45 protein-coding genes are annotated in these 44,563 nt (G+C 50.6%); 23 read left to right on the top strand and 22 right to left on the bottom strand.

Annotated features, from left to right (window positions below):
• Window positions 1-99: 99 nt before the first annotated feature.
• From traN to FYJ73_RS11545, 16 genes are all read right to left on the bottom strand, one after another.
• Window positions 100-1,053 (bottom strand): conjugative transposon protein TraN, encoded by a 954-nt coding sequence (gene traN, locus FYJ73_RS11620; protein WP_154534887.1) that lies wholly within the window; start codon window positions 1,051-1,053, stop codon window positions 100-102.
• Window positions 1,050-2,285, bottom strand: coding sequence for a conjugative transposon protein TraM (traM, locus tag FYJ73_RS11615; protein ID WP_154534886.1), 1,236 nt, complete (start codon window positions 2,283-2,285; stop codon window positions 1,050-1,052). Before traM ends, traN begins: the two co-directional genes overlap by 4 nt.
• A gap of 27 nt (window positions 2,286-2,312) precedes the next feature.
• Entirely contained in the window at window positions 2,313-2,771 is a 459-nt protein-coding gene (locus tag FYJ73_RS11610) for a hypothetical protein (protein ID WP_154534885.1), read from the bottom strand.
• Window positions 2,772-2,783: 12 nt separating this feature from the next.
• Window positions 2,784-3,380, bottom strand: coding sequence for a conjugative transposon protein TraK (gene traK, locus FYJ73_RS11605; RefSeq protein ID WP_154534884.1), 597 nt, complete (start codon window positions 3,378-3,380; stop codon window positions 2,784-2,786).
• A gap of 120 nt (window positions 3,381-3,500) precedes the next feature.
• A complete protein-coding gene (locus tag FYJ73_RS11600) occupies window positions 3,501-4,832 on the bottom strand; it encodes a TraJ family protein (protein WP_154534883.1) in 1,332 nt (443 codons plus the stop codon).
• 114 nt (window positions 4,833-4,946) lie between these two features.
• Complete coding sequence (locus tag FYJ73_RS11595) at window positions 4,947-5,639, bottom strand: DUF5045 domain-containing protein (RefSeq protein WP_154534882.1); 693 nt, start codon at window positions 5,637-5,639, stop codon at window positions 4,947-4,949.
• A 74-nt stretch (window positions 5,640-5,713) separates the two neighbouring features.
• Window positions 5,714-6,397: a hypothetical protein gene (locus FYJ73_RS11590; protein ID WP_154534892.1), complete on the bottom strand. Its 684-nt coding sequence runs from the start codon at window positions 6,395-6,397 to the stop codon at window positions 5,714-5,716.
• Window positions 6,398-6,402: 5 nt separating this feature from the next.
• Window positions 6,403-7,203: a hypothetical protein gene (locus FYJ73_RS11585; RefSeq protein ID WP_235899341.1), complete on the bottom strand. Its 801-nt coding sequence runs from the start codon at window positions 7,201-7,203 to the stop codon at window positions 6,403-6,405.
• The gene (locus tag FYJ73_RS11580) at window positions 7,185-10,139 is read right to left on the bottom strand and encodes a TraG family conjugative transposon ATPase (protein WP_154534881.1); all 2,955 of its coding nucleotides are present in this window, start codon (window positions 10,137-10,139) and stop codon (window positions 7,185-7,187) included. The genes FYJ73_RS11585 and FYJ73_RS11580 overlap by 19 nt, the downstream gene beginning before the upstream one ends.
• Window positions 10,140-10,210: 71 nt before the next feature.
• Window positions 10,211-10,498, bottom strand: a complete 288-nt coding sequence (locus tag FYJ73_RS11575) for a DUF4133 domain-containing protein (protein ID WP_154534880.1) — start codon at window positions 10,496-10,498, stop codon at window positions 10,211-10,213.
• A gap of 127 nt (window positions 10,499-10,625) precedes the next feature.
• Window positions 10,626-10,988 (bottom strand): DUF4134 domain-containing protein, encoded by a 363-nt coding sequence (locus FYJ73_RS11570; RefSeq protein WP_154533216.1) that lies wholly within the window; start codon window positions 10,986-10,988, stop codon window positions 10,626-10,628.
• Between the two features lie 208 nt (window positions 10,989-11,196).
• Window positions 11,197-12,249 (bottom strand): hypothetical protein, encoded by a 1,053-nt coding sequence (locus tag FYJ73_RS11565; RefSeq protein ID WP_154534879.1) that lies wholly within the window; start codon window positions 12,247-12,249, stop codon window positions 11,197-11,199.
• 63 nt (window positions 12,250-12,312) lie between these two features.
• The gene (locus FYJ73_RS11560) at window positions 12,313-12,591 is read right to left on the bottom strand and encodes a DUF3127 domain-containing protein (RefSeq protein ID WP_154534878.1); all 279 of its coding nucleotides are present in this window, start codon (window positions 12,589-12,591) and stop codon (window positions 12,313-12,315) included.
• Between the two features lie 34 nt (window positions 12,592-12,625).
• Window positions 12,626-13,282, bottom strand: a complete 657-nt coding sequence (locus tag FYJ73_RS11555) for a hypothetical protein (protein ID WP_154534877.1) — start codon at window positions 13,280-13,282, stop codon at window positions 12,626-12,628.
• Between the two features lie 40 nt (window positions 13,283-13,322).
• The gene (locus FYJ73_RS11550) at window positions 13,323-13,910 is read right to left on the bottom strand and encodes a hypothetical protein (protein ID WP_154534876.1); all 588 of its coding nucleotides are present in this window, start codon (window positions 13,908-13,910) and stop codon (window positions 13,323-13,325) included.
• A complete protein-coding gene (locus FYJ73_RS11545; RefSeq protein WP_154534875.1) occupies window positions 13,907-14,641 on the bottom strand; it encodes a ParA family protein in 735 nt (244 codons plus the stop codon). Before FYJ73_RS11545 ends, FYJ73_RS11550 begins: the two co-directional genes overlap by 4 nt.
• Before the next feature lie 472 nt (window positions 14,642-15,113).
• Here FYJ73_RS11545 and FYJ73_RS11540 point away from each other — a divergent pair, with 472 nt between their 5' ends.
• Window positions 15,114-15,860, top strand: coding sequence for an SIR2 family NAD-dependent protein deacylase (locus FYJ73_RS11540; RefSeq protein WP_235899340.1), 747 nt, complete (start codon window positions 15,114-15,116; stop codon window positions 15,858-15,860).
• A 73-nt stretch (window positions 15,861-15,933) separates the two neighbouring features.
• Window positions 15,934-16,281 carry an MmcQ/YjbR family DNA-binding protein gene (locus FYJ73_RS11535; RefSeq protein WP_154534874.1) on the top strand — a complete coding sequence of 116 codons (348 nt, stop codon included), beginning with the start codon at window positions 15,934-15,936 and terminating at the stop codon, window positions 16,279-16,281.
• A gap of 38 nt (window positions 16,282-16,319) precedes the next feature.
• On the opposite strand, the gene FYJ73_RS11530 is transcribed toward FYJ73_RS11535, so the two are convergent.
• A complete protein-coding gene (locus tag FYJ73_RS11530) occupies window positions 16,320-17,540 on the bottom strand; it encodes a peptidoglycan DD-metalloendopeptidase family protein (protein WP_154534873.1) in 1,221 nt (406 codons plus the stop codon).
• A gap of 78 nt (window positions 17,541-17,618) precedes the next feature.
• Between FYJ73_RS11530 and FYJ73_RS11525 the strand changes: the two genes are divergently transcribed.
• From FYJ73_RS11525 to FYJ73_RS11465, 13 genes are all read left to right on the top strand, one after another.
• The gene (locus FYJ73_RS11525) at window positions 17,619-18,386 is read left to right on the top strand and encodes a DUF4099 domain-containing protein (protein ID WP_154534872.1); all 768 of its coding nucleotides are present in this window, start codon (window positions 17,619-17,621) and stop codon (window positions 18,384-18,386) included.
• Window positions 18,387-18,454: 68 nt separating this feature from the next.
• Window positions 18,455-20,290, top strand: a complete 1,836-nt coding sequence (locus FYJ73_RS11520) for a MutS N-terminal domain-containing protein (protein ID WP_154534871.1) — start codon at window positions 18,455-18,457, stop codon at window positions 20,288-20,290.
• A gap of 99 nt (window positions 20,291-20,389) precedes the next feature.
• A complete protein-coding gene (locus FYJ73_RS11515; RefSeq protein ID WP_154534870.1) occupies window positions 20,390-20,620 on the top strand; it encodes a hypothetical protein in 231 nt (76 codons plus the stop codon).
• Between the two features lie 120 nt (window positions 20,621-20,740).
• Window positions 20,741-22,132 carry an ArdC family protein gene (locus FYJ73_RS11510; RefSeq protein WP_154534869.1) on the top strand — a complete coding sequence of 464 codons (1,392 nt, stop codon included), beginning with the start codon at window positions 20,741-20,743 and terminating at the stop codon, window positions 22,130-22,132.
• 91 nt (window positions 22,133-22,223) lie between these two features.
• Window positions 22,224-23,450, top strand: a complete 1,227-nt coding sequence (locus tag FYJ73_RS11505) for a toprim domain-containing protein (protein ID WP_154534868.1) — start codon at window positions 22,224-22,226, stop codon at window positions 23,448-23,450.
• 108 nt (window positions 23,451-23,558) lie between these two features.
• Entirely contained in the window at window positions 23,559-24,269 is a 711-nt protein-coding gene (locus tag FYJ73_RS11500; RefSeq protein WP_154534867.1) for a hypothetical protein, read from the top strand.
• A 169-nt stretch (window positions 24,270-24,438) separates the two neighbouring features.
• Window positions 24,439-25,155 (top strand): hypothetical protein, encoded by a 717-nt coding sequence (locus tag FYJ73_RS11495; RefSeq protein WP_154534866.1) that lies wholly within the window; start codon window positions 24,439-24,441, stop codon window positions 25,153-25,155.
• A gap of 49 nt (window positions 25,156-25,204) precedes the next feature.
• Window positions 25,205-25,489 (top strand): HU family DNA-binding protein, encoded by a 285-nt coding sequence (locus FYJ73_RS11490; protein WP_235899339.1) that lies wholly within the window; start codon window positions 25,205-25,207, stop codon window positions 25,487-25,489.
• Window positions 25,490-25,501: 12 nt separating this feature from the next.
• The gene (locus FYJ73_RS11485; protein WP_154534864.1) at window positions 25,502-25,999 is read left to right on the top strand and encodes a hypothetical protein; all 498 of its coding nucleotides are present in this window, start codon (window positions 25,502-25,504) and stop codon (window positions 25,997-25,999) included.
• A 48-nt stretch (window positions 26,000-26,047) separates the two neighbouring features.
• Complete coding sequence (locus tag FYJ73_RS11480; protein ID WP_154534863.1) at window positions 26,048-26,968, top strand: hypothetical protein; 921 nt, start codon at window positions 26,048-26,050, stop codon at window positions 26,966-26,968.
• Between the two features lie 191 nt (window positions 26,969-27,159).
• Window positions 27,160-27,480, top strand: a complete 321-nt coding sequence (locus FYJ73_RS11475; protein WP_235899338.1) for a GNAT family N-acetyltransferase — start codon at window positions 27,160-27,162, stop codon at window positions 27,478-27,480.
• Window positions 27,481-27,873: 393 nt separating this feature from the next.
• Window positions 27,874-28,491, top strand: a complete 618-nt coding sequence (locus FYJ73_RS11470) for a DUF6088 family protein (RefSeq protein WP_154534862.1) — start codon at window positions 27,874-27,876, stop codon at window positions 28,489-28,491.
• Complete coding sequence (locus FYJ73_RS11465; RefSeq protein WP_154534861.1) at window positions 28,469-29,509, top strand: nucleotidyl transferase AbiEii/AbiGii toxin family protein; 1,041 nt, start codon at window positions 28,469-28,471, stop codon at window positions 29,507-29,509. Before FYJ73_RS11470 ends, FYJ73_RS11465 begins: the two co-directional genes overlap by 23 nt.
• A 59-nt stretch (window positions 29,510-29,568) precedes the next feature.
• Here the strand turns inward: FYJ73_RS11465 and FYJ73_RS11460 are convergent, their stop codons facing one another.
• The 5 genes from FYJ73_RS11460 to FYJ73_RS11440 all read right to left on the bottom strand — a co-directional run bounded on the left by FYJ73_RS11460 (window position 29,569) and on the right by FYJ73_RS11440 (window position 34,480).
• Complete coding sequence (locus FYJ73_RS11460) at window positions 29,569-30,861, bottom strand: AAA family ATPase (protein ID WP_154534860.1); 1,293 nt, start codon at window positions 30,859-30,861, stop codon at window positions 29,569-29,571.
• Between the two features lie 663 nt (window positions 30,862-31,524).
• Window positions 31,525-32,325, bottom strand: a complete 801-nt coding sequence (locus tag FYJ73_RS11455) for an aldo/keto reductase (protein WP_154534859.1) — start codon at window positions 32,323-32,325, stop codon at window positions 31,525-31,527.
• 3 nt (window positions 32,326-32,328) lie between these two features.
• Window positions 32,329-32,778: a flavodoxin family protein gene (locus FYJ73_RS11450; protein ID WP_154534858.1), complete on the bottom strand. Its 450-nt coding sequence runs from the start codon at window positions 32,776-32,778 to the stop codon at window positions 32,329-32,331.
• A 12-nt stretch (window positions 32,779-32,790) separates the two neighbouring features.
• Entirely contained in the window at window positions 32,791-33,438 is a 648-nt protein-coding gene (locus FYJ73_RS11445) for an SDR family NAD(P)-dependent oxidoreductase (protein ID WP_154534857.1), read from the bottom strand.
• Window positions 33,439-33,463: 25 nt separating this feature from the next.
• The gene (locus FYJ73_RS11440) at window positions 33,464-34,480 is read right to left on the bottom strand and encodes an aldo/keto reductase (RefSeq protein WP_154534856.1); all 1,017 of its coding nucleotides are present in this window, start codon (window positions 34,478-34,480) and stop codon (window positions 33,464-33,466) included.
• Window positions 34,481-34,626: 146 nt separating this feature from the next.
• Between FYJ73_RS11440 and FYJ73_RS11435 the strand changes: the two genes are divergently transcribed.
• The 8 genes from FYJ73_RS11435 (at window position 34,627) to FYJ73_RS11400 (ending at window position 44,372) form a co-directional block, all read left to right on the top strand.
• Entirely contained in the window at window positions 34,627-35,457 is an 831-nt protein-coding gene (locus FYJ73_RS11435) for a helix-turn-helix domain-containing protein (protein ID WP_154534855.1), read from the top strand.
• Window positions 35,458-35,475: 18 nt separating this feature from the next.
• A complete protein-coding gene (locus FYJ73_RS11430) occupies window positions 35,476-36,045 on the top strand; it encodes a DapH/DapD/GlmU-related protein (RefSeq protein ID WP_154534854.1) in 570 nt (189 codons plus the stop codon).
• Window positions 36,046-36,231: 186 nt separating this feature from the next.
• Window positions 36,232-36,861, top strand: a complete 630-nt coding sequence (locus FYJ73_RS11425; RefSeq protein WP_154534853.1) for an aldo/keto reductase — start codon at window positions 36,232-36,234, stop codon at window positions 36,859-36,861.
• A gap of 248 nt (window positions 36,862-37,109) precedes the next feature.
• Window positions 37,110-37,490 carry a GNAT family N-acetyltransferase gene (locus FYJ73_RS11420; protein WP_235899337.1) on the top strand — a complete coding sequence of 127 codons (381 nt, stop codon included), beginning with the start codon at window positions 37,110-37,112 and terminating at the stop codon, window positions 37,488-37,490.
• A gap of 11 nt (window positions 37,491-37,501) precedes the next feature.
• The gene (locus tag FYJ73_RS11415; protein WP_154534851.1) at window positions 37,502-38,020 is read left to right on the top strand and encodes a DUF6155 family protein; all 519 of its coding nucleotides are present in this window, start codon (window positions 37,502-37,504) and stop codon (window positions 38,018-38,020) included.
• 343 nt (window positions 38,021-38,363) lie between these two features.
• Window positions 38,364-41,120 (top strand): SusC/RagA family TonB-linked outer membrane protein, encoded by a 2,757-nt coding sequence (locus tag FYJ73_RS11410; RefSeq protein ID WP_154534850.1) that lies wholly within the window; start codon window positions 38,364-38,366, stop codon window positions 41,118-41,120.
• A gap of 42 nt (window positions 41,121-41,162) precedes the next feature.
• Window positions 41,163-42,797 (top strand): RagB/SusD family nutrient uptake outer membrane protein, encoded by a 1,635-nt coding sequence (locus tag FYJ73_RS11405; protein ID WP_154534888.1) that lies wholly within the window; start codon window positions 41,163-41,165, stop codon window positions 42,795-42,797.
• Window positions 42,798-43,001: 204 nt separating this feature from the next.
• A complete protein-coding gene (locus FYJ73_RS11400) occupies window positions 43,002-44,372 on the top strand; it encodes a TrpB-like pyridoxal phosphate-dependent enzyme (protein WP_154534849.1) in 1,371 nt (456 codons plus the stop codon).
• Window positions 44,373-44,563: the final 191 nt, after the last annotated feature.

The raw sequence follows: 44,563 nt of genomic DNA, 5'->3' as shown, positions 1-44,563 counted from the left end.
GCAACAAAGCTAATCACTTTTTAGTGAAAATCGTAATGTTTGAGCGCTTTTTCAAATGCGTTCGAAGAACGCATCCCCCAGTTATATCGTGCCTTTGTTTTAAAGACCTCTAAAAGTTTGCTGCAAATTAATCAGCAATTCCGGCGCAAAGCTGTCGGCATTGAGAATGTCACGGTAGTTGATGTCGAGGTAGCTGACGCGGCCGCTTATCTGGTCCTCAGTGATTTCAAGGCGCAGCTTCTTCTCTTCGGGGAAGGTGAGCTTCTTGAGGACAATGACATTGCGGTAGGACTTCATGAAGTGGTCAGCATGGTTGACCATGTACACCGGGGTGAGCTCGATGGTCTGCGAGTTAGTGGCCTTCAGCTCCTTTTTGTCCATCAGTTTCAGTCGGATCTCGGCGATATCGTACTTGATGTTGCTCTTGTTCTGCAACGAGAAGTCGATGAAGAAGTAGTCGCCGACGGTGTAGATATTGTTCACCTGCGCACGGATGCCATACTGCTTGCCGTGCACGCGGAAACACTTGCGGCGGCTCGTGAAGATGGACCAGCAGAGACGGGACATGTCGCCCTGCGTCATGCTCACCTCCGGGTTGGTGTAGTCGCGGATGTCCTTCTGGCCGACGGTATAGACGGAGTGGGCACGCTTCGGGGCTTGGGTGTGATAGACGGTGAACTGCGCGATGTGTCGTTCGCCGATGACCGTTACAGTTCCTGCCAGTTCGTTGTCCATCAGCGTGGACTTGGGCTTCAGTCGGACGATGTTGTCGGCGCACTGGTTGCCGACGAGCTTGTCGGTGGAGATGTCCACGAGCTTGATGTTCTCCGGCATGATGAGATGGGTAGTCACCTGGTCGTTGACGTAGATGACGGTCTTCTGCAGGTTGCTCTCGAAGATACGGGCATCGTCCTCAGTGAGGCGGTGTATGTAGCGGATGCGGACGGTATCGTTCTTCTCACTTTTGGTGATGTTGTCACTGTTAACTGCGTTCTCTGCATGGGTTGGCAGGATGGCGACGGCCATCATTGCCATGATGATAATCTTTTTCATTCGTTCTGTGTGTTTATAAGATAGACAATGGTGTTGTACTTGATTTTGGCTTTGTTCTTGCGGATGTTCTTCGACACGGCGGAGCTGGCAGACTGGTACATGTTCTGCAGGGCTTGCAGGGCGATAATCTCCGGGGACACGCCGCCGGTGCCGTTCACGTCGAACTGGATATTCTGAGCGGCGACATTGGAGCCTGCGTCCTTCATCATTTCTCGAAACGTGGACTCGGGGACATAGAAGCCCTCCATGCCGTCGTTGTCAAAGACGCTGAGGTTAACCTTGATGAACTTGTTGCCGACGAGGATGCTGGTGATGTTGGCCATGACACGCTGCTGTCCGAAGCCCGTGACGATGCCGTAGAGGTAAGAGCCTTTCCTGAGGCGGATGCCTTTCACCGTTACGTCGTCAAGGAGCTTGAAGCGAAGTCTTGTGCCCTCACGTGCCTTGGTGGTCTTGTCAATCATCGCCTTGATAAGCGGCTCATCGACATTCTCGGTGCTTGCCACGGTGTTGAACTTCTCGCTGTTGTCTTCCTTGACTTTCTCGACGACCTCGGTCTTCTCTTCCTTCTTGCCTTTCTTCTTCGTGTTGCCAGTGAGTGCGTCGATTATCTCCTGTTGTTGTCTCCTCTCTTCGGCTTCTTCCTCCCTGTCACGCCGGTCCTGCTCAGCCTGGTACTGGCGCTGGCGGTCCATGCTGCGGTTCTGGATGCGCTCCAGCTCACGGGCATAGTTGTTGAGGTCGTCCTGCTGGGTGCGTCCGCCACCATAGCTACGGTTGCCATAGGCATTGCCACCATAGCCGCCGCTGCCATAGCCGTTGATACGGTTCATGTTGGCTTTCTGACGCTCACGGAGGTCCTGCTCGGCTTTCATCTGACGGAGACGCTCAGCATTGACCGCATCAATGTCCTGCCGCTCCTTGTCATTGTAGCCGCTGCCGGTGGTGTCCTTCTGCTCGTACTCGTCGCCAATGCCGTCGACGGCGGTAAAGGCTCCACCCTCTGCAAAGCGTTTGTTCATCGCCGTCATCTTGTCGTCCACGCCCTCACTGCGTGCTTCGGGAAGGCTCATGTTGATGGAGTCGGTGACTGCGTTCTTGGCTGTCTTGCCATTACCCTTGAAGGTCTGCATGCCGAAGTAGATAAGCCCCAACAGAGGCAGGAAGATGACCAAGGGGAAAATGTACTTGGGTTGTCTGAGGTTCAGACGCTTGAGTTTCTGTAAGTCCATATCATATATTTTTTTATTGTTTTGCGTTTATTGTTTGTTGTCGAGATACTTGACTACAAGCTCCAACTGGCGATACTTGACCACGATGTCCACGGAGTCCTGGTGACTTTTTATGGGCAGACGGACGAGGGAGTCGAGGTCGTGCTTGAGCTGCTGGCCCTTGTTTGTAAGCTCCACGGTCTGGTCCACCTGCATGGACTTCAGACGCTGGATGCGGCGGATGCCGTCGAAGGCGGGCTTTACCTCTGTGAAGTCGGATAGCATGTCGGCCTCGTTGTAGGTGCTGGTCAGCGTGAGCCAGCTGCCGATGATGAGTGAGAGCATGAGCATGCTGATGGTGATAACGGACACTCTTTTATTGTGTTTGTCTGCCCATTGGTTGGCTTTTTCTATCTTCTCGCGGAGCTTGAACTTGTCTGTCAGCGACTTGATGCCTTCTGCTATCTTGGCATCTTTTTTTGCCTTGGTGCGTTTAAATATCTTCATGGTTTCAATTTATTAGTAGTCCAAATCTTTGTTTTCGAGGGTTCTCCAGTTGGTGATGAGCAGTCCGTGGGGATTGTTCTGCGTTCTCGGCACGTTCTCTATCTCGCCAACTGTAATGATGGAGCGTTTGAGGTCACGGCTTCGACGCTTGATAAGCTGCGTGCCGAAGTACTTGAATTTCTTCTCATGCTCATTGAACTGGATGGAGTCGCACTTGATGGTGCAGACGGCAGAGGAAGAAATAATGTCGGAGTAGAAGCCGTTCTCTTCCATGGCCTGTTTCTGCTTCATGGCCGTGCCGTCAGCCATATACAGGGCCTTGCCAAGCGTCCACTTGATGTAGTCATTGTCTGGAGGCAGGTTGAAGAAGTACTGGTGGAAGAGCTGGATATGAGCCTTGGCTTCCATCACGAAGTTGGCTTCCTGCAGGCTGCGCTCGGCGAGGAAGGGGATGTCACCATCGAGGATGTATATCTGGCTGCGCTCCTCACTGACAAGCTTTGAGCTCTGATAGACAGTGAAGATGCAGATGGCAGTGCAAGCCGTCAGCGTGAGGATGACGGTTGTAAGTGCCAGCTTGGTTTTCTGTTCTAAGGATTGTATCAACATAACATTATATGAGTTAGGAATTAGAAGTTAGGAGTTTGCCAATTAAGGAATTAGGAAGTTGGAGTTAGTAGAGTTGGGGAGCTGCCTCACTTTGGCTTGGCAACTCCCAACTTCTCACTCCTAACTCCCTTCCGCTCCTCCGGGCTTGTAGTTGGAGTCGGACTTGCCCACATTATTTATACTGCGTGCTGAGTCCGCGCCACGGCTGTAGGAGGCTCCAAGTCCGGTCTGTGCCATGATGGTACGGGCAGTCTGGTTGAAGCCGCTGCCACCATCGCTGTGCGACTGCTGTGCCGCGCCGATAATGGAGGCTGTGCCGGTGGCTACTGCCGCTCCTGCCGCTGCCGTCGTGGTCGCCGCACCCATCGCATAGCTTGCACCGCCGAAGACGAGGGTCTGTGCCATGCTGCCGGAAGCCGTTCCTGCGCTGGAACTGATACCGCCGGGGATGAGCCATGAGGCTACTTCGGGCACGAAGCGGAGAACATAAGCACCCACGAGCATGCCCATGGCATACATACAGTTGGAGCCGATGCCCTGCAAGCCCAATGCGCCTATCTGCTGCCATGAGTTGACTGTTCCTCGCAGGAGGGTGTCGTAGGCCTTGATGTCCTCCATGAGGTTGTACATCAGGATGAAGTCGATGTAGTATAGGCAAAAGTACACGACAAATCCCCATAGGGAAAGCGACAGGTACTTGCCCATCCACTGGGCCCAGGCGTTGCTCCAGGGCGGTACGATGCTGAGGGCGAACATGATGGGCGCAAAGGTGGCGAGGATGGTCATGAAGATGCGCTGGGCGACGAGCATGCCGTAGTAGGACATCTGGAAGATGAGCTCGCCAACGAACCGTATCACGTCATTGATCCACTCGCTGACCTTGGTCTCGGCGGCCACGGCGGCACGCTGGGCGTAGTTGTTGATAGTGGAGCCGAGGTTCTCCATGTTGTAGATTAATTTGTCCCACCAGTGTGCGTCCTCGCCGATGGCCTGCACCTGCTTGGCGGTCTCGATGCTGTCCTGCACCTGCCGGAGGCGTTTGAGGTAGTCGTCCTGCTTTTGGGCGACCTTGAGCTCCAGTGCAGCCACTTCCTTGTTCTTGCTCTGTGCCATCTGTCGGGTCACATCCTCCAGTCCCTTGCCGGGCATCTTGAGCGACTCGCAGATATAGCTGCTGTAGGTGATACATAGGGAGAGGCCGATGATACGGGCGAGCTTCATCACGTCCATGCCGCGACGGCCGAGCATCATCATCCAGCACTCGTAGGAGCCCATACAAAGGGCAAGCAACAAGCCGAGCATCTTGGCAAAGCTGACGGCATTGCCGAGAATGGCGGACTTGGGGAAAGTCTCCATGGCCGTCAGCAGTCGCATCAGACTGTCGTCGATGGCAGGGAGGCCCATCGTCAGCAGCTGGTTGATGAACATTGAGGATAATTGTAGGTCTATCATGATGTTGTGGTATTCAAGAATTTGAGAATTATAGAATTTTTCTTAATCACAATCTAAACGTTTCTTGCAGGTAATTACTCCCCTCTCTATGGGAGAGGGGTCGGGGGTGAGGCTTCAGTAGTATTGCTGTGCCATTCCGACGAGGTGTGCCACACGGGAGACAATCTGTTCCATCTGCTTCTTGTACTCTATGTAGGCTTCCTGCCGTTTGGAGTTTTCAAGCTCATTGCCAATGCCCTGCTTGTGGGTGTAGGCGATGGACTGGCAGATCATGTCGTTCTGACGCTGGAGCTCGCTGACCTGTGGGGCCATCTTGCCCTTGCTCTTCGTCAGGCAGTAAGTGAGCCCCTCGGTGATGGACTTCTGCATTCGGGTAAAGTCGTCCTTGAAGGAGTGATAGACAAGGTCGACGTTGCGGTCGGCGGCACGGATCACTTCCTCGTCGTGCATCTCCTTGACTTTTTCACGTTCTTCCTCGACTTTCTTGATTTTCTCCTTCTGCGTCTCCTCCTGCGCCACACGGCGGGGCATGACGGTCTTGACGTTAGACTTGTGCTCCTTGAAGCGGACACGGTAGCCGGACTTGAAGCCCGACCACTTCCAGTAGGTCTCGGCACCGGAGTATTTCTTGTGGAGGAAGTAGTAGTACCAGTCGGGGGCGAAGTCCCAGGGACCGGTCTCCATGCTCCGCCACTGCTTTTCCTTCTGCTTGTCGTGGACGATCTTCTGGGCATAAGCGCTCACGCCTTCCCCGACGGGGAAAGCGAGAGCTAAACAAACAATTAGGGAAGAAAGTATGTGTCTCATGATATTGTCGTTTTGATTATTTACTCGTTTTACATTGATATTGAATTGGTTGTTGGTTTGTTGTTTCGAAGCGATTATGCTCCGTACCACTTGTCAATGACCTTTGTGGCTATCTCATCTTTCACATCGCTGTTGAGGATATCCCAGATGTAGTCGTAGTGGAAGCCGCCCATGACAACGATGCTGCACCAGAGATTGGCGGAGTCGATGATGCCGAGCATATTGGAGATGTAGCTGTGGAGGGTATTGACGAGCTCAAGTTTCTCGTCCATACTGGCACGCATCACGTTAAGGCCGCTGGCGGTGAGGGTCGCGTACATCTGCTTGATGTTCTTGATTTCTCTTGCACAGGCGAAGTTGGCCTCGGTATAGTACCATGCCACGGCTGGCTTCTTGAAGGCGTACTTGGCCGTGTTCTTCGTGAACTTGGCATAGGTGTCGATAAGCCTGTAGAGGTCGGTGCCCGTCGATGCCAGCGCCGTACCGAGGATGACGTAGCTGTAGGCGTTGTTGAGCTTGGAGTTCAAGGTCATTCGCACGTCGTTGAACTTCGTCGCACCCTTGGTCACAAGGCTCTGCTCGCCATAGCTTGCCGTCACCTTCTCCAGTGCCTTTTCCTCTTCTTTTTTGATGAGCTTGTGCAGCGAGATGAGTGCCTCGATGGTCGGCTGGTCGTTGGGGTAGTCGAAGGCATGGGCTTTCGAGGGGTAGAGGTAGGCAACGGCCAGCATGCAGATTATGGTGGTATGGTACTTCATTGCTTTCATGTTCCAAGGTTATTCCAGTCGTTGATAATGCCGTCCACCATGTTGCTTGCCTGATAGACGGAAGCCCAGCTCTCAGGGTCGATGGCAAAGAACACCTCGCCCCAGGTGCCGAACTGGCACATCATCACCATCACGTCCATCTTGTACTTCATCTCCAACAGACGGGAGTAGATCTTGTTGGCCAGCGTCAGACGGGTGTAGCGGTCCATGAAGTTATAGCCGTCGCCCTGGCCCATGTTGTAGCGGCCGCCGCCGTTGGGTATCTTCTGGCGGATGATGGGATTGTCGGGCAATTTTATCTTGCCGTTGTTCACCACGTCGATGAAGTCATGGATAAGTCCTTCGGTCTCAATGACAATGTCGGCGAGCTCGTTCAGGCAAAGGACGTAGTTCTTCACAGGGTTCGAGGCGATGTACTTCGTTACCGTAGGAATGCCGGAGAGGATGTCGGCACTTAGGAGAAAAATTTCCTTGTAGTAGGCAGACTCCTCTCCGAAGCCGCGGACATTGGTCATCGTCAGATGGTAGAGTTCCTTGATACCCTCCATCGTGGCGGTGTACTGCAAAATTTTCTTTTGCTTTTCAGAGATGGTGTCAAGACGCTCGTTGTGCTTGTTCTCGATGAGCTTCTGGGCGGTGGTGTTGGCACTGACCTGTCCGGTCGTCCAAGGGTCATAGACCACACGCCATCCGGCAAAGGCCTGTGAGGTGGCAAGAAGGAGCATGGCAGCCGTCAAGGTACAGCATTTCTTCTTTCTGTTGTCCGTCCTATTGGTATTTAGTCTGATTTGTCCCATAGTGGCATGATTTTCTGTTGTTTGTTCACTTTGACCGCGAAGTCAAGATACTTCTTTATACCCAACTTCTTGCGGTCTTCCTCAATTTTCGTGATGGCGGTCTGGATGTCTCCGTAGTGCCGCTCATAGACTTTCAGAGCTTCCTTCTCGGCGCGTTCCGTGGTGTAGGCCCAGTAGCATTCGGGCGGTTCCTCAACGCCATAGACATCGGAGTACTGGCCGCGGCATATCCACACCTCCTTGAAGTAGTTCCGGCCCTCGTGGTTGTTGAGGGCATTGACGGTGAAAATCTGCTGCTTCTGCACCTGTGTCAGTCCGAGGATGGCACTAATGGCATCATACCTGTCCTTGAACTTAGACTGGTCGAGGAGGATTTTCACGTCGGAGTTGTTGATGATGGCTTCCTTGACAATAGGTGAGTCTATCACGTCATTCAACTCTTGGGTTACTACTCCTGCTATGCCGTGGAACTTTCTCACTGTTTTATAGAGGTACTTGATGTACTCGGCCATGGTCGGTGACGAGATGGCCTTCCACGCCTCCTCGATGATGAGTGCCTTGCGGCCTTTCTTGATGCGCATCTTCTGCAGGAACACGTCCATGATGATGAGCACGACGATGGGGAACAGCACGGGGTCGTCCTTGATTTTGTCAATCTCGAAGACAATGAACTTCTCGTCAAAGAGACTGGCATCCACGTCGTTGTTCAGCGTGTGCTCCAGCTCTCCGCCCTTATAGAACTGCTCCAATATGGCGGCGAAGTTGTCGATGTCGAAGGTGATGCTCTTTTCTCTCATAATCTGCGGGATGCGCTCGATGGCAAACTCGTAGTAGCTGTTGAAGCTGAGGTTGTCAACGTGCATCTTCCGGCGTTGCTTCTCCATACGGTCAATGCGCTGCTCGATGGTGACGAGATAGTTGCCCTCGATGAGTCGGGGCATCAGGCGCATGAGCTGGCGGTTGGCGGCAACCTTCTCGCCATCGGTGGCGGCCTTGTCGTTGATGAGGTCGTGGAGTTTGTTCACCTTCCGCTGGATTCGTGCGTAGGCTTCCTTCTCCTCAGCAGTATGTAAAGGACCATCACCGGCCACACGACTGCCATCAGCAGTATGGAGAGTATCGTGTTCAGTATCCTGTCCGCCAAAGGCAGATGGATCTTCGGATGTTTCGGAAGTGGGGATGTCTGTTTCATAGTCATACTCTGTATGTTTGTATTTTTCTTCGAGTTCTTTGCTGTGCTTTTCGTAGGTGCCGTTCTTCTTGTCCTCAAGGAGCAGACGCTTGCGGAGTTGGTCGCGCTCCGCGTCGGTGAACTCCTTGAACGGGGTGAAGTACGACTCGTAGTACTCGACAATGGTCTGGTTGATGATTTTGTCCTCTATCTTCGTGGGAGCCTCGCTGCCCTTGAAGATGAGGAAAATGAGCGACTTAAGGAAGTTCTTTTTCTCGCCGAAGTTCTGCGCATACTCGGTGTCCGTGATCTTGAACGGGTTCATCGAGATGGGCTTTTCCTTCGAGTAGGTGATGTAAGTGCCTTTGAAATAGCGGCATATACCCTCATAGCTGTCACCCGTATCAACCATGACTACGTCGGTATTCTGCTCCAAGAGCTGGCGCACGACGCTGTTCATGTGGAAGGACTTACCGCTTCCGCTTGGGCCGATGCAAAAGAAATTGGCGTTGTCGGTCATCTTCAACCTGCCTTCCTTGCCGGTGATGTCGATGCAGACGGGCAGACCCTGGCGGTCGGTGTAGTAGGTCTTCAGCGGCGTGTCCTCGCTGTGTTTCAGATGTTCCTTGAAGAAGAGGCAGAGGGCTGCGTCGTTGAGCGTCAGGAAGAGGTCGTAATCGGGGTTGAACGAATAAGCGTTGCCGGGGAAGGAGTCCATGAAGAGCTCCAACTGGTTATAAGCCGACTTTGACGCAAAGATGCCGCACTCGTAGAGTTTGGTCTCGATGAAGCTGGTCACGGGTGTCAGTTTATCGGCCTTGCAACTCACCAAAAGGTTGAAGTTGGTGTAGACGAGCAGTTTGCTGTCCTGGGCGAGCACGTCGAGAACGGTCTCGATGTCGGCCTTGGCAATTTTGTTGCTGGGGTCGGGCATGGAGCCGTGGCGCTTGGCCTTGGACTGGAGCTTTCTCAACAGTTTCCTTTGCTGGGGGATTTGGATGACCTGGTTGTAGATGACGCAGTCGGTGTCAGGTATCTCGCTGAGGAAGGCCAGCAGGTCGGTGGCGATGACGTAGCCGTTGACGGCCACGGGCTGGTAGGGTTTTATCAGCGATGGCAGGTCGATTTCGTCCACATCGACGATGTCGAAGGATTTTACGACCTTGTCGCCCATCTTCAAGCAGTCATCACCGGCCTTGAAGCTCTGCATCGAAAAAGGACCATCCTTGAAGTGGAAGGCCATGAAGCGGTGGAGGTACTCGTTGACCTCGTCCTTGGTGAGCTTGCGGTGCCAGATGCCACGCTCCTTGAGGATGTCCATGACCTTGCTGACCTTGGTATGGAAGTCGAGCCATGTCTTGGGGTCGTATTTGACGAAGGCGGACTTGACGGTCTCCTGCGTGATGACAAGGTAGGTGCGGATCTCGGTATAGGGTCTGCCGTTGAAGTAGCGGAAGTAGCTCCAGGTGAGGAACTCCATATCGTCGGTGATGTCGTGGTGGTAGCTCTGGCGGCACAGCACGTCCTGCTTCTGCAGGGCATAGCCCTCGCCGAGCGTCTGGACGATGTTGTTCAGCACGTCGGTGAAGGCGACGTACTGCACGGCATCCGTGGCATACTGTTGCACGGGGTTCTCTATCTCGATGATGACGGACGGATTGCCATTCTTCGAGAAGAGGACAGTATTCTGCAGTTTGCCGGAGCCATCCTTGATGTCCTGGAGCTGGGCGAAGAGGCCGTCAAGCGGCTTTTTCTTGTTTGCCATGGTAGGTTATGTTTGTAGTAACTGATTTTTGTTTTCGATTTTCTGTATTCTTTTATCTATTTTATTCGCGGCTACCGCTCGTACATTTTGTAAAAGAAGTAGATGCCGCGGTGGCGTTTCTTGCTGTGCAGTCCGCTGCGCTGCTTGACGTAGATGGAGATGATTCCTACTGCGGCGAGGCAGACCATGACGATGAAGCCGACAAGCTTGCCGAAGAGTATGGAGAACAGCAGGAAGCCGAGGAAGCTCAGGCCGATAGCTCCGGCGGCATAGGTCAGGAACCTGCCGCGGATGCCCATGAACTCCAGTGGCTTCTGGAGTCCCTTGAAGACAGGGATGCCGTTGAAATTGATGTCCATTATCTTATAGTTTTATTGCGATATTATTTTATATTATATATTGTATTTGATAGAGATTTCAGAGTTAAAAGGTGTCCGACTCCGAAGATTCGGAAAGTCGGACTCCTTGTTTAACCGTAGCTTGTAACTACTTGAAGAACAAAGGCAAAGCCTCGCTCATTGCAAGAAAAGCTACACAACCGCCAATAGTCAGCATGATAGCCTTTTTCACGTCCTGGTCACCATTCTGCATTTTGAAATAAATACTGAATGCGCCGACGAGTGCGATGACTGCTGCAATGGCCTTCATTAAGTTACTGACGGGGGTCTGGTAGCTCGACACCTCGGTGATGGCTTTCTGGAATCCGCCGGCGCCCTTGCTCTGGGCGAAGGTCATGACGGCACAGAAAAGGAACATTCCGAGGAAGGCGGCTACACGCTTCACGGGGATTCTCTTACATGCGCTCATGCAGGAGTTCATGATGGTTTTGGTTGAAATGGTTTGTAACATAAGTTTGTTAAGATATTTCATTACGTTACAATTTAAAGACCACATGAAAGGTGGAAGATGGGTGAGTGCCACTCACGTGGCCGTCTGATCCCCTTGCCTCACGGCGCAGCCCTCTTCCGGAAGCTGTCTTATCAATCAATCTTTACTAAATGGAAAGTAACACTCTAAATAACATTCTAAAACGTATTCATCTTTTGAGAAACTAACCCTAAATATTGAATTCTGGCGGAGCCTCACGGTTCGACCGTTCAGATTTTTCTATCGCTTGGAGCTCGTCCTCATCGAGAACGCGCTCTGATTCTTTCTTTTCCCATAAATTGTTGATTTGTCTGAGTGTCATCTGAGCTTCGTCGAGAGAAACTTGCTTAGCCTCCTTGCTGACTTGCTCGGCTGTTTGGGCTCCCTGCAGCTTTGTCTGCTGTTTGGAGTCGTCTATCTGAACCTTTAAGATGTCGAAGTAGGCATCGCTGCGGAACTCAGGCTGCTTGGGTGGCTTGGGAGTTCTTGGCTTCTTTGAAGGTGAAGTCTTTGCAGAAGTCTTCTCTTGGGAATCTGACTTTGAAGGATTTTTTCCTTTGGAAAGCTCTTTGCCTGCGGTATTCGATACTTGTGAAGAATGAGGTTGCTCAGGCTCGACGATGCGGACATTAGGGTCTGATGACTTGGCTTCTGTGGTATCTTTCGGTACCTCGGGCTGTCTGTCTTCCGAATTTTTTCTTCTTTCTTCTTCCGCCGTATCCCCTAGAGTTTCGTACTCTTTACGTTTCTGCTCGTCTTGTGCAGCTGATGCGACGGTCATTTCCTCAGCCAATATCTCCTGCCGCTTGATGCGGACTAGCTCTTGTATGCGCTTTTGGGTCTCGGCATCCGTGGGACGCGGCCCGATGTCATCGGTTGGCTTGCGCTCAGATGGGTTAGCCTTGGCTGCTGCACCAAAATTCGTCTCAGAGGGAATTGTGTTAGAAGACCCAAAGGACACTTCTATATTTTCCCTTATATCACTTCCACCATTAGGAGATTTGCTGGCATTCTCGACGGTCTTCTTTTCCTCTTCTGTGATGGAATGGTTGTCTTCATTTTCATCCGCCTTTCTTGTGGCTTTCAGCATCTCGCTCTTGACAGACTGAGCCTTGGGCTCGTCATTGCCAACGGTGATGGGCTTGAACTGCCCAGCCTCGTCGGAAATGTCAATTTCTACGTCCTTGGGCTTGGGCATGAACTCCACAGGCTCCTTCTTGAGGAAGAGGTCGTAGATAATCATGCCCGCATAGCCAAAGACATAAATCACAACAATAACTATTACTATACTAGTGAAAGCCATAAGCTACTCTGCAAAGGGTTGTGACTCGTCGCGCTCGATGCCGGTGACGCTGTTCTTGCCGAACACCTTGTCTCCTGCCTCGTGGACTTTGGGGACATAGGTCACCGTCAGCTTCTCGCCTTCGGTGATGGCGTACTGGTCGATTTCTTTCTGTCCGAAGACTTCCAAGAGCAGCTCGCCGTCGGTCTTGAGGACAAACTGCTGGGCTGCCCATGTGCTGCCCTTCTTTGACGTGCCTGTCCTTACGGGCAGGACTTTCGTGATCGTTCCTGTTGTTTTCATAGTCGGTAGTCTGATTACTGGTTATCTGATTGGTTTAGTTGAAAGTCTGCTCATTGGCCGACACGGCCGGAGATGCTGAATATTTCTCCGTTTCCTCCGCGCACGTTGTCGGCAATGGCAGGAAAGTGAATCCGAACGCCTTGCCGTGTTCCTCGCGAACGGGGTGACGGCGAAGGGTGGAATCATAGTAGAAGGTGTGGCCGTCGGCTCCTATGATGTAGCCGAGACGCTTGAGGGAGCCGCGAAGGCGGATCTTCCTCAGGTTGCTCACCACCTTTATGTTAGTTTTCTGGTCCAGCCCGAAGATGATGCGGCGGCGCTCCTTTTGCACGAGCTCCTTGCGACGACGGCTTCGGATGGTGCGGTACTGCTCTGGCGTGCGCTCCAGCCCGAGCTCACGGGCGATTATCCTGATAGACTCCTTGTGCATTCCGGTGCGCTCCGCCATCTCCTGATAGCTGAGGTTGCAGTATTCCATCTGTACAAAGGAGCGTGCGTCGCGGTTGCGACCGGAGGGGTCAAGTTTTTTTAGTCCGAGACGGCGGGCATGGCTGCTAACAGTGCTTCGCGTGCAGCCGATATGCGAGGCTATCTCATGAAGATAGTCCGTATGGAAGCGCTCCTTGAGGATGTCGTCGTGCTCTGGTCTCCAAACTGTTCGTTTTGCGGTAGGCTGGAAGGTTGTATTCATTGTGTTTACGTTGTTGGTCTGTGTTGTTGTTTATTCTCTCTTACTGTAAAAGGTTGGTCCGGTGAGTAATGAGCCGGCGCAACTCATCCTTGTTGGCATCGATGAAGGCTTTAGCCAGGGCTGTGAGGATGGCCGAGAGGCGGTTGCGTCCATAGACTATCTCCAGTGTGACAAAGACTTCGTCGGGAAGGAAGACCCAGTGGCGGTGACCTTTTTCCATGGCATAGGAGAAGGATTCTATCTGCGACTGGATGTCTTTCTTTGAGGGCAAAGCGGATATTTTTGCTTTCGGTATCTCTTTGACATTTTCAGCTGCTTTCCTTTCTTCCTCTCTTTCGGTCTTGGCGGGAGGTGGTTTTACCCTGCTCTTTCGGGGCTTCTCCTTCTGACGTGGCTCGGTCTCAATAGACGGTTCCTTGTCAGTCTCCGAATCCTCGGTAGAGGGACACTTTTCCTTGTCATCTTTCTGACTTTGCTTTTCTTCTGCTGGGAATGGTTCCTCCGGCTTCACCTCTTCCTTGGGCTTGTCGCTCTGCCACATGTAGGCTGGCTCGCTCTCACCGTTGACTTTCCGGAGAAGTTCGTGAATATCCCCGAAAACCATTGGTTGAGGTGTGCCGTCAGTCATGCGGATTTGGATTTTTCGTTATAGATGCAGTCATAGAGCGTATCGTAGCACTTGTCAACAATCTCATGTTGCTTATCAGTGAGGTAGAGCGTGCTGTAACGCTGAATCTCGGCACTGTTGGGTATCTTCGGCAGAACGGTGCCCAGCTTGGCGAAGTAGTCAAGGAACTTCTGCTGCTCGGCAAGCTCGTCCTTGCGGCCCCAGTTCTTGTTGAACTGGTTGGGCAGAAAATAGAACGGAGGAAGCTTGTCAAGGCCGTTCTCACGTGCAACCATGGCGACCATATCAACAAAGGAGGTGGTACCGTTGATGCAGGTTTTCTCCAACTGGATGGTAGTGACGATGGCATCGGCCTCGAAGAGAAGGGGAAGATAGCCCTCTTGGGTGAGACTGCCCGGTGTATCGATGAAAAAGTCGAAGTCCTCGTTGCGCATGGCTCTTATAAGGTTGAGTGTTTCTTTCTCGCTGCTGAGCTGGGTACATGGTACGACCTGATACAGAGGCGGGAGCTGTGGCCAGCGTTCTCTGTCCTGCTCGTGTTTTTTGACAATGCTGCGCTGAGGGTCGCCGTCAAGTACGACGAGACGGCAATGGTGTTTGAGTACAAACTGACCAGCGCTGAGCACACAGTTGGTGGTTTTGCCGCAGCCGCCTTTCTGGTTAGCAAACACAATAATCTTATTGCGTCTCTTCTCGGGGGTCTTCCCGATGTTAAAGAATGGTATGTTCATAAGGTTGGTTGTTGGTAACTCGTGTCATGGAGTTTTTGTCACCTCTGTTATGCCCGCCTCGTGGCGGCATAAGATAGTTCCGTGTGACGGTAAAAGACGCGCTCCTTTTTGGTAGGCCTGTATTCCAAGGGAGCTTGGCCCTGCAAGCGGTTAGGTGCCTGCATTGTGGTTTTCTGCTGCAAAGATAGGGACAATTCCGCATAACAGCAACAGTAGCTATATGTAAAGTGCTGATTTATCGCTGAATTTGATGAAAAAAGTCGATTTTTCTCAAAATATGGCCGACTTATGGAAACGGTTTGGGCTATAGCAATGTCTCAAAGGCATTAAAGCCACGGAAACGGCACATGCACATTCGAAATCAATGCTGGTTATCTACCTTAACTTAAGGCAAAAGAGAAATTTTCTCACGTCTGATGATGTCGTTATCAGAAAGACTTCGTATATTTGCATTTGCTAATTGACTCAAATCTTGAGTTTATGTAAGCAAGTCAGCAAGGATATTATTCAAAAAAAAGCAGATATGATAAGGCAGCACATTGTGTTTTTGACAGGAGCAGGTATCAGTGTTGAAAGCGGATTGAGCACTTTCCGTGGTAAGGACGGTTTGTGGACTAATGATGAATGGGCATATCTGGCCAGTACAGAAGCGCTCTACACAGATACGCAGAGGTGTCTTGACTTCTATAATTTTAGGCGTAAGCAGTTGGCGGAGGTAGAGCCAAACGATGCTCACAGAATGATTGCCGAACTTGAAAAAGAACATGATGTAACGGTAATCACCCAAAACGTCGATAACCTACATGAGCGAGCTGGCTCCACTCACGTTATCCACCTTCATGGCGAACTTAGCAAAGTGTGTTCGACGGATAACCGTAGGACATGTGTGAAGGAATATCCTTTGACAACTCCTATTATGGTCGGCGACAAAGCTGATGACGGTTCACAATTGCGTCCGTACGTGGTAATGTTCGGTGAATACATTGATAATATGAATGCCACAGACATTGTAAGTATGGCTGATATTTTTGTTGTCATAGGTACATCGCTACAGGTATATCCGGCAGCAGACCTTATCCGCTATGCGCATCATGAGGTTCCAAAGTTTTTAATCGACCCTGGAGAAATGGATCAATGTACAAAATTAGGTTATACTCACTTTAGGACTACGGCCACAGAGGGAATGAGAATGCTTTTGGAGGCATTCAAAAAGCTTTGACAAAAAAGAGAATTGCAATTGTGTCGATACCAAAATAATATTTCAGAGAGGCTAGACTATATTTCAAATTGGTATGAACATAGAAGAACTCCATGAATACTGTATCTCTTTAGAGGCCGTCGAGGAAAAGTTCCCTTTCGCCAAGATTAAAGGAGGCGAGAGTGTGTTGGTGTTTTATGTCTGCAATCACATGTTTGCCATGGTTGATATTTCCGACGGTAACCTCGTTAATGTCAAGTGTCAGACTGAGCGTCTCGTTGATTTACGTGAGCATTATGATTGGGCGGACAAACCGTCTCATATGAATGACAAGTATTGGCTTGGTTTGCATATCAATACTACGCCGATTGATATGGCTAAGGAACTTATCTCTAATTCTTACTCGATAGTCAAAAAGAAATACACGAAGAAGAAAAGATAAAATCCTTTGCCGGGCTTACATTTTGGTTTCATGTCTTTTTATAACTGGCTGGCAATCTCCCTTACCTTATTTATATAGTCAGGGGCACTGGCATAGCCTATACGTTTTAGGAAAGAGTAGTAGCCTTCTCCGTCACGGTGCTTGTACTGAACTTTGTCCCTGTATGCTATAACGCTTTCTTCCCAATGTTCAAAGCTGTAGTAGCCCTTTGAGTGTCTGAGACCGAAGAGGTTGTTTTGCACATTGCAGACACGGGAGCGGAAGTGTCCTGTCTCAAGGATGGCCTGGGCAAGGACGATCTTAGGATATTTGATACCGTGCTTCTTCAGTGCGGCATAGAGGTTCTCGATGGTTAGCTCCTTTGCGCTCGTCTCTACATTATTATATATAAGAGAGTCCTTGCCAACAATTTCTGTAAGACGCTCGTTGAAGAACTCCACCTGCTGGTTCAGCGCATAGATGAAAGGCAGAGGATCGACACTTGCCCAGTCATTTTCAGCTGTCAGACGCTGGAGGCGAAGATGGACATGAGGACCAGTGGAACGGCCAGACGAATGCCCGGTAGAACTGACGAATCCGACAACCGTACCCGCTTGTACCATCATTCCCTCCTTGGCATGTATCTCACTAAGGTGACCATAGAGGCAGCGGAGGTTGCCGTGGTCGAGGACGACATAGTTGCCGTAGCCGGTGTCGCCGTGTCGGACTAGGGTCACCCTGCCCGGGAGCATACTATAGACCAAACCGTTTCCGCATCTCAAATCTATGCCGTCATGGAACCTGCGGCACTTAGTAAAGGGATCTTGGCGGTATCCATAGGATGATGTAACGGTTAAGTAATCAAGTGGCATACAGATGGTTAGCCTCTTTTCGAGGATAGACAAGAGTAGGCTGTCGGACGTACTGAGGAAGGGCAAAATCGCTTTCTTTGTTGATGATTTGGCGTTTTTCTCAAAACTTTTTTCGCTCGTTTCTTGCGCTTTTCCTTGGGCGTTCTTGGAAGTTGGCGGTTTGTTTCCTAACTTTGCGGTCAGAAACGAAGGCAAAGACAGTCTGAAAACGGACTTTTTCTTGGTCTCAGTCTCAGCCTTGGACTTTGGCTTTGTTTCGTGGAGTACGTCACGGACATAAGGGTCCGTGGAAATGGATAACGTGTCGGCAGCCGGACCGACTTTCTCAGCAGTGTAAAACTGTGCCGGTGATTCCAATACATTCATCGATAGCATCAAGACCACAGCGCACTTCATTGTGTGTTTCATGGTAGTAGTATGTTTAGTTTGACATGGATTTTCACCACAAAGTTAGTATAAACCAGTAGAATAACCAAACCATCAACTATGAAAACAGAACCAGTACCATTCGACAAATTTGCCAAAATCGGCATCTTTCCCAAGGATCTCATGCGCATGCCCAAGGACCTGCGCGACTCTATTCTGAGCGGTGAGCTCTCGCCACTGATGCGTGTCAACGTGCCAGTAGGAGACAACTCGGCGGTGTCCATTCCAATGAAAATCCAGCTCACCCATGACAAGGACGGCCGTCTGCAACTGCTTACGTATCAGATACATCGTGAGCTTGACAACAACTTGAAGCTGAACGACACAGAACTGGAGCGCGTGCGCAAGGGTGATGTCATTCAAAAGGAGTTTCAGGAGGACGGCAAACGTAAGATGCGGTATGTGCAGCTTGATAAGGAGACCAATGCTTTAATGTATCGTGATGTGGCAACTGTTAATTTTGAGGAAAAACTTCAGGAAGTTGACAAAATCAAGGACATCGGACTCGGAATTGGCCAAAAGGAGGCTCTCGTTTCGGGAAAACCGGTTGAACTTGAAGTCGGTGACCAAAAAGTGACCGTAGGTGTTGACCTCCGTGAGCCGGTTGGCTTCAAGGTGATGCAGGGAGATATGGAGGAGTGGAAGCGACAGCAGGCCATCCGATACGACGACGCGCACGAGGGTTACATAGGATACGTGCAGACCGACGAGAACCGGTGGGAGTACAAGCAGGTGGTTGACAGGCTGCGCCACGAGGAGAGCACCCGACTGACAGAGAGGGAAAAGACAGACAAGAAAGAGGACAAAAAGAGAGGTCTTTCACTCTAAGGGTGTCTTCATTATAAGCGTTGTTCCTTTAGTATCTTCAACTACCAACCAATGAGACTTCATCCACTATGTCAAACAAACAAGAATGTACGTTCACCTCCGTAGCCCCATACCCGAAAGTGCGTCAGCTGGCGCACGGGCTCAAGGACGGTGACTATGCGAGTATCTGCAAGGCAGCGGAGATGATGGCGGACGGGATAAGGGAGATGGCGGCAGGACGCAACTGTGTGCTGGTGCCCATACCGAACCATCATGGCAGGGCTGTTTATACAAAGACGCTCGCCAATGAGATTACCAGAAGGACGGGCATCCTGACGTGGGACATCCTTTCCTGTCGTCCGCACATGCCGCTGCACTATGCCAAGAAGAATGACCTCAAGCCGGAGGGCATATACTTGAAACTCAATCTGTACAGACAAGTGCCGGAGCAGTTCACGCCCATCGTCATAGACAACGTGCTGGACACCGGCTATACCGCAGGGGCCGCCATCAAGGCTGTGGGTCATCCGAATACGATGCTCGCTGTCCTCGGACATACCAAGAACCATCTGACGAACAAGAACTACCAGTTTAACCAACTCGCTACTAACATGGAAAAGAAAATGCAAGAGCAGCCTTCTGACAAGAAGCAATCTGCCGACTCCACGAAGAAGCAGGTGAAGAACGAGACGGACACACCATTGGCGGTATATCAGCGGCTCAAAAGCAAGCATCCCGACGCGCTGATCCTTATGCGCAACGGAGACTTTTACCGTTCGCTGAATGAGGATGCACAAAAGGTATCCGACACGCTGCGCATACCGACACAGAAACCGAAGTCCCAAAAGGACGGTGAGCTTATTGCGGAGTTTCCTCATCATGCGCTCGACGTCTACCTGCCAAGGCTTATCAGAGCGGGCAATCGTGTGGCGATTGCTGATATGCTGGAGCTGGGCAAGAAACAAACCACAAAACAAGCCGCACAACAAACAAAGAACCAAACTCAAACAGATACTATGGAAAAGAAAACAGAAAAGAAGAAGACTAAGGCGAAAGAAGTCAAGGTTGACAAGACGGAGACTGCCAAGGTCGACAAGACAGAGGTGAAGGCCGAGAACAAGGCTGATACCAAGAAAGAGGATAAGGCCGTAGACAAAACTGCGGAGCAGTCCGCTGGCCAGAAAGTCCACAAGCCGCGTGAGCCGCAAATGGTGACCGTCAATGGTGAGAAGGTTTCCCACGGACATGCCTTTCAGAGCAATCAGGACCCCAACAAGTGGTATTTTACCGCACGCCTCGACGGACAGCAGCTCCGTCCGCAGCTCATGAAGCCGGAAGATGTCGCTGCCTATCAGAAACGTGAGATAGGTGTAGAGGCTTTGATGCAGACTTATTACCCCACGAAGCTGGCCAAGAAGGTCACGCCGGAGGAGTACAAGGCTGACAACAAGCTCTCTGACGGACGCGTCATCGAGAAGATGGTGGTCTACAAGGAGCATGACGAGCAGCGTCATGACGTGGGCAAGTACAAGCTCTACACGCAGGTGGGCGAGCAGAAGATGTCACGCACGATGTCGAAGGAGGACTTGAATGCTTACTTTGACCGCGTGACAACACCATCCAAACTCGTGGAGAAGAACTTCGGGGAACAGTTGCACCTTGCTTCCTTCTATAATCAGTTCAAGCTGGAGGAAGGTGTCAAGGATGTGCGCATCGCCAAGAACTACGACGGCGACTGGACGGTGTCGGCCAAACTCACTGACGACCGGACGACAAGCAAGGCTGTACTCTCATGGCATGACAAGCAAGCTCTCTTCACGCAAAAGACGGCCACTAAGGAGCAGCTGGCAGCACGCTATCTCAACACTGAAATCAAGGAGATGAAGCAGGAGAAGGTTAGCGCAAAGCAGGCGTTCAGCCGATAACTGACATAACATGCTGTCTTGCAATAACTAACAGCTAAAGTTCAACTCATCACTTCAAGTTCTTAACAATTCAATCATCAACCATTAACACTTACAACTATGCAGAACAATACAATCGAAGAACTCATTCAACTCAAGCAGGAAGGAAAGATAGGATGGTGCGAGCTCGCACTCCGCAGTGAACACGGAAAGGCCTATCTGCAGTGGTGCGACGACCACGGCATCGAGCCCGATGACAACAATGCTGAGCTCTATCTCGAAGAGGCAGAGAGCCATATCTATGACGGAGGCAACGACTTTGCAGAGAAGTTTGCAGAGGCGCTCTTATAATCTATCTCCCGAGATACAGTGATACCGTGAAAGACACATAATATTATCAGCCCTCAGTCCGAAGGCTGTGCCATCGGACTGAGGGACTACTACCCTCATCTAACCAACTAAACTGAAACTATGGAAAACAAGGATTCCAAGTCAAAGAAAGGAACAGACTACAAGAACAGCGGAGATAAGGCGATAGACAAGTTTTGCTCGCTAATGATCGAGCGTATGAAGTCGATGAAGGCTTCCGACTGGCGGCAGGGATGGACGAACGGAAAGGGAACGATGCTTGGTATGCCGCAGAACCTCAGCGGTCGCAACTACTCGGGCACGAACTCTTTCTTCCTGCAGATGGATACGGCGATGAACGCCTACCGCACGCCGGTCTATATGACTTTCATGCAGGCGCAGAAGGAGAACCTCCGTATCAAGAAGGGGGCGCAGTCGATGCCTGTTATCTACTGGGACCTCAATATCAAGGACGAGCGTGGCAAGCGGGTCGCCGAGTCGGACTACAAGCAGATGAGCCGCGGCGAGCAGGCCAAGTGCGAGGTGCGTCCGTTCCTCCGTGCCTTCTCCGTCTTCAACGTTGACCAAACCAATCTGGAAGAGGTGAACAAGGAGAAGTACGATGCTATCGTTGACCGCTTCAAGGGCTCGCAGCTGCGTGACACCCAGGGCATGTACGAAAACCGTGCCCTTGACCGCATGTTCGAGCGGCAGGAGTGGATATGCAGGGTACAGAACGACCGTATCGTAGATGGGGCATACTACTCTCCGGCGCGTGATATGGTCATCATTCCCATGAAAGAGCAATTCAATATTGGCAAGAATGCCGAGGAGATTTTCAAGGATGGTATGGAGTATTACTCTTCCGCCCTCCACGAGATGACGCACTCCACTGGTACTGCCAATCGACTGAACCGTGACAAGGGTGCAAAGTTCGGTGATGCCAAGTATGCAAAGGAGGAGTTGGTTGCGGAGCTAACGGCTGCCATGGTGGGCAACACGCTGGGCTTCGACAAGCGCATCCTCAACAACAATGCCGCCTATATGGACGGTTGGATTAACGCCCTGCGTGAGGAGCCAAAGTTCATCGTCTCGGTCATGGCGGACGTGAACAAGGCCTCGAAGATGATCTTGGAGAAGATTGACGAGCAGAAGATTGCCCTTGGCGAGCGTCCGATACTGTCTGCCAACATGAGCAAGGTGGACCTGCAAGCCAACATTGCCAAGCAGGAGTGGCAGCAGCCGCACGACATCGCACTCTCGGCGAAGTTTGACAGTGCATCCATCTACAAGCGGATGGACGGTGGCTATGCGGTACGGGCTACCTTTGAGGGTCAGGACCTCGGCATGAAGCCCATCAGCAAGATTACGGGTATCAGATATGAGATGATGCCAACGGGTGAGCTGAAAGACCAGATGCTGCATGATACCGTGGCAAGGAAGTTCGCAGGAGAGGTTCGTGAGATACGTGAGCAGAAGCAACAGAACAAGGAGAGTAACGGCTTAAAATTGTGAGCGTTGAAAGTTACATTAAACTGTCTTTGTGGAACAGAATTGTATCTGCAACTACTATTCAATCATTAACAAACCATCAAACTACAAGCCTATGTCTTACGTATCTTTTCAAGAGATGAAGCCGAGAGTGGGCATCGACGATGTTGCCTTCTCGCTTGGCTACAAACTCAACAGACAGGCGGGCGTGGGACGGTACATCGAACTCATTCTGCCCGACGGCAGGGGAGAGAAGCTCGACACCATTGTCATATCACATCCGCAGGAGAAGGAACGGCAGAAGTACTTCCACCGCAATTCGGGAAAGCGCGGTGATGTGGTGGACTTCATCGGTGAGAACCTGGGACGCTTCAACATTTATGGCAGGAACCAGTGGGAGGTCATCGGCAAGGTGATGACAGACTTTGCCAATATGCCACTCATGGACAACCACGACCGTGGATATAGTGGTGGACTCGGCAGTCTAAACACGGTGTTCAATCCGAAACGCTACACTTCCCAACCTCTGTCAAGGAACATGGACTATGCCATGGGAATCTTTGAGGAACGTGGCATCAGCCGTGAGACGGTACAGTTGTTCGAGCGGCACATCGCTATCGTGACCGACCAGAAGAACAAGAACGGGCTTCCGATGATCGGTTTTCCTTACCGTGAACCGGGGTTCAGTTCTGACTTGGCTGGCTATGAGCTGCGGGGCGACCGCGGTTTCAAGGGCAAGGCGGCAGGAACGAACTCGACCACGGCGGTGTGGACGGCAGGCATCCACTCGGCACTGGACAATCCCCAGATGGTGCGGCATGTGTTCTTTGCGGAAAGTGCCTACGACGCTATGGCGTTCTATCAGGCGAACCAGGGAAAGATTGACCTTGCGCACTCGGCATTCGTATCTGTCGGCGGTGCGCTGTCCAACGGACAGGTGTCGGGGCTTATGCGTCACTACAACATGGCAAAGGCCGTGGACTGCTTCGACAACGACCTGCCGGGACGCATATACGGGATGAGGATGGCGGCATTGCTCGACGGCAAGCGGCTCACTGTAACACAGATGGGAGATAATCTCCGACTTGAGATGGACGGAAAAGCCTTTGATATGCCAGTGGGGAAAGCTTCTGTTGAAGAGTTGGGCAAGCATGTAAAGCTGTCCGACCGCATCGATGTGCGCAAACCGGCCGTAAACTACAAGGACTGGAATGACGTTGTGCGTGGCATGCCCTTGGAGGCTCTGCAGCTCAAGACAAAGTTCCAGCGGGACGAGAATCTCGCAAGGATAAGGACGGAGCTGCGCGAGCGAAATGAGTGCAGGAGCAGTTTTAAGATGTGAAATCCAACGACTGGGAATTATTAACAAGGCCACGGTGCGTCACCAACGGCACCAACTTTTCAAGTCCGTACCGTCGGCGACGACCGTGGCCTAAACAAACGAAGAACGATGAAAAGAAAAATTCTTTGCCTGTTGCTTGCCATGTCCGGCTCCGTCTGCGGCTTCGCCCAGCAGACCGACCCGGCCCTGACCGGTGCCGTGGCAGCCCAAACGAAGATACTGAAGGACTTGTTCAAGAAGCGTGAGAAGACGCAGAAGGCAATTATAGCCTCGGAAGCCAGTGTATTTGTGGCTATGGAGCGGATGCACTCCTTGGAGAACAAGATGCTGGGCTACTTGCAGAATGCGCAGGGTGCCATGCAGAACATCTATCAGATCAAGCGTGCCGCAGAACTTGTGGGTGTGAAGATACCGAAGAACATGGCTCTGCTCAGAAAGTCGATACCGGGCAATCTGAAAGGAACTGCCATTGCCGTGCTGGTGTCTGACGAACTAATGGATGCTACCACGCAGATGCTTTCACTCTATCCGTTCATGAAGCAACTGGTCACTTCAGGAAGCTATAACGTTACGAATGCCGACGGCAAGACGGAGAAGCACAAGGTTAATCTGCTCAACTCGGCGGAGCGTTACTATGTGGCCAACGAGATTGTCACAAGACTGGAGAGTATCAATACGGACCTGTGGTTGCTGGCGTGGCAGATAAGGACGTATTCGTGGAACGACCTCTGGTTCGGGCTCGACCCGGACGGGTGGGCGACGGTGATGTCGGGAAAGGCTATCGTGGACGGGTTGATACTCGATTGGAAATATCTGTAGTGGAGAGTCCTCGATGAAGTATCTGTAGCGGAGAGCTTTCTACGAAGTATCTTTAGCCACAAGAACCTTTAACTATTTGCTGTAACGCATTAACTATCAACTACTAATCAGAAACAATTCAATTAGAACTACTAATCATTATAATCATCATTAATCAACTTTTAGAACTATGGAAAACAAGAAATCTATCCGTGGCGTACAAATTACGGACGCAATCAGAAAGGAACTGGAGGACGCTGGCAAAAGCCGTGTCCTGACATTCAAGGACAGAAAGGGAAAACAATACCTCGCTCATATTGAGGTGGGGAGTGACAAGCTCATGGTGGTGCCGGAGGGCAAGTACCTGGAGCACCGTTGTCCGCACTGCGGAGGTCGCATCAAGATTACCTCCAAGGGGTACTTCTGTGAGCATTACTTCGACAAAACTGATGCTTGCAAGTGGCACTGCAACGGTATCCTCAGCCACCGCTTTATCCTGCTTCATGAGATTGAGGCTTATCTTGACGGACATCCGACAGTGCTCGACGGCTGCTTCAACTCGCAGGGGCGTATCTTCTCGGCTGTGCTCGTAGAGAGTGAGGTTTATGGCATGTCGCTGAGCTCCGTGGTGGGCAAGTGCCCTGTGTGCGGCGAGGACGTAATGGTCAGTCCGGTGGCGTTCAACTGCTCCTGCCATGAGAAGCTCGGCGAGCCGTACCACCTTACGCTCTGGCGGCATATCCGTGGGCATGAGGTGACGCTGGATGAGCTGAGGGAACTGCTGACCGATGGCATTACCAAGAAGGAGGTGATGCTCATGGACGACAAGGGCTCGCTGTCGAAGGCTTACCTGCGTCTGTCTGATGACCGCAAGCGGATTGTGGCTGACTACAACATCTACAACTGAGAATTCATTCAACTGATTACAAACCATTCTAACCAATAACATGAGTACTATGAACAAGAAGAAACTGCTGAGAAAGGCGGCCTTTGAGACCGGCCTTTCCATCAAGGAAGTGGAGAAGGCGGTCGATGCCTTCCTCTGTGCCGTGTCAGACATTCTCCGTGAGGACGGGGAGGTCATCATCCCCGATTTCGGGAAGTTCTATGTCAGGGAGCGCGGCGAACGTGTCTGTCGCAATCCGCAGACGGGTGAGGAGTTCGTCGCACCGCCAACAAAGAAGGTGAAGTTCAGGGCCTTCGGCAACGTGACCAACTACAACTTCAAGTATGGACGATAAAGCCTTTCTGACATGAAGAAGTCATTATTACTTTTGATGGGTGCCGCACTGCTGATGTCGTGCGGCAACTCCAGTGAGAAGATGAAGAAACTGGCAAAGGAGAACCTGGAACTCAGCGTGGACGATCCCAAGCAGCTGCGTGTGCTTGCCGTCTCGGAGCCGGACTCGGCATTCGGGGCAGGTTACTTCACCAAGGACGAGGTGAAGGGGATGCTCAGGACGATGCAGGTGGTGACGGACACCATCATGAAACACACTGATAACATGAGCCGTTTCAATCCTGCCGACCACTATGTCATCAGCCTTGCGGAGCGTCAGATGCGAAGCATGGCGGAGATCCGCTCGCTCATCATGAAGGGCGACAAGAAGGGTGAGTTCAGCGGATGGAAGGTGAAGATTGACTATCAGTGTGTTGACGCTGCCGGACTGCCGTACCGCACGGAGCGGTGGTGCTTCATCGACAAGGAGGGCAGGCAGGTGTACAAGTCCTTTGAACTGCCGATACCATGAGACACAGACTAATCAACCATCTGTCAAACCAACTAATCAGACACTACTATGGAAACACTTAACATGACGTGGGTGAACCTGCTCAGAATGCAGTTCATCGAAATTCTGGAATTCTACGACGAGAACCCGGAGCGATTCCAATACAAAGAGCTCAAGAAGGCTTACGATGCCTTGCTGTCGGTCAAAAGCGTGGAGGAGTTCAAGCAGTGGCGAAAGCTGCTGAAGGACTACGGTCTGTCGTTCACTGACATGGACGGCACAGCGCACAAGGACAATCAGCTGGGAATCCTCGACGACTATGCGGAGGGTGCCAACGACAAGATCCTTGATGTCTTCATCAGATGGAAGCTGAGCTTCAATCCTCTGAAGTGGACGGAAATGGAGAACTGGAACCGCGAGCTCGTTGATATCCTGCTCAAGGCGACCAAGCGCGAGGAGGACGTACATATCGTCATCTTCCCTTGCGGCAAGCCGAATGCAAAGCGTTGGGCGGCCGTCGGGCAGGATGCCGACCGGCTCTTCGAGGTCTTCGGATGGCAGACAGGGCATGTGAATGCGACTAACGGACCGGTGAGCTGGATGTTCATCAACGGCTATGGCCTTGATGTACTACGGCAGAGTGGGTACAGTATTCAGATCCGAGACTTCGGGGAGTTCGACATTCTCTCGACGGCCTTCGAGGAGGACAGTGTCGCATCGCTGCAGCAGTTCATCGACTACTTGCGGATGATGGACTCTATCACACAGGAGCAGGTGAACTTTCTGAAGAAGATACGGCCTATTATCTTTCGCAATTCTGGCTATTGGGAACTTACTCATGGGAATATCAGCTACGACGACAACGGAAATGTGTATGTTGAGCAAAAAGGAAAGAAGCCCATCATACTGGCTCAAGGCAAGAATTGGAGGCTGGATAAGCTTACACGGCCTTTAGTCGTACAGATGGGTGAGAAATTGGGCGAGGCGTAGCCCTGTGAGAAGGTAATCAGTGCGCAAGGCAAGTGGCGGAAGAAGCTTCTCGGTTGCACTTCGACACTTCTTCCGCCACACGCCTTGCGAACAAGCCCTTGAATGCTTCACTTCACCCTTACGTCTATGGCTGGTGCGAAGTCAAGCTTTTGTTGCGCTTACGCAATGTTTGAAATATCAACAATACTAAGATGGAAATATTAAGGAAAAGTCGTACCTTTGTGTCCGATATGGAGACAAAGATTGAGACTACGAATACTGGCGGCAAGGTGCTTGTCTTTGATGGTGAGGAAATTGTTGGCCGACTGGAGTTCTCTTTTGACGGAAACGTCATGAGTATTGACCATACCTATGCCTTCAAGAAGGGCATGGGCATTGGCGGTGTGCTTGTCAGTGCCGCCAACGACTATGCTGTCAGCAAGGGGCTGAAGGTAAAGCCTGTCTGCTCATTCGCTACCGCTTGGTATGATCGGCATCCGCAGTTTGGGGATATACTCAATAGTGCAAGTTGACTTTCAAAACGGGAAGTATCTTTCACCTAGACTTTGTATAACGAAAAAAGGGATTGTCGCTTAGGCAATCCCTATCAGTTCCTTTTATAGTGCAGTCTGAAAATCACAATTAACAGGTGCACTGGTTTTATCCTTTTGCAAAGTTAGCGATTTGCTTTTGGACTACCAAATTTGATAAGTTATATTTCGAATTATAGACAGAATAAGTGAAACATATAAGGGATAGGGGAGAAACCTATCGCGGTACGCTGCTGTTCTTTGGTGGGTCATGGCCCCTACTCGATCCTAACTACTCGCTTTAACTTGTAATCAAGAAAAAAGGATAGAATATTTGGAGAATTAAGAAAATATCGGTAATTTTGCAAAAGTTACCGACTTAATTAGTGTTAACAAATGGTTATTGATGATATTAGGAATAACATTGAGGCAGCTCCGTATGGGACGTTGCTCTTCAATAGCAGCTATCCAGAATACGATGAAGAGTATGTTGGGAAAGTGCTCTCTGACTTGGTACGTCAAGGAGTGCTTTGTCGCTTGTCGCGTGGTATATACTTAAAAGCCAAGCATACTAAATTCGGCTTGGTTTATCCCACCACAGAGGAAATAGCTCGGGCAATAGCAGAAAGGGACAATGCGGAAATCTTGCCTACGGGTAGCACTGCGCTCAACATGCTTGGACTGTCAGACCAGGTGACCATGACTCCTGTATTCTTAACAAGTGGGTCTGCAAGAAAAATCAGTTGTGGCAATAAAGTCATTTCTTTTAAGCATGGTGTTCCACGCAACTTTGCGGTTAAAGGCAAGATGACCCGTTTGTTGGTTCAGGCTATGAAGGCTATCGGCGAAAGTGGTTTTAATACGGATTGGCAAAATGCAATTAAGAAAGTTGCATGCCGTTATCCCGAGTTTGACACCATCCAGCAGGATTTAAAGGTAATGCCTGCCTGGATTAGGAGAGAATTAAGTAAAATATTCAAATACGTCCAAAATGAGCAATTGGCAGAAGCATAGTTTAGATGAAATGATGGCCATGGTTCAATCCGTGGCATCACAAAAAAACATAGAGGACAATGCTGTTGAAAAGGACTGGTGGGTTACTGTTGTCCTAAAGGCAATCTTCAATACGACCTGTGGAAAGAGCCTTCTTTTCAAGGGTGGCACGTCATTGAGTAAGGGCTGGCATCTCATCAATCGGTTCAGTGAGGATATTGATCTGGCTATCAATCGTGATTTTTTCGAGACTCAGCTCAACTTGCCTTTTGCAAAGTGCGAGAACAACAATCAAGTGAAAAAGCTACGGAAGGCTTCTCGTGATTTCATTCATGGGACGCTTTCGAAGGAACTTGACATTGAGCTTTCGAAGCTGGGTATAAAGGGCTATTTGGTGGAGAATGTCACAGAAACAGGAAATCCACCTAAACCGGTGGATCATGACAGCGACCCAACGGTAGTATATGTCAACTATGGTAGTATTTTCCCGTCCAGCACAAGACTTATCGATCCAAAAGTCAAGATAGAAATTAGCTGTCTGTCTATGTCCGAGCCTTACGAGGAACGGCAGATACATTCCTTGATAGAAGATGCTTTCCCAGAAGAGGACAGTGAGACAGGAACAACAATAAAGACAGTCACACCATCACGTACCTTTTTGGAGAAGGCGCTTCTGTTGAGTGAGGAGCTTCAAAAAGATGAGCCTAGGACAATGAGGATGAGCCGTCATTTATACGATCTTGATAGACTGATGGATACAGATTATGCAGCACAGGCTCTTCATGACAAGGAACTTTACAAAGCTGTGGTAGAGCACAGGCGACGCTTCTATCATTTGGGCTATGTCAATTATGACAACGACTATCCCGACAAAATAGATTTCATACCCAAAGGCGTAACCTTGGATGACTTTAGGAAGGACTATGAGGTGAACATGATAGATGGTTACATCTATGGTGCCGCCAAGCCATTTCCCCAATTGATGGAACGCATGGAGCAGCTGCTTCAACTTTTCAGAAACGTGAACCTATCACGTTAATCTTGTCATGCAAGAATTTTGCATGACTCAAAGGAGTGGGCGAAGAGAGAAAGAATTCATTAAAGAGCTTGGATGTTTGGGAGCGCACCGAAGCGCCCGTTACGGTAAGACTTTTGGAAGGAATGTATCTTGTTCAAGCCTTTGAAGTCTGAGAGGGAATAGAGTTCCGAACTGCCATCCTCTCCTTTCTCGGTGAACCATATGGAGTCCTTGCAGATGAGGTCATCGATGGTGTTGAGTAAAGGGTCGTAGTGAGTGGTGACAAGCAGCTGGCTGCGGCTTTGCTCCTTCAGAAACTGCTCCAAGATAAACTCGATGAGCTCTGGATGGAGTGATGCCTCAATCTCGTCGATGGCCAGAAATTCGTCATTGGCCAAGGCCTGGTAGATGGCAGCCTCAATGCCGAATGTCCTCCTTGTCCCCTGGCTTTGCATCTCGTTGGAAAGGGTGTACTTTTCCACACCTCTTGCATTTTTTACCGTATGCTCGAAGTTCGTGTCCACCCTGTCATAGACCGGCTTGCCCTGCAACTTCTTCTTGTCCTCTTTCGACAGGTCACCCTCGTTCAAAAGGAAGTCCCTGAAGTCGGTTGGAATAGGCTCAACCTTTTTCTCAACGCTCACATCGGTAATATTGTAGTCAGCACGATGTATGAAGTCAAGGATGTACTTCTTCATTCGGGCATCTTCCATCATCTTGCGACCAGCATAGTTGGACATCAGTGTCCTCGGGTCTATCAAGGGCATCGTGTGGCGGCGCATCCAGTCACGTGCTTCGTCGATTGGTCCCAACGAGCAGTTCACCATGTTTCTGGCTGCGAAAAAAGACATATTCGGCAGACACTTGATCGTGATCTCGTCAATGACAGCGCTGCTCACTTTCAGCACAGCAGGGTTGAACTTGACGACGGACTGGCCGTTCTTGTACACTCGCGTAAACAGCATTGTCGGCTGCACACTCTTGTAATAATACAGTTTCTCCGACACTACATGGTGGGTATCCAAAGAAAGGACATACCAGTAGCGTGTGCTTCCGATGTAGAATTTCAAACTGAATTCTGAAGGCAGGCTAGGGGTCTCGCTGTCTAAAAGGAACGGGACTGTTCCGGTCGGCTCGTCCATGTCGTCATGGCGCATGAACCAGAACCTGCGGAGATAATCGAATGCTTCGAGCAGATTCGACTTTCCACTTGCGTTAGCACCATAGATAAGTGCTAAACGTAACAATCGCACACCATTGGCAACTTCCACCACTTGTGTGTTCTCAAAAGTTGTTTCCTTCGTCGCCTCAAAGCTCAACGTGACCTCATCTCTGAAGGACTTATAGTTCTTTATCTTGAATTCCTGTATCATAATTGGCTCCTCCCTAATTTGTTGCAAAGATAATGATATTGCAGCTATTCTCCAAATAAAATAGCTTGAAACCTATGTTTTATTTTCTCTTTAAGTGCTAAATAGTCTAAAATTATAAATAAAATAGCAGTTTATTGTATTCTTCGGCTGAATTACCATTCTTAATCATGGCGCAGTGGTTTGGTTTATTTCTTAGCAATATATAAGCTAAACCAAATTAAACCTCTGATAACCGTCATTAACATGGTGCGGTTTGTCCTCATGATGTTATTGGCAGGTTTTGTCAAATGCTCAATGTACTTTTGTCCCCCGTTTGTCCCCCGTCGTCGAAAGCCTCTCCTTCTACAGATTTTTGAGGCTATTGAGTGTTAACGACTTGTGAACAAATGCTAATTCACTTTTTAGGACAAAAACATATAGTGCATCGGAAAGTAGATTTTGCGTGGCGATATCATTGATTTCTTCCACCGTGCCAACATCCAGAACATGCAAATGATACAGGGTTTTGTTGACGGCGACGAAGCCGTCATCAAGCAAGTGAATCAACGTGCCTGACAGTCTGCCATCGTCCTCGTCGTCCTTCTATTGCTTATAGCTCTGATGATATGGGCACTCGTCAGCTTTGGTAGCTATCTGTATTCATTGGTAGCATCTGTCTTCTGATTACCACCAGCCAAACTGACTTCGGCCTGTATCGAGGCAGCTGATGGCCTGCATGTCGTCACCGCTCAGTTCGAAGTCGAAGATGTCAATATTCTCCTGCATCCGCTCCTTGTGGGTGGTCTTGGGGATGGCATCGATGTTACATTGGAGCAGCCAACGGAGACCTATTTGTGCAATACTTTTACCATGACTGTCGGCAATCTTTCTCAGCACAGGGTCACAGAAGAAGCCGTTCTGTCCACAGACCAGAGGCGACCATGACTCATGCCATGTGCCGTACTCCTGCAGCAGTTTATGCATCGTCGATTGCTGGCGATAGACATGAGTTTCTATCTGATTGACGGCAGGAATCACCGTGCATTTATTGACCAACCGAAGATAGTTGTCATCCAAGAAGTTTGCTATGCCGATAGAACGTAGCAGTCCCATTTTTTGTGCATCCTCCATCGCCTGATACTGGCTGATAAAGTCGCCTGACGGCTCGTGAATGAGGAAGAGGTCTATATACTCCAGCCCAATCTCTCGCAGGGAGTTTTCTATGGAGCGCATCGTGTCGCCATAGCCGTGTGCGCCCCATAGTTTGGTAGTCACAAAAACGTCCTCTCGCTTTAGTCCCGATGCCTTGACTGCCAAGCCCACTTCGTGCTCGTTGCCGTAGCACTGAGCCGTATCGATATGCCGATAGCCAATCTCCAAGGCCTGCTCCACACAATGCTGTGTGATGCGGCAAGGCATTTGGTAGGTGCCGAAGCCTATCATCGGCATCACGTGTCCGTCGTTCAGTCTAATGTACTTCTCCATAGTTTACAATTTCCTTGCAAGTTCTTTGGCCTGGCATGTTGTGGTTGCCATTCCCATATATTCAAGTCCATACAGATGGGCGAACATGCGGATGGAATATTCACCTGCCTCAATCATCCATTTGTCCGGCGCAGCACCCTGGAAAAGAAAGAACAGCCGTTTGCCTTTCATATCCTGGCGGTGGATGGCACCATAGAGACGATCGAGCAGATTTCGGACGGCACCACTCAGATTGTGCCAATAGACGGGCGAGCCGATCACGATTGTGTCTGCCTGTTTCATGGCTTCAAGCACCTTGTGGAATTCATCGTCATCAAATTTCTGACCGTAGCTGTAGATCTTGTAATCCACCAAGTGGATAGACTCGTACACCCTTCGGTCTAACAGTATCTGTGCCAGATGAACGGTAGCCCCGTTTTTGTGGGGACTACCATTGATGAATAACGTCTTCATATAGTCTTTGCCTTATTCGTAACGTACTTCCCAATCCTTGCGCTCCTGATACATCTGCCAATATTTCTCGGCAATGTTGGCAGGCGCAAAGTGCTCGTTGCCACCGATAACGCCACAAACCATTACCGTACCTACAAATATTCCCTTTGGATCCAACTCATTGTGCATGGCAAGTGTTAGTCCACGAAGTGCAGCCTTGTCGATGGCAAGACAGGTGTAGCCGGGGAAAGGACTGACAGCAGCAACGCCGCCCGTAAGCAGGATGGTACCCTTCTTCTCGGCAAACTCATCTGTAGCGACGGCCTTGATACAAGAGAATGCCCCTAAGACGTCAGCCTTGAAGTGGCGCAGCACCTCACTCTCATCCAAGGGTTGTGCATCGGGTGTGGTGATGCCCACATTATACACCAGCACATCGGGGGTGCCCACCTCTTCATGAATCTTCCCGAATGCATTTTTCACACTCTCAGCATCCGTCACATCACATGCTATAGTACTCGTCTCGTAGCCTTTGGCCTCGAAGTCTTTCTGATACTCAGCCAAAGCCTCACTCCTGCGAGCCACCAGCACCACACGGAAATCCTCCTTTGCAAATCTCTCTGCTACGTGATTGCCCAGTCCCAGACCGGCACCAACCACCACAATCGTCTTTTTACTCATTGTCTTATTCTTTTATTTGAAATGATTATTTCTTATATACTTCTCCCTGATCCTTCGTGCTCTCAGGTACGGATACCAGCTTGTTCAGTCCATTGCGGTCGCCATAAACGGTGAGTTTGTCCAGCTCTGCCGTCAGGGCACGATACTCATTTGTGGTCAGTTCCACATCAGCTGCTCCCAGATTCTCTATGACACGTTCCTCGCGGCGCATACCTGATATGGGAACCAGTTCGTCGTAGGCCATCATATCCCAAGCCAGAGAAATTTGCGCAGGTGTGCAATGCTTCTCATTGGCATAGCGGTTGATAAGGTCAAGCAACGGCTGGTTGCGCTGCATGTTCTCCTTGTCAAAACGGCTGATGACGGTACGCAGGTCATCGCCCTTGAATTCTGTCTGAGCCGTGTATTTCCCACTCAGGAAGCCATTGGCCATCGGTGAGAAAGCCACAAAACCGATACACAGTTCTTCGCAAAGCGGCAGCACGTCCTTCTCCCACTGGCGGGCCATCATCGAGTACTCACTCTGAATGGCTGTGATAGGTGTGACGGCATGTGCCTTGCGGATTTGCTCTACGTTAGGTGACGACTGTCCCCAAGCACGTATTTTCCCCTCTTTGATGAGTTTCCCCATCACGTATGCCACCTCTTCTTCATTTCCCTCTCGCATCTGGTGCTCCGTATAGAGGTCGATATAATCCGTCTGCAATCGGCGCAGCTGTCCTTCCAGCGTCTTACGGATGCCTGTCTCGCTGAGTTTATCCTCTTCAAATGTATGTCCTGATAATTTCTCAGGCCAGAACTTATCCGAAATGATTACCTGCTGGCGAGGCAGTTCCTTCAAGGCCTTTCCTACGAACTCCTCATTCTCAAAATAGCTATACATTTCAGCCGTATCAAAGAAGTTACAGCCCAGTTCAAATGCCTTGTGAACCAGTCTGATGCCCTCCTTCTCGTCTGGGCAGGTGCCGTAGGCATGAGTGAATCCCATGCAGCCCATTCCGATGGCTGACACTTCCAGATTACCTAATCTTCTTATCTTCATTTTACTGATGTTTTGAATTCCGCTGCAAAGGTACGGCGATTTTCTCAACGTAATATTACGAAAAAGTGTAATAAACTTTAGAAAATCGGAATAAAATGATTTGTTTTAGAGAATAATGTGTAATTTTGCATCAAAAACAAGAACCAATGTTCATACCATTCGTGTCCGACGAGCACCCCGTAGCCCTCTATTCAGGCGTTCCTCCACAGTACTCCAGCGAAGGGCTGGCCATCGACTGTGCCTTGGTGCTGCATGTACTGAAGGGCACGGCTCGCCTCCGCTGTAACTTCGAGATGATAGAGGAACAGGCTGACAGCGTGGTGCTGTTCAACCCCGGCGATACTATTAAGGTGGAGCGGCGTTCGCAGGACTTCGAGGTGGAAATTCTGGCCTTCAGCAGCTTTATACAGTTGGCGGCACTTAATCAGCTGGAGAACGTCAGCGTGAATGCCTTGAAAAAGAACATGATTCTTGATACACCTGAGACGGCCTCTGCTGCCACGGGCATGGTACGGGTGCTGAAGCCTGCTATCGATACGTGCAGTGTGCGTGAACTCTGCTTCATCAGCGTCATGCAGCTTCGTGCGTTCTATATGCTCTATCAGGTGATGCTCCGTCGGAATCAGATTGAAGTCGATTCATTTAAAAGCCGTGGCGACGAACTGTTCTTCAGGTTCCGCCAGTTGCTGGCAGAGCATTACCGAGAGTCGCGTAGCGTAGCCTTCTATGCCGACAAACTCTGCATCACTACCCGCTATCTGACTGATATCGTGCAACAGCATTACGGGCGTTCACCAAAGGATGCCATCGACATCTACACCGTGATGCAGATTCGGCTCGACCTGCTACAGTCGGACGTCACCCTGTCGGAACTGGCCAACAAGTACCATTTCTCCAGCCCATCCTTCTTCAGCGACTACTTCCGCCGGAATGCTGGATGCAGCCCACAGGACTATCGGCAAAAGAACAAAGAATAAAACACTATCATAAGGATTATGACTATACAAGAATTTCGTGACTACATGGCATCGGGCAAGCCTGTCATTGGCGGCTCCGATGTTCACATGATGTTTCATCAGTTGTCGCAGGAGGCACTGAAAATCACAGCCGAAATCAACGGCAAGTATCATACACCAGAGCAGTTGCACGATTTGCTGGAGCAACTTTGGGGTATAGAAGTGCCAAAGACGGTTGGGATGTTCCCGCCGTTCCATACCGACTGCGGAAAGAATACCATCGTTGGTGAACGTGTATTCATCAACATGGGTTGTAAGTTCCAAGACCAAGGCGGCATCACCATTGACGAAGGTGCGCTCATAGGGCATAATGTAGTGCTTGCCACCATCAACCACGACCTAAATCCAGCCAACCGCCAAAGTATGAGCTATGCACCTATCCACATTGGTAAAAATGTCTGGATTGGAGCCAATGCCACTGTGCTTGCAGGCGTGACTATTGGCGATGGAGCCGTAGTAGCTGCTGGTGCAGTGGTGACAAAAGACGTGGAACCCAATACCATTGTTGGAGGTGTACCTGCCAAGGTGATAAAAAAGATAGAGGCGTAAACAGATGATGGAATATAAGGTTTTGAATAATGGGCTGAAAATGCCGATGATAGGTCTGGGTGTCTATAATATCTCCTAAAGGGAAACCCAGCGAGTAGTGGAAGATGCCGTGTCGGTAGGCTATAGGAGTATCGACACTGCTGCTATGTACTACAACGAGAAGGGCGTTGGTGATGCAGTTCGGGCATGTGGAGTTCCCGTGAAGAACTGTTCATCACGACCAAGATATGCGATTCCTGCTATACGAGGGAGGAAACACTGCGCACAGCCCGCCATTCCATGAAGCAGTTGGGACTTGACTATGTGGATTTGATGCTGATTCACTGGCCTGTCGGAAACCCGACCGTCATGTGGCATACGCTCGAAGAACTCTATGAGCAAGGTCTGTTCAAGTCCATCGGTGTATCTAACTTCTATCCCAATACGTTCCCCAAGATTGTAAATGATGCAAAGGTGATGCCTGTTGTGAACCAATGCGAGACCCATGTGCTCTATCAGCAAAGGAAAATAGCGTCGGATATGGAAAGTACTTTTGTGCCCAATATGGAGACGAAGATTGAAACTACGAATACTGGCGGCAAAGTGCTTGCCTATGACGGTGACGAACTTGTTGGCCGACTGGATTTCTCCTTCAAGGGAAATGTATTGAGCATTGACCACACGTATGCCTACAAGGAAGGGATGGGTGTGGGGAGTCTGCTTGTCAGTGCTGTCAACGACTATGCTGTCAGTAAAGGGTTAAAAGTCCTGCCCGTCTGCTCATTCGCCGCAGTCTGGTACCAGAGGCATCCGCAATTTCAGGATATTCTCGAATAAGTGATTTGACTTTTCGCATTCAACTCTATTTCCCAAGACTATGGACATCTTCCACCAATCGATTCATTTCCCAATACCAATCTTTGATGACCAATAGTAAAGTTAAATTTCTATTAACTTCTGATAGGTTTGATATTAAAGAGTTAGATGCTGTATAATCGTTAATTAGTTAAAGAATGGAGTATAAATACAAGATAGATGTTGCAAGCATCGAAGATACAGAGACGTTAGTGAGGTTCCAGCTAGCTATGGCAAAGGAGTCAGAAGGAACAGAACTTGACTATGAAATCGTACGCGAGGGAGTTAAGGCGGGCATCGCTGATGACAGCAAGGCTACTTATCTTGTGGCACGGAATGACAATGGTGAGGTCCTTGGCTCATTGATGCTTACAACGGAATGGAGTGATTGGAACAACTGTAACTATTATTGGATACAAAGTGTGTATGTGCGTCCGGAAAACCGTCATCAAGGAGTCTTCAAGGAGCTGTTCGATTTTGCAAAGGCCATAGCACAATCAGAAGGTGCCAGTGCGCTGCGGCTTTATGTTGATTGCAACAACTTTAACGCTCAAAAGGTATATCAGTCACTTGGTATGCATGAAAGCCATTATCTGATGTATGAACTATAATATGTAAGACCATGTCTAAGACAGAAGTTAAGAAGTACATTAAATCTCTTGACCGTCAAGGGCTTGAACAGCTCGTTCTTGACCTTTACACAGCGCGCAAGGAGGCCAAAGAGTTCCTGGACTATGCTGTTCATCCTAACGACAACGCGAAATACGAGCAATACAAAGAGATTATCACAAAGGAGTTCTTTCCAAAGCGTGGAGACGGCAAGATGAGATTCTCTGTCTGTAAGAAAGCTGTTAAGGATTTCAAGTCACTTGATCCCGACCCTGTCTTGCTATGCGACCTTATGCTTTACATCCCTGAATGCGCAAGCAAAGTAGCCAATAGTTGGGGCGACTTGTGGGAATCGTTCTATGATTCAGCATACACGAATTTTGTCAATGCCCTAAAGGAAATCTCAAAACAGGGCCTACAGTCTCATTTCCAAAAGCGCGTTGACAAGATAATCGCTAACTGTCAGTCTTCCGGCTATGGTTTCCCGGACATAATGGAGGACGCTTACGCGGAATACTGGAATGAAGATTAACGGCTCAGTAGTTATCAACGCTTTTAAGGACGGACGCATTTGTTGATTATGTAAAGCTATGTTCTCGTGGGGTCAAAGCAATGTTCTAACGGGGTCGAAGCTATGTTCTCGTGGGCTCGAAGCTATGTTTTCAATGTTGTAACGCTATAGAAAAAGATCGTTCGCAAGGTAGAGGATGATTAAAATCTACGGAGCGAAAGATCTTTTGTTAGAAAGAAAATCCAAACGAGATTTTTGTAAGCCAGTGGACGCGCATACTGTATTTTTTTGTCTCCACACTTGTTTCTGTCTAATATTTCACTTATCTTTGCAATTACAAAATCATATTAAAGAACTGCCCGCCATGCGCACTCCTGTTTTTCTGACCCTGCTGTTTCTCTGTCTCCCCGCCAGCACGTTGGTGGCGCAGACCCGCCATCATGGCAAGCGACCGGTTAAACTGCAAATACCCATAGACAGCCTCACCGTCAACGGCACCTCGCTGGGATCTGTCGATGTGGTGACCGAAAACCACATGAACAAAGGTTTGGTCACCAATCCACTCAATGCACTCACGGGTCAGGCAGCCGGTGTGAACATCACATCGGGCGAGAACCGTATGGCACAGCTCAGCTCGGTGCGTGTGCGAGGCACCACGTCCATCACCGGCGGCAACGACCCGCTCGTGATCATCGACGGTGTATATTCCGACCTTAGTGCCCTTTCTTCGGTATATCCCTCCGACATCGAGAGTTTCACCATCCTCAAAAACGCTGCCGAGACCGCACAATACGGTTCCCGTGGAGCCTCCGGTGTCATCGAGGTAAAGACCAAGCGAGGCAGCGGAACACAGTTTCATATCTCCTACGACGGAAACATCGGCTTCGAGTCGAAATACAAAACGCTCGACATGCTCGACGCTCCGGGATACATCGCCACGGCACAGGCGCTCGGCCTCTATTATAAGGACGAGGGCAGCAACACCAACTTCCAAGACATCATCACACGCACCGGATACATCGCCAACCACCATGTGGCCTTCAGCGGTGGCTCCAAAGAGTCGAGCTACCGTGCCTCACTGAGTGCCATGGACCACAACACGATCATCCGCACCAACTCCTATCGCAACTACGCCGCCAAGGCCGATCTCACACAGTGGGCCTTCGACGACCTGCTGAAAATCGACTTCGGTGTCTTTGGCTCGTCACAGAAAAGCCACGACCTCTTCAATCCCTGGGAGGTCTTCTACAGTGCCGCTGCACAGAACCCTACCATACCGGCCACTACAAATGCCGACGGTTCCGGCGACAAAAACAACACCGCCGAGCAGATCAACCACCCTATGGTGCTGCTGAAAAAGAAAAACGACACCAAGAACCTCAACTTCGATGCCCATATCGACATGGACTTCAACCTTTTAGGACTGCTCAGCGACAAAAGCAACGACGAGCCCTCGATCCACCTGCTTCTGCTCGGTGCCTACAGCTATAACTCTTTGGAAAACGCTACCTTCTGCCCTACCTGGATCTGGGCTCAGGGACAGGCTACCCGCGGCGAGCGCAAGACCGAGTCATGGCTGGGCAACGCACAACTGAAATTTGATGACACGTGGGGCGCACATCATCTCTCTGCCACCCTGCTGACCGAATATCAAAAGAGCAACGCCAGTGGATTTTGGACACTCGTCAAAGGCTTCACCACCAATGAGCTTGGCTACGACAACCTCGGTGCTGCCTCTACGATTCCCTACGGCGGCACAGGATCCGATGCCGACAGCCCCTCGTTGCTCTCGTTCATGGGTAGTCTGAGCTATACCCTTCTCGACCGCTACACGCTCGGTGCAAGTCTGCGTGCTGACGGCAGCTCTATGTTTGCCAGCGGGCACAAATGGGGTGCTTTCCCCTCTGTGTCTCTTTCTTGGGATCTCACCAAAGAGCCCTTCTTCCATGCCCTTAGCCATCTCTTCGACATCATGCGGCTGCGCACCGGCTACGGACAGTCAGGAAACCTCGGCGGCATCTCGTCGTACTACTCACAAAACCTCGTCAAACCCATCGGCACCGTGTCGGTCGACAACACACCCACCACGACCATGGGACTCTTCCGCAACAGCAATCCCAACCTGAAATGGGAGACTCGCTCGACATTCAATGTCGGCACCGACATCAGCCTGTGGCACAACCGACTCGTGCTCACCGCCGAATACTACTATTCACGCACCACCGACATGCTCTATCAGTACGATGTACCCGTACCGCCCTTCACCTTTGACAAGCTGCTCGCCAACCTCGGCAAGATGAGCAACCAAGGTGTGGAGATCGGACTCGGCGTCACCGCCATCAGCCGTAAGGACATGGAGCTAAATGTCAACCTCAACCTCTCGTTCCAAAAGAACAAACTCATCTCGCTCTCGGGCGAATACAACGGCTATCAACTGACGGCACCAGACATCACGTCCATCGGCTCGCTCAGCGGCGCAGGTTTCCATGGCGGCGAAAACAACATCGTCTATCAGATAGTAGGCCAACCCATCGGCGTGTTCTACCTGCCTCACTGCAAAGGACTGGTAAAGAACGAAAACGGTTCCTATATGTACGACATCGAAGACCTCGACCACAACGGGCGCGTCAACATCGAGGACGGCGGTGACCGATACATCGCCGGACAGGCCACACCAAAATGGACACTCGGCTCAAACATCAGTTTCCGATACAAGGACTTCGACATCTCACTGCAAATGAACGGTGCCTTCGGACACAAGATCTACAACGGCACGGCACTGACCTATATGAACATGTCGAGCTTTCCCGACTACAACGTCATGAGCAAGGCTCCCGAGATGAACATCAAAGACCAGCGTGCCACCGACTACTGGCTTGAGCGGGGAGACTATCTCAACTTCGACTACCTCACCATCGGCTGGAACGTGCCTCTGCACTCACGCTATATCAGCCGCCTGCGCCTGTCTGCCTCTGTCAACAACTTGGCCACCATCACTGCCTACAGCGGACTGACTCCCATGATCAACAGCTATGTCGTCGACTCCACACTGGGCATCGACGACAAGCGGTCCTACCCCGTCTACCGAACCTTCAGCATCGGGGTGAGCATTCAATTCTAAGTTTCTGCGTTTCTGCCAATATGTAAATCGCCATTCACCATGATGATCACCAAACGTCTTCTGCTGCTCTTCGCTACAGCCCTTGTTCTCTCTACTTTCTCGTCCTGTCTGGATGAGAACACCAAGGGACTGCTTCCCGAAGAAAAAGCCTACAACAGTGCCACAAACCTATATATCAACACCGTTGCCACCTTATATAATTATATAGGCGGCAACAGCGACTCACAAGGACTTGAAGGCACTGTGCGTGGACTCTACGACTACAACACCTTCTCTACCGACGAGGCCATCATTCCCATCCGCGGCGGTGACTGGTACGACGGCGGATTCTGGCAGAATCTCTACGAGCACCGCTGGACCGCCTCCGACGAGGCTCTCTACAATACATGGCTCTACCTCTACAAGGTGGCTATGCTCTGCAACCACAGCCTCGCCGTCATCGACGCCAACCGCAGCCTGCTCACCGACAAAGACTATCTGGCCTATACCTCTGAGGTGAAAGCCGTCCGCTGCCTGTTCTACTACGAACTCATGGATATGTTCGGTCGCATCCCTTACGTCACGAAAGATCAGGAGTCGTATGCCGATGTCAAGCAGCAGGAGCGCAGCACCGTGTTTCACAACATCATCGACGAGCTGCAGGCGTGTCTGCCATACCTCGCCAATGAGCACAGCAACCTTGAGGGCAACTACTACGGACGCATGACGCGCCCCGTAGCGCAGTTTCTGCTGGCCCGACTCTTCCTCAATGCCGAAGTCTACGCCGACGATGACTGGACCGACAAGCAGCACCCCGACGGCAAGACGATGACCTTCACCGTCGACGGACTGACGATGAATGCCTGGCAAGCCTGTGTCCACTATTGTGACGAAATCGAGAAAGAAGGCTATCAGCTACAGCCCGACTACGCCTTCAACTTCAGCGTTCACAACGAGACTTCCGTGGAAAACATCTTCACCATACCCATGGACAAGATCAAATACCAAAACCAATTCTGGTATCTCTACCGCTCGCGACACTATGCCCACGGCGGTGCCATCGGCATGGATGCCGAAAACGGCACCTCGGCAACGCTCGCCACCGTACATGCCTACGGCTACGGCACCGACAGCCTCGACACGCGCTTTGCCATCAACTTCTATGCCGACACAGTAAAAGTCGACGGGAAGGTGGTGACACAGGAAAGTGGGGAACCCCTCGTCTACCAGCCCTTGGTGATGGCAGAGAACCTCACCTACTCGCCCTACGAGAAGACAGCCGGTGCACGAATGGCCAAATATGAGATAGACCGCAAGGCCTATGCCGACGGTAAACTGCAGGACAACGACATCGTGCTCTTCCGTTTCGCCGACGTGCTACTCATGCGCGCCGAGGCAAAAGTGCGTAACGGTGAAAACGGACAGAGTGATTTGGATGCTGTACGCCGTCGCGTGGGAATGCCATGCCGCCCCGCAACACTCGACAACATCCTGCGTGAGCGGCTGCTCGAACTGATGTGGGAAGGCAGCCGACGGAGAGACCTCATCCGATATGGGCTATTCCACAAGGCCTACGACCTCAGACAACCCATTGAGAGTGAGAGCGACGCCCACACCATTGTGTTCCCTATCCCCACAAAAGCCATTGACCTCAACAACAAGTTGACTCAGAACAAGGGCTATAAGACAGAAAAATAGAATCAAACAACGGCTTATTCGTATCGCTGCAGCACCTGCGTCATGCAGCGCACGGCAGCATAGCCATATAGGACTCATACCTTATTATTTATAGCTCCAGAGAAATTTATTCTCCACAAATGGCAAAAAATTGAAGAAAATTGTGTAAGTTTGCAATTGGAATACAATCACCAACTGCAAATTGTCAAACAGAAAACAATCATTATGAAGAGAAAGAAATTCCTTTTGGACGAAAACGATGTTCCCCGTCAGTGGTACAATATCCAAGCCGAGATGCCCAACAAGCCCATGCCGCCGTTGAATCCTGCTACCCACAAGCCGCTGCATGCCGACGACCTGGCACATATCTTCAACCAGGAGTGCTCACGGCAGGAACTCGACCAGGAACACGCATGGATCGACATCCCCGACGAGGTGCGTGACAAATACTGCTACTATCGTGCCACGCCGCTAGTGCGTGCCTACGCACTGGAGAAAGCACTCGACACAAAAGCTCATATCTATTTCAAGAATGAATCGACCAACCCCTTAGGTTCCCATAAGATCAACTCCGCCCTGCCCCAGTGCTACTACTGCAAACAGGAGGGCGACACCAACGTGACTACCGAGACCGGTGCCGGACAGTGGGGCGCTGCACTCAGCTATGCCGCCAAACTCTACGGACTGGAGGCCGCCGTGTATCAGGTGAAGATCACGATGCAGCAGAAACCCTACCGATCGATGATCATGCGCACCTTCGGCGCTACCGTGGAGGGATCGCCCTCTATGTCGACTCGCGCCGGAAAGAATATCATCACGGCTGACCCCAACCATCCCGGCTCCTTGGGTACCGCTATCTCTGAAGCCATCGAATTGGCCACCACCACACCCGGATGTAAATACACGCTGGGCTCGGTGCTGAACCATGTCGCCCTCCATCAGACTGTCATCGGACTGGAAGCTGAGAAGCAGATGGAGATGGCTGGGGAGTATCCCGACGAGGTCATCGCATGCTTCGGCGGCGGCTCCAACTTCGGCGGCATTGCCTTCCCTTTCATGCGCCACGTCTTCGACGGCACACACAAAGACACAAAGTTCATCGCCGCTGAGCCGAACAGCTGTCCGAAACTCACTCGCGGCAAGTTTGAATACGACTTTGGTGACGAGGCCGGCTACACGCCCCTACTGCCGATGTTCACCCTGGGCCATGACTTCAAGCCCGCCAACATCCATGCCGGTGGCCTGCGCTATCATGGTGCCGGTGTCATCATCTCGCAACTGCTCAAGGACGGCTATCTCGCCGGCATGGACATCCCTCAGCTGGAGAGCTTTGCCGCTGGTGTGCTCTTCGCCCAGACCGAGGGCATCATCCCGGCTCCAGAAAGTTGCCACGCCATTGCAGCCACCATCCGCGAAGCCAAGCGCGCCAATGTGGAGGGCAAGGCTCCTGTCATCCTCTTCAACCTCTCGGGCCACGGCCTCATCGACATGCCGTCGTACATGAGCTATATCAACGGCGACCTGGCAAACTATACGGTCACCGACGACGAGATCGAGAAGAACCTCGAAAAGGTGCCGTTGACTATCGACAAGTAAATACCCTTGTTTTCGTCATTGGGGCATCCAAATTCCAAGACTGGTGACGATACGACCCAATTATATAAAGAAACCTCCATTTGAGACACTATACAATTTGGCCCTTGCTTTGCCGTTTCTGGCTTAACAATGGCTTTCTTTCGTAGAAAGCCCGTTTAAGTTTCCCCTTGTTTTAGTCTCTGTATAATTAT

This window comes from Hallella mizrahii (assembly GCF_009695775.1).
Lineage (GTDB): Bacteria > Bacteroidota > Bacteroidia > Bacteroidales > Bacteroidaceae > Prevotella > Prevotella mizrahii.
Note: the sequence above shows the minus strand (reverse complement) of the source record. Positions and strands in the feature narration are given on the sequence as shown.

Excerpts from the sequence above, each read along its gene's own strand:
- traN (WP_154534887.1), bottom strand. The coding sequence starts at position 1,053 with ATGAAAAAGATTATCATCATGGCAATGATGGCCGTCGCCATCCTGCCA.
- traM (WP_154534886.1), bottom strand. The coding sequence starts at position 2,285 with ATGGACTTACAGAAACTCAAGCGTCTGAACCTCAGACAACCCAAGTAC.
- FYJ73_RS11610 (WP_154534885.1), bottom strand. The coding sequence starts at position 2,771 with ATGAAGATATTTAAACGCACCAAGGCAAAAAAAGATGCCAAGATAGCA.
- traK (WP_154534884.1), bottom strand. The coding sequence starts at position 3,380 with ATGTTGATACAATCCTTAGAACAGAAAACCAAGCTGGCACTTACAACC.
- FYJ73_RS11600 (WP_154534883.1), bottom strand. The coding sequence starts at position 4,832 with ATGATAGACCTACAATTATCCTCAATGTTCATCAACCAGCTGCTGACG.
- FYJ73_RS11595 (WP_154534882.1), bottom strand. The coding sequence starts at position 5,639 with ATGAGACACATACTTTCTTCCCTAATTGTTTGTTTAGCTCTCGCTTTC.
- FYJ73_RS11590 (WP_154534892.1), bottom strand. The coding sequence starts at position 6,397 with ATGAAGTACCATACCACCATAATCTGCATGCTGGCCGTTGCCTACCTC.
- FYJ73_RS11585 (WP_235899341.1), bottom strand. The coding sequence starts at position 7,203 with ATGGGACAAATCAGACTAAATACCAATAGGACGGACAACAGAAAGAAG.
- FYJ73_RS11580 (WP_154534881.1), bottom strand. The coding sequence starts at position 10,139 with ATGGCAAACAAGAAAAAGCCGCTTGACGGCCTCTTCGCCCAGCTCCAG.
- FYJ73_RS11575 (WP_154534880.1), bottom strand. The coding sequence starts at position 10,498 with ATGGACATCAATTTCAACGGCATCCCTGTCTTCAAGGGACTCCAGAAG.
- FYJ73_RS11570 (WP_154533216.1), bottom strand. The coding sequence starts at position 10,988 with ATGTTACAAACCATTTCAACCAAAACCATCATGAACTCCTGCATGAGC.
- FYJ73_RS11565 (WP_154534879.1), bottom strand. The coding sequence starts at position 12,249 with ATGATTATCTACGACCTCTTCCTCAAGAAGGAGCCTGTGGAGTTCATG.
- FYJ73_RS11560 (WP_154534878.1), bottom strand. The coding sequence starts at position 12,591 with ATGAAAACAACAGGAACGATCACGAAAGTCCTGCCCGTAAGGACAGGC.
- FYJ73_RS11555 (WP_154534877.1), bottom strand. The coding sequence starts at position 13,282 with ATGAATACAACCTTCCAGCCTACCGCAAAACGAACAGTTTGGAGACCA.
- FYJ73_RS11550 (WP_154534876.1), bottom strand. The coding sequence starts at position 13,910 with ATGACTGACGGCACACCTCAACCAATGGTTTTCGGGGATATTCACGAA.
- FYJ73_RS11545 (WP_154534875.1), bottom strand. The coding sequence starts at position 14,641 with ATGAACATACCATTCTTTAACATCGGGAAGACCCCCGAGAAGAGACGC.
- FYJ73_RS11535 (WP_154534874.1), top strand. The coding sequence starts at position 15,934 with ATGAACATAGAAGAACTCCATGAATACTGTATCTCTTTAGAGGCCGTC.
- FYJ73_RS11530 (WP_154534873.1), bottom strand. The coding sequence starts at position 17,540 with ATGAAACACACAATGAAGTGCGCTGTGGTCTTGATGCTATCGATGAAT.
- FYJ73_RS11525 (WP_154534872.1), top strand. The coding sequence starts at position 17,619 with ATGAAAACAGAACCAGTACCATTCGACAAATTTGCCAAAATCGGCATC.
- FYJ73_RS11520 (WP_154534871.1), top strand. The coding sequence starts at position 18,455 with ATGTCAAACAAACAAGAATGTACGTTCACCTCCGTAGCCCCATACCCG.
- FYJ73_RS11515 (WP_154534870.1), top strand. The coding sequence starts at position 20,390 with ATGCAGAACAATACAATCGAAGAACTCATTCAACTCAAGCAGGAAGGA.
- FYJ73_RS11510 (WP_154534869.1), top strand. The coding sequence starts at position 20,741 with ATGGAAAACAAGGATTCCAAGTCAAAGAAAGGAACAGACTACAAGAAC.
- FYJ73_RS11505 (WP_154534868.1), top strand. The coding sequence starts at position 22,224 with ATGTCTTACGTATCTTTTCAAGAGATGAAGCCGAGAGTGGGCATCGAC.
- FYJ73_RS11500 (WP_154534867.1), top strand. The coding sequence starts at position 23,559 with ATGAAAAGAAAAATTCTTTGCCTGTTGCTTGCCATGTCCGGCTCCGTC.
- FYJ73_RS11495 (WP_154534866.1), top strand. The coding sequence starts at position 24,439 with ATGGAAAACAAGAAATCTATCCGTGGCGTACAAATTACGGACGCAATC.
- FYJ73_RS11490 (WP_235899339.1), top strand. The coding sequence starts at position 25,205 with ATGAACAAGAAGAAACTGCTGAGAAAGGCGGCCTTTGAGACCGGCCTT.
- FYJ73_RS11485 (WP_154534864.1), top strand. The coding sequence starts at position 25,502 with ATGAAGAAGTCATTATTACTTTTGATGGGTGCCGCACTGCTGATGTCG.
- FYJ73_RS11480 (WP_154534863.1), top strand. The coding sequence starts at position 26,048 with ATGGAAACACTTAACATGACGTGGGTGAACCTGCTCAGAATGCAGTTC.
- FYJ73_RS11475 (WP_235899338.1), top strand. The coding sequence starts at position 27,160 with ATGGAAATATTAAGGAAAAGTCGTACCTTTGTGTCCGATATGGAGACA.
- FYJ73_RS11470 (WP_154534862.1), top strand. The coding sequence starts at position 27,874 with ATGGTTATTGATGATATTAGGAATAACATTGAGGCAGCTCCGTATGGG.
- FYJ73_RS11465 (WP_154534861.1), top strand. The coding sequence starts at position 28,469 with ATGAGCAATTGGCAGAAGCATAGTTTAGATGAAATGATGGCCATGGTT.
- FYJ73_RS11460 (WP_154534860.1), bottom strand. The coding sequence starts at position 30,861 with ATGATACAGGAATTCAAGATAAAGAACTATAAGTCCTTCAGAGATGAG.
- FYJ73_RS11455 (WP_154534859.1), bottom strand. The coding sequence starts at position 32,325 with ATGGAGAAGTACATTAGACTGAACGACGGACACGTGATGCCGATGATA.
- FYJ73_RS11450 (WP_154534858.1), bottom strand. The coding sequence starts at position 32,778 with ATGAAGACGTTATTCATCAATGGTAGTCCCCACAAAAACGGGGCTACC.
- FYJ73_RS11445 (WP_154534857.1), bottom strand. The coding sequence starts at position 33,438 with ATGAGTAAAAAGACGATTGTGGTGGTTGGTGCCGGTCTGGGACTGGGC.
- FYJ73_RS11440 (WP_154534856.1), bottom strand. The coding sequence starts at position 34,480 with ATGAAGATAAGAAGATTAGGTAATCTGGAAGTGTCAGCCATCGGAATG.
- FYJ73_RS11435 (WP_154534855.1), top strand. The coding sequence starts at position 34,627 with ATGTTCATACCATTCGTGTCCGACGAGCACCCCGTAGCCCTCTATTCA.
- FYJ73_RS11430 (WP_154534854.1), top strand. The coding sequence starts at position 35,476 with ATGACTATACAAGAATTTCGTGACTACATGGCATCGGGCAAGCCTGTC.
- FYJ73_RS11425 (WP_154534853.1), top strand. The coding sequence starts at position 36,232 with ATGTGGAGTTCCCGTGAAGAACTGTTCATCACGACCAAGATATGCGAT.
- FYJ73_RS11420 (WP_235899337.1), top strand. The coding sequence starts at position 37,110 with ATGGCAAAGGAGTCAGAAGGAACAGAACTTGACTATGAAATCGTACGC.
- FYJ73_RS11415 (WP_154534851.1), top strand. The coding sequence starts at position 37,502 with ATGTCTAAGACAGAAGTTAAGAAGTACATTAAATCTCTTGACCGTCAA.
- FYJ73_RS11410 (WP_154534850.1), top strand. The coding sequence starts at position 38,364 with ATGCGCACTCCTGTTTTTCTGACCCTGCTGTTTCTCTGTCTCCCCGCC.
- FYJ73_RS11405 (WP_154534888.1), top strand. The coding sequence starts at position 41,163 with ATGATCACCAAACGTCTTCTGCTGCTCTTCGCTACAGCCCTTGTTCTC.
- FYJ73_RS11400 (WP_154534849.1), top strand. The coding sequence starts at position 43,002 with ATGAAGAGAAAGAAATTCCTTTTGGACGAAAACGATGTTCCCCGTCAG.